The following is a 57,671-nucleotide window of genomic DNA, read 5'->3' on the forward strand; positions in this document are numbered from 1 at the left end:
GGGTCACCGTCACCAGCATCCTGCGGCTGCGCTTCGACTACGGCCACGTCGTGCCCTGGGTGCGGCGCAGCGAGGGCGACCGCGTCGCCGTCGCCGGACCCGACTCCGCCTGGTTCCGCAGCGAACCCCCCGTCCGCACCTGGGGGGAGGACAACAGCACCCGCTCGGAGTTCACCGTGGGCCCCGGCGACCAGGTGGCCTTCGTCCTGACCTGGCACCCCTCGCACGAACCGCGCCCCGAGCAGGTCGACCCGTACCAGGCGCTCCGCCAGAGCCTCGCCGACTGGCGGGACTGGTCCGCCATCTGTACCTACGAGGGCCCCCACCGGGAGGCCGTGCTCCGCTCCCTGATCACCCTCAAGGCCCTCACCTACGCCCCCACCGGCGGGATCGTCGCCGCCGCCACCACCTCCCTGCCGGAGGAGCTCGGCGGCGTCCGGAACTGGGACTACCGCTACTGCTGGCTCCGCGACTCCACCCTCACCCTCGGCGCCCTGCTCTCCACCGGCTACCTCGACGAGGCCCGCGCCTGGCGCCACTGGCTGCTGCGCGCCGTCGCGGGCGACCCGGCCGACCTCCAGATCATGTACGGCATCGCGGGCGAACGGCGGATCCCCGAGACCGACCTGCCCTGGCTGCGCGGGTACGCCTCCTCCGCGCCCGTGCGCGTCGGCAACGCCGCCGTGGATCAGCTCCAGCTCGACGTGTACGGAGAGGTCCTCGACTCCCTGCACCTCGCCCGGGCCACCGGGCTGGCCTCGGAACGGCACGCCTGGAAGATCCAGCTCGCCCTCCTCGACTTCCTGGAGCAGAACTGGCGCCGCCCCGACGAGGGCTTGTGGGAGGTGCGCGGGCCCCGCCGCCACTTCGTGCACTCGAAGGTGATGGCGTGGGTCGCCGCCGACCGGGCCGTACGGGCGCTGGAGGCGGACCCGGAGATGCCCGGGGACGTGGAGCGCTGGCGGACCATAAGGGACGAGGTGCACGCCGACGTCTGCGAGAACGGCTTCGACGCCGAGCGGGGCACCTTCACCCAGTACTACGGCTCCCGCGAACTCGACGCGGCCACCCTGCTCATCCCCCGCGTCGGCTTCCTGCCGCCCGGCGACCCGCGCGTCATCGGCACCGTCGATGCCGTCCGGGCCGAGCTGGGTTCCAGCGGCCTGGTCCGCCGCTACAGCACCGAGGGCCCCTCCGTCGACGGTCTCCCCGGGGACGAAGGGGCCTTCCTGGCCTGCTCGTTCTGGCTGGCGGACGCCCTGCACCTGACCGGCCGGGAGAAGGAGGCGCGCGCCCTGTTCGAACGGCTGCTGGAGGCGTGCAACGACGTGGGCCTGCTGGCGGAGGAGTACGACCCCGTCGCCTGCCGGCAACTGGGCAACTTCCCGCAGGCGTTCAGCCACGTCGGCCTGGTCAACACCGCCATCACCCTGGCCGGGGGAGCCCCGACGGGCCGGCGGTCCGCCCCCTGACCGGCCGGGACGGGCCGAAGGGGCCGCCGCGTGCCGCGACGGCCCCTGCCGCACCTGCCCGGTCCGCCGGAACCGACGGTCCGGCCCGAGGTCAGTCCGCCAGCCCCTCCTCCGTCTCCGGGATGCTCACCAGCCAGCGCGTGTCCTTGCGCGGCCGCAGGTACAGCGCCCAGTACAGGGTGGCCACGGCGGTGATCCCGCCGGTCCACAGCAGGTACTGGGTCTCCTGCTGGGTGAGGATGTAGGCGAGGACGAGGATCAGCGCGACCGGGACGGCCGGCCACAGCGGCATCCGCCAGGCGGAGACCTGACCGTGCGCGCCGCGGCGGCTGAACAGCGCGGCCACCGCGACCAGCAGGTACATGCCGGTCACCGAGACGCCCGTCACCCCGTACAGGGTGTCCAGGTTGACGAAGCACATCGCCGCCCCCGGGACGCCCACCAGCAGGGTCGCCACCCACGGGGAGCCGAACCGGCCCAGGCGCGACAGGCCGCGGTTGACCGGCTCGGGCCAGGCCTTGTCGCGGGCGGAGGCGAACAGCACGCGGGAGTTCTGGATGACCATGACGATGCCCGCGTTGACGATGGCCAGGGCCACGCACAGGCTGACGAAGGTGCCGACGGCCGAGTTCGACCAGGCCGTCACCATCGCGCCCAGGTCACCGGCGGCGAGCGCGTCCAGGTCCGGGGCGCCCATGGTGATGGCGATGACCGGGACCAGGATGACCGCGGTGGAGATGGCCAGGGTGGCGAGCACCGTGCGCGGGACGTTGCGGCGCGGCTTCTCCAGCTCCTCCGAGAGGTACACGGCGGTGGAGAAGCCCTGGGTGATGAACAGGGCGATGGCCAGCCCGGAGACCACCATCATCGCGGTCACCGTGGAGGTGCCGCCGCCCTCGGCGGCCACCTGCCCGTGCACCAGGGCGCCGGCGCCGCGCTCGCTGTGGGCGAAGCCGAGTACGGCGACCAGCGCGGCGGCGATCACCTCCAGGACGAGGAAGATGCCGGTGATCCAGGCGTTGGCCCGCAGGTCGAGCAGTCCGGCGAGGGTGGCGAGCAGCATCACGGCGCCGCCGGCCAGCGGGGCCGGGACGTCGATCACGGGGGAGAGGTAGTCGGCCGTTCCCATGGCGATCACGGGGGGCACGATCATGACCACGAGCAGGGACAGGACGAAGACCAGCCAGCCCGCCAGCCGCCCGGCGAGGGTGGACACCATGGCGTACTCGCCGCCGGCGCTGGGGATGAGCGTGCCCAGCTCCGAGTAGCAGAACGCGACGCCGACGCAGAGCAGCGAGCCGATGGCGATGGTGAGCGCGGTCCAGGTGCCGAGGCTGGCGAACAGATCCGGCACGACGACGAAGAGGGTCGAGGCGGGCGTCACGCACGACAGCGTGAGCAGTGTCCCGCCGACGACGCCGATGGAACGCTTGAGCTTCTGCGGTACGGGCCCGGTGGCGGGGGCGAGGGCCTGAGGAGCGCTGATCGTGTCAGTCATCGGTGCGGTGTTCCGATCGGCAGTTGCGGTGGGGAGAGCGGGAGCGGTATCGCCTCCGAGGCGGTCGCGGGCAAAGGTGTTTCTGCGGGGCTCCCGGGCCGCTATGCAATCCGCACGAGATCCGCAGGTCAAGAGCTGTTCACCTGCGGATTCCATCGTCGGCCGACCCGGCGGCGCCCCGGTTCGAGCGTTAAGACCGCGTAAACGCTGAGCCGCGCGGGGGTGCGGGAACCGCAGCCCCGGCCCGATGAATTTCCTTCCGCTTTGCTGGATCGATGCGCACCGTCAGCCGTTCCGTGGCCGCTCCGGAGTCGCGGGGGTGCCGGGCCGCCCGGCCCGGCCATGATCCGCCGGGCCAGGGCCGCGGGACACCCCTCTACGGATGCCCGCCCGTGCGGGTGGCGAGCAACAGGGCGATGTCGTCGGGGCGGTCGGCGGTGCCGCCCGCCTCGGCGACCAGCCGGTCGGCCGTCTCCGTCAGCGGGGACGGCCGGGCCGCCGCCAGCGCCGCCCGCAGCCGCTCGACCCCCTCGTCGATGTCCGTCCCCGGCGTCTCCACCAGCCCGTCGGTGTAGAGGGCGAGCACCGCGCCCCGCTCCAGGTGCAGCTCGGTGACCGGGTAGTCGCCGCCCCCGTCGATGCCCAGCACCAGGCCGCCGGGCAGGTCCAGCACCTCGGTGCGGCCGCCGGGATGGCGCAGCAGCGGCTGCGGATGGCCGGCGCGGACGGCGAGGGCGCGGCCGGAGTCCGGGTCGAGCTCGATGTAGCAGCAACTGGCGAACTGGCCCGGGTCCAGGTCGATCAGCAGCTCGTTCGTCATCCGGACCACCTCGTCGGGGGTGTTGCCGCTCAGCGCGAAGGCCCGTACGGCGCTGCGGAGCTGGCCCATCGTCGCGGCCGCCGCGACCCCGTGGCCCTGGACGTCCCCGATGACCAGCGCCAGCAGTCCGGCGCGCGTCGCGATCACGTCGTACCAGTCCCCGCCGACGTCCATGCCGAGCGTCCCGGGCAGGTACCGGCCCACCGTGTCCACGTGCTCCAGGACCGGCAGCCGGTGCGGCAGCAGGGCCGACTGGAGGCCCCGGGCGAGCGCCGCCTCGCTGTCGTAGCGCCGCGCCCGCTCCAGGGCCTGCCCGATCAGGCCGGCGAGCGCGGTGAGCACCGTACGCTCCTCCGGGCTGAAGTCGCGCGGAGTGTCGAAGCCGAGGATGCAGGAGCCCACGGGCCGGCCGGAGGCGATCAGCGGCAGGAAGGCGCGGGCGCCGACGTCGGTGTCGAGCGGGATGCCCGGATAGGCGGCGGCGAGGTGCCCCATCGACTCGAAGAACAGCGGCCGGCCCGAGGTCAGGGTCTCCACGCCGGGCAGCCGCACGTCCAGCGACACCCCGTCGAAACGGTCGAGGAACCCCTTCGGGAAGCCGGTCTCCCAGGCCAGGTGCAGGTGCCGCTCGTTCAATACGTAGATCGCCAGCTGGCGGCCCCCGAACGCGGGCAGCAGTTCCTCGGTGACCACCGCCGACACCTGGCGGGCGGTCACCGCCTCCGTCAGGGCGATGGCGAGCGCCACCGGCCGGTACAGGGCCGAGGCCCGGTCGGCGGACGGGCCGGGACCGCGATCCGGCCGGGCCGCCGTACCGGGCGCGTACGCGGGCCCCTCGGCGGCGTCGATGGTCACCGTCACCCCGTCGGGCCCGGGGTACAGGCCCACCCCCACCCAGTCCCCGTCCGGTCCCGGGCCGCGCCGGGCCGGGAACCGCACCGGTACGGGGGACAGGAACACCCCCCGGAAGTGGTCCGCGTAGGCGGGGTGTCCCAGCCAGGGCAGCGCCTCCCAGAGCATCCGGCCGCGCGGCGGGGGCGCGCCGGGGGCCAGGAGCTCCCGGGCGGCGGAGTTGACGAAGCCGATCCTGCCCGCCCGGTCCACGGCCACCACGGCCTGCGCCAGCCGGTCCACGGCCTCCCGGGCGCCCCCGCCGGGAGGGGGACGGGACGGGGTGATGTCGACCGGGTCGCCGTCCCACCGCACGGGGTCCCCGGAAGCCGCCGTCAGGGCGGCCAGCTCGGCCGCGAGGCCGTCGGCGCAGGCGCGCAGCCGCTCCCGGTCGACGGCCGCCACCGGGATTCCGGGGGTGGCCGGGCGCAGCACGAACAGCACGCCGAACCGCTCCCGGCCCGCGGCGACCGGTTCGTACAGCGAGGCGAAGGTGAAGGGCAGCCCGGCCATCAGCTGGGGGAAGCGGCGCATGGCCGCCTCCTCGTCCGGGAGGTGCACGGACTGGCCGGAGCGGTGGGCCTCGGCGACCGGGTAGGGGCGGTGCACCTGCATCCGCCACCACGGCTGGAACAGCCGCCCCGGCATCCCCGTGGCCACCGCCAGTCGCAGCAGGTCCGGCGTTGCACAGCGCAGGTACACGCCGCCCGCGTACCCGCCGAGGGCCTCGACGGCGCTCGCGGTCGCCCGCGCGAGCACCCGGGCCGTGGCGTCGTCGGGGGCGTGGCCGCCGCCGTCCGGTCTCGCCGTCACACAGCAAGGATGCGCCCTCGGCGGCGGCCGCTGCATCCCGGCACCGGTACCGGCCCGGCCGGGTACCGGCACCGGCCCGGCACCGGTCCGGCCGGGACCCGTACGCCGCAGGCGCTGACCCGAACGCCTCCCCCGTGCGGGGGACGCGCCCCGCACCGGGCCGTCCCGCGCGCCGCCACCGGGGAGGCATGCCGGCATGCACCAGCCCTCCGACACCACGTCCACGCACCCGGCGCCCCGGGCGGCCTTCACCGCGGCCGACGCCTACACGCTGCGCACCGCACTCGATGCCCTGGGCGGGGTCCGTGACCTCGACACCCTCGACGTGGCCTGCGGACACGGCGGCACCGCCGCGCTGCTCGCGAACGGCGGGGCCCGGCGCACCGTCGGCGTCGACAGCTGCCCCGAGCGGCTGCGCCGGGCCGAGGCGGCCGCCTCCGGGGCGGCGCCCGGCGCCGTCCGCGTCGAGTACGTCCTCGCCGACGCGGCGGCCATGCCCCAGCTGGGCCCCTTCGACGTGGCCACCGCCGTGTACCTGTTCAGCCACGCACCCGACCGGGAGGCCCTGCACGCGATGTTCCGCGGCATCCGCGCCAACCTGCGGCCCGGCGGGCGCCTGCTGACCCTGGTGCGCAACCCGGGCGGCTTCCCCCACGTCGACTGGTCCCCGTACGGGATGCGGATCCTCGACCGGCTGCCGGACGGCGACGCACCGCTGCTGAAGGCCCAGTTCCTGACCGAGCCCCCGCAGCACTTCGAGTACCGCGAATGGGCGCACGCCGACTTCGCCGAGGCCGCCGTCGACGCGGGCTTCACCACCGTCGGCTGGCAGCCCAGCCGCACGCCGCCCGCCGACCGGGCGCGCGACGAGGCGTACTGGAGCGCCTACCGCGCCTGGCCGGTCAGCTCGCTCATGACCTGTACGGCCTAGGACTCGGGCGGGTCGGCCGTCGTGGCCCTGATCAGTTCGACGATGCGGTCCCGGGCGGAGCGGCCCTCGGGGACCGGGAGCAGCGGGTACAGGTGGGGCAGGCCCGGCTCCTCGTGCCAGTCCACCCCGACCCCGGCCGCGCGGGCCCGGGCCAGCAGCTCCCGGCTGTCGGTGCTGAGCAGGTCCCGGGTGCCCGTGAACACCGTCAGCGGCGCCAGCCCCTCGAAGGAGCCGTGCAGGGGGCTCACCCGGGGGTCGTCGGCGGCGAGGTTGCCCGCGTACAGCCGGCCCGCCTCGGCCAGGCCCGGCCGGGCCAGTACCGGGTCGGCGGCCTCGATCGCCGCCTGGTCCGGGTGGCTCATGCTGACGTCCAGCCAGGGGGAGATCAGCACGATCCGGGACGGCTGGGCCCCGGTGCGCTCGCGCAGCCGCTGCGCGGCGGCCAGCGCCAGCCCGGCCCCGGCGGAGTCGCCGAGCAGTACGGTGCCGCCCGCGCCGCCGCCCGCGATCAGGCCGCTCAGCAGGTCGGCGGCGACCGGAACCGTACGGTCGGCGGTCCCGCGCGGCGCCAGGATGTACGCGGGGACGACGACCCGGGCGCGCGCCCGGGTCACCAGGGTCCGGATCAGCGACCAGTGCGGCCGGGCCAGTTCGTTGACGAACGCGCCGCCGTGTACGTACAGCACGCGCGCCAGGGGCTCCGCGCCCCGCGGGCAGACGTCGTACACGGGCCATGCTCCGACGAAGGTCCGCGACACGTCGGCGACCCGCCCCAGCGAGCGCGGCGGCAGGTGCGAGGCGGGCCGGCGGGCCGACTCGGCCACCTTGGCCCGGACCGCTTCCGCCGTCGCGAACCGTCTTCGGCGCCCCGTGGCGACCAGTGCGGCCGCAAGCACTCTGCTGCGCAGACTCGGCACGGCCCTCACCTCCCCTTTTTCCCCGGACCGGGACATTCCGCCGGATGCTCCCCCGGGCCCCGTCCCCCTCACTGGAGGAGCATAGGCGTGAAGCTGCGCTGTCGGCCCGCTTAAGAAAGTCTCGATGGACTGATCACCGCGCTGATCGGCAGATTGGTGCACGTCACCCACGCCACCCGCGCACCAGCGCGCACGGCGCCCCCTCGCATGCCTGGAGCCACCCCCATGAAGGCACTCGTCAAGCACAAGGCCGAGCCCGGGCTGTGGCTCATGGACGTTCCCGAGCCCGAGTACGGCGCCGGCGACGTGCTGATCAAGGTGCTGCGCACCGGCATCTGCGGGACCGACCTGCACATCCGTGCCTGGGACGGCTGGGCGCAGGGCGCGGTCAAGACCCCCCTCGTCCTCGGCCACGAGTTCGTCGGCGAGGTCGCCGCGCTCGGCGCGGACGTCCGCGACATCGAGATCGGCGCCCTGGTCAGCGGCGAGGGCCACCTGGTGTGCGGCAAGTGCCGCAACTGCCTGGCCGGCCGGCGCCACCTGTGCCGCAGCACCATCGGGCTCGGCGTCGGCCGCGACGGCGCCTTCGCCGAGTACGTGGTCCTGCCCGCGCAGAACGTGTGGGTGCACCGCACGGCGGTGGACCTGGACGTCGCGGCGATCTTCGACCCCTTCGGCAACGCCGTGCACACCGCCCTGTCCTTCCCGCTGGTCGGCGAGGACGTCCTGATCACCGGCGCGGGCCCGATCGGCATCATGGCCGCAGCCGTCGCCCGGCACGCCGGCGCGCGCAACGTCGTGATCACCGACGTCAGCCCGGAGCGGCTGGACATCGCCCGCAAGGCGGGCGCCACCCTCGCGGTCAACGTCGCCGAATCCTCCATCGCCGAGGCGCAGGCGCAGCTGGGCCTGCGCGAGGGCTTCGACATCGGCCTGGAGATGTCCGGCCGGGGCGAGGCGATGCGCGACATGATCGACAACATGACGCACGGCGGCCGGATCGCCATGCTGGGCCTGCCGGCCCAGGAGTTCCCGGTGGACTGGGCGAAGGTCGTCACCTCGATGATCACCATCAAGGGGATCTACGGCCGCGAGATGTTCGAGACCTGGTACGCGATGACCGTGCTCCTGGAGGGCGGGCTCGACCTGTCCCCGGTCATCACCGGCCGCTACTCGCACCGCGACTTCGAGGCAGCCTTCGACGAGGCGTCCACCGCCCGCAGCGGCAAGATCATCCTGGACTGGACGGCGTAACACTGCCGTCTGCCGTCTGCCGTCTGCCGTCTGCCGCCAGCCGTCAGCCGTCAGCCGTCCGCACAGAACCATCTCCCTCCGGCCGGGCCCCGCACCCCCCTCCGCGGGGCCCGGCCCCCTTCGTCACAAGGAGAAACCGAAGCCCATGTTCGAGTCCGTCCGCGAAGACCTCCGCGCCACCCTCGACGAGATCCGCGCCGCGGGCCTGCACAAGCCCGAGCGCGTCATCGGCACCCCGCAGAACGCCGCCGTCGCGGTCACCTCGGGCGGCGCCCCGGGCGAGGTCCTCAACTTCTGCGCCAACAACTACCTCGGGCTGGCCGACCACCCCGAGGTAGTCGCCGCCGCGAAGGACGCCCTCGACCGCTGGGGCTACGGCATGGCCTCCGTCCGCTTCATCTGCGGCACCCAGGAGGTACACAAGGAGCTGGAGGCGCGGCTGTCGTCCTTCCTCGGCCAGGAGGACACGATCCTCTACTCCTCGTGCTTCGACGCCAACGGCGGTGTCTTCGAGACCCTGCTCGGCGCCGAGGACGCGGTGATCTCCGACGCCCTCAACCACGCCTCGATCATCGACGGCATCCGGCTGTCCAAGGCCCGCCGCCTGCGCTACGCCAACCGCGACATGGCCGAGCTGGAGACCCGCCTCAAGGAGGCCACCGAGGGCGGTGCCCGCCGCAAGCTGATCGTCACCGACGGCGTGTTCTCCATGGACGGCTACGTGGCCCCGCTCGCCGAGATCTGCGACCTGGCGGACCGCTACGACGCGATGGTCATGGTCGACGACTCGCACGCCGTCGGCTTCGTCGGCCCCGGCGGCCGCGGCACCCCGGAACTGCACGGGGTCATGGACCGCGTCGACATCATCACCGGCACCCTCGGCAAGGCCCTCGGCGGCGCCTCCGGCGGCTACGTCGCGGCCCGCGCCGAGATCGTCGAGCTGCTGCGCCAGCGCTCGCGCCCGTACCTCTTCTCCAACTCCCTCGCCCCGGTGATCGCGGCCGCCTCCCTGAAGGTCCTCGACCTGCTGGAGTCCGCCGACGACCTGCGCGAGCGGCTGGCGGCCAACACCGCGCTCTTCCGCTCCGCGATGACGGCCGCGGGCTTCGAGATCCTGCCCGGCGACCACGCCATCGCCCCCGTCATGATCGGCGACGCCGCCGAGGCCGCGAAGATGGCCGAGCTGCTGCTGGAGCGCGGCGTGTACGTGATCGGCTTCTCGTACCCGGTCGTGCCGATGGGCGCGGCGCGGATCCGCGTCCAGCTCTCGGCGGCCCACTCCACGGCCGACGTGGAGCGCGCGGTGGCGGCCTTCGTCGACGCCCGCGCGGCGCTCGGCGCGTCCGCCGGCTGAGACAATGGAGGGGTGATCGACCCCCGCCGGCTGCGCATCCTGCGGGCCGTGGCGGACCACCGTACGGTGACCGCCGCGGCCGCAGCCCTCTACCTCACCCCCTCCGCCGTGTCCCAGCAGCTAGCCGCTCTGGAGCAGGAGACCGGCCATGCCCTGCTGACCCGCAGCGGCCGGGGCGTACGGCTCACCGCGGCCGGAGAGATCCTGCTGGGCCACACCCACGAGGTGCTGGCCCAGCTGGAGCGGGCCGAGGCCGAACTCGCCGCGTACGCGGGCGGATCGGCGGGCGAGGTCACGGTGGCCGCCTTCGCGACCGGCATCGCCGAGGTCCTCGCCCCGGCCATCTCCCGGCTGGCCCTGGACCACCCGGGCATCCGCCTGCGGGTCCGCGACGCCGAGGGGGACCAGAGCCTGCCGATGCTGCTGGACGGCGAAGCCGACGTGGCCCTGGCCGTCGAGTACCGGGGCGGGCCGGGCGCGGACGACGCCCGGCTGTCGGTGCTCCCGCTCTACGCGGAACCCTTCGACGCGGTCCTGCCCGCGGGGCACCCGCTCGCCGATCTCCCGGCCGTGGCGCTGGCGGACCTGTCGGAGGCGGAGTGGGTGGGCCAGTACCCGGGCAACCCGTGCCACGACGTGACCCTGCTGGCCTGTGAACTGGCGGGCTTCCAGCCGCGCTTCGCGCATTCCTCCGACGACTTCCGGGCCGTGACCGCCCTGGTGGGCGCGGGCGCCGGAGTGGCCCTCGTACCGCGATCGGCGCTGCGCGGCATGGACCTCAAGGAGGTCCGGGTCCGTCCGGTGACCGGGCCCGCCGCCACCCGCAGGGTCTTCGCCGCCACCCGTCGCGGCGCCGAGGCGCACCCGCTGATCGCCCCGGTGCTGGCGGCGCTGTCCCGCGAGGCGGAACGGGTCCCGGCCCACTGAAGGCCCCCGTCCGCCCCGCGCGGACGGCGCTTAGGAGGTGGCCCTGCGGCGGCGCACCAGGAAGACGGCGCCGGCTCCGGCGACCACGGCCGCGCCACCGACGGCGGCGACGGCGGGGAGCGTGGAGGAGGAGCCGGTCTCGGCGAGGTGTCCGCTGACCGGCAGTTCGGCGCGGCCGCCCTGCGGTGCGGGCTGGTGCCCGCCGTCACCCTTGGGGTCCGGCCGCCCCGGCGTACCGGGCTTGGCGGGCTTGCCCTTGGCGTCGTCGACACCGCCGGGCTTGGTGCCGGGGGCCAGGACGGTGAAGTCGAACTGGCTGATGCCGTCGAAACCGCACTGGCCGTCGTCCCCGTAGGAGTGGCCGATGGTGAAGAAGTACCCGGTACCGGGCGTGGCCTTGTCGCCGATCTTGATGCGCATGCGCGCGTCCGCGTACTCGCCGGGCTTCAGCTTCTTGGCCGTGGCGAACCCGTCGTTGTCGAAGACGCCCGCGCCCTCGCCCTCGATCGGCTTCCACTGGCCGCTGCCCGGGTTGAACCACTCGACGGTGACGGCCAGTTGCGCGACGTCGTCCAGCTTCGGGTCGGCGGTGCCGAGCCAGATGGAGACGTCCGTCTCCATCACCGTCGTCTTCGACACGTTCGAGACGCGGTACGTGAACTCGTGCCAGCCCGAGCCGGCCACGATCTTGCCGGGCAGGCCGCGCAGCGAGGTCTTGCCGCGCTCCTCGTCGGGGATGCCGGAGCAGAAGGCGGGGCGGGAGTACGAGGGCGACGGCGTGGCCGAGGGGGTGCCCGAGGCGGTGCCCGACGGGGAGGTGACCGGCTTCGTCGAGGCGACCGGCTTGGCGGAGCCGTCCGAGCCGCCGGCCGTGCCCGCGCCGGTGTCCGGCCGGGACGGGTTCGGGGTCGGGGCCGGGGTGACGCCCACCGGGGCGGAGGGCGCCACAGAGGTGCTCGGCGAAGGGGTGACCCCGTTCGCGTGGGCGGCCGGCGCGGCGAGCAGGGCCACGGGTCCGACGGCGGCCATGACGGCGGTGGTGGCCAGGAGGCGGTGCAGCTTCATGGGGTCCTTCGGGTCGGTGCGCGGGCCGCCGGCGCGAAGGTTCCACCCGGCACGGCGGTCCATGGTCGTCCGGTTGACCGGGACGACCGCCGGAAGGTTGTGGCATGCACACAGTTCGTGATCATGGTCACAACGGCGGTGGCCGGGGCCTGCGGTGGGGGAGACGACCGTCCGCATCCGCGAGAGCGCACACCGCCCCTCCCCATCGCCCCCGCCGCCTGGACGCCCCCGCGCCTGCGCCGCACACCGTGCCCCGACGCCCCCCTGGTGAGCCCGTGAACCCCGCGCCCCCCACAGCCCCTGCGCCCTGCGGGCCCCGCAGGCCCCGCGGCCCCGAGGGCTCGGGGGGCCGTCAGACGCGGAGGACCTCGACGCCCGCCGTGCGGAAGGCGTCCGCGTCCGCGTCCGGGAAGGCCGTGTCCGTCACCAGTACGTCGACCTCGGACGTGGCGCAGATCCGGGCGAAGGCGCGGACGCCGAGCTTGCTGGAGTCGGCGGCGATGACCACCCGGCGGGCGCGTTCGCACAGGAGGCGGTTCATCGCGGCCTCGTCCTCGTGCCGGGTGGCCGCGCCGTCGGCCGGGTCGAAGGCGTCCACGCCGAGGACGGCGGTGTCCATCGCGAGCTGCCCGAGGACCTGCTGGGCCAGGGGTCCGGTCAGCTCGTAGGACTGGGGGCGGGCCACCCCGCCCGTCAGGACGATCTTGAACTGCGGCCGGATCACCAGCTCACCGGCGATGTTCAGCGCGTTGGTCACCACGGTCAGCGCGGGCGAGCCGACGGCCAGGTCCGCGCGGGCCGCGAGCGCGCGGGCCACCTCGGTCGTCGTGGTGCCGCCGGTCAGGCCGATGACCTCGCCCGGGGCGATCAGCGCCGCCACCGCCTCGCTGATCCGCCGCTTCTCCGCGGCACGGCGTGAGGTGCGGTAGCGCAGGGGGAGTTCGTACGAGACCCCGTGCGGGACGGCCCCGCCGCGCGTGCGGACCAGCAGCTGCTGTTCGGCGAGCTGGTCGAGGTCGCGGCGGATGGTCGCGGCGGACACACCGAGGACCTCGGCGGCCGGCTCCACCTCCACCCCGCCCCGCTCCACGAGCAGGTCCAGCAGCCGTTGCCAGCGTTCCTTGCGGGTCATGGCGCCCCTCCCGTGTGCTTCCCGGGACGCTTGCCCGGCCCCGCCGTCGAGATTAACCCAGCCGATCACCCCGTGGATGCTTGAAGTTGCGTGAAACGGCCCGCTACCTTGCAGGAACACGCACCCAACGCGCAGGGAGCCCGCATGAGTCACGTCGCGTACGAGTTGGCCACGCAGCCCGAGAGCTGGGAACGGGCCGCCGAACTGGCCCCCGTACACCGGGCGGTGCTGCCGAGGCCGGGGGAGCGTACCGCGATCGTCGGGTGCGGTACCTCGTACTTCATGGCACAGGCCGCCGCCGCCCTGCGCGAGGAGGCCGGACAGGGCGAGACCGACGCCTTCCCCGCCTCGGAGTTCCCCCACCACCGCCGCTACGACCGGGTCGTGGCCCTCACCCGCTCCGGGACCACCACCGAGGTGCTCGACCTGCTGGCCGGCCTGCGGGAGGCCGGGGTCGCGACCACCGCCGTCATCGGCGACCCCGACACCCCGGTGACGACCCTCGCCAACGAGCTCGTCGTACTGGACTTCGCCGACGAGCGCTCCGTCGTCCAGACCCGGTTCGCCACCACCGCCCTCACCCTGCTGCGCGCCCACGTCGGCGCGCACACCCCGGCCGCGGTCGCCGACGCCCGCGCCGCCCTCGCCGAGCCGCTGCCCACCGGGCTGGAGGGCCTGGGGCAGTTCACCTTCCTCGGCCGGGGCTGGAGCGTCGGCCTGGCCAACGAGGCCGCCCTGAAGATGCGCGAGGCCTCCCTCTCCTGGGCCGAGGCCTACCCCGCCATGGAGTACCGGCACGGACCGGTGAGCGTCACCGGCCCCGGCTCGGTGACCTGGTCGCTGGGCGGGACCCCCGAGGGGATCGCCGAACAGGTGCTCGGCACCGGCGCGCGGTGGGTCGACGGCACGCTCGACCCGCTCGCCGAGCTGGTCCGCGTCCACCGGCTGGCCGTCGCCGTCGCCGTCCACCGCGAGCTGGACCCGGACGCGCCCCGCAACCTCACCCGCTCGGTGATCCTCACCACCGGCGAGGGGGCGGTCCGATGAGCCTCGCCCGCGCCGGGGAACTCGTCGCGGCGGCGGCCTCCGCCGGCCGCGCCATTGCCGCCTTCAACATCATCACGCTGGAGCACGCCGAAGCCGTGGTCGAGGGCGCCGAGCGCACCGGACTGCCCGTCATCCTCCAGCTCAGCGAGAACGCCGTGAAGTTCCGCGGCGGCGCCCTGCTGCCCATCTCCCGGGCCGCCGCCGCCTGCGCCGAGGCCGCCGCGGTGCCCGTCGGACTGCACCTGGACCACGTCAAGAGCGCCGACCTGCTGCGGCAGGCCGTGGACGCCGGTTTCGGTTCCGTGATGTACGACGCCGCGCACCTGCCCTACGCCGAGAACCTGGAGGCGACCCGTTCCGCCGCCGACTGGGCGCACGCCAACGGCCTCTGGATCGAGGCCGAGCTGGGCGAGGTCGGTGGGAAGAACGGCACCGCCCCGCTGGATCCGCACGCTCCGGGCGCCCGTACCGACCCGGACGAGGCGCGCCGGTTCGTCGCCGACTCCGGGGTGGACGCCCTCGCCGTGGCCATCGGCAGCAGCCACGCGATGACCAGCCGCACCGCCGCCCTGGACCACGCGCTGCTGGCGCGGCTCGCCAAGACGGTGGACGTCCCGCTGGTCCTGCACGGCTCCTCCGGGCTCCCGGACGAGGAGCTGGCGGCCGCCGTCGCCGGCGGCATCCGCAAGGTCAACATCGGCACCGCCCTCAACGTGGCCATGACCGGGGCCATCCGCACCCACCTCACCGCGGCCGACCCCCGCCCCTACCTGACCGCCGCCCGCGCGGCGATGGCGGCCACGGCCGCCGCCATGCTCAGCGCCCTGAACTGAGCACCACGCACCGCGCCGACGGCGACGGCGGGCGCACCGGAGCTCCCGCTCGGCGGGCGGGCCACGATCCGGTCCGCCCGCCCCGCCGCGGCCCTTCCCGATTCTTGCAACAGGTTCTACTCTGACCGCCGCCACCACAGCGACCGGCTGGACCGCGAGACTCCCGGAGGGGCCGTGCACCTCGAATACACGCCTGAGCAGCAGCGGTTGCGCACCGAACTGCGCGCCTACTTCGCCGAGCTCGTGCCTCGGGACGTCTACGCCCGCTACGAGGACCCGGTCGCGCAGAAGCGCTTCTACCGGGAGACGATCCGCCGCCTCGGCGCCGACGGCTGGCTGGGGGTCGGCTGGCCGAAGGAGTACGGCGGCCGCGGGATGTCGCCCATGGACCAGTTCATCTTCTTCGACGAGGCCGCCCAGGCCGTCGTCCCGTTGCCGCTGATGGCGCTGAACACCGTCGGTCCGACCCTCATGCAGTTCGGCACGGACGAGCAGAAGGCGTACTTCCTCCCGCGCATCCTCGCCGGGGAGATCGACTTCGCCATCGGCTACAGCGAGCCCGACGCCGGCACCGACCTCGCCGCCCTCAAGTGCAAGGCCGTCCGCGAGGGCGACGAGGAGAGCGGCACCTACGTGGTCAACGGGCAGAAGATCTGGACCACCAACGGCGACACCGCCGACTGGGTCTGGCTCGCCGTCCGCACCGACCCGGACGCCCCCGCGCACAAGGGCATCACCATGCTCCTGGTGGAGACCTCCGACCCCGGCTACTCCTGCACCCTCATCAACACCCTCGCCTCGCACGACACGACCGCCAGCTACTACGAGGACATCCGCGTCCCCGCGAGCCGCCGTGTCGGGCAGGAGAACAAGGGCTGGCGGCTGATCACCAACCAGCTCAACCACGAGCGCGTCACCTTGGCCGCCCACGGCACGATGGCCATCCGCGCCCTCCACGACGTCCAGCGGTGGGCCGCCGAGACCAAGCTGGCCGACGGCCGCCGCGTCATCGACCTGTCCTGGGTCCGCGGCCGCCTCGCCCGCACCCACACCCGCCTCGACGCGATGAAGCTGCTCAACTGGCAGATGGTGAACGCCGTCCAGTCCGGCACCCTCACCCCGCAGGACGCCTCCGCCGTCAAGGTCTACGGCTCCGAGGCGCGCCGGGACGCGTACGCCTGGCTCATGGAAGTGGTCGGCGCGGCCGGCTCCCTGAAGGACGGCTCGGCGGGCGCGGTCCTGCACGGCGAACTGGAACGCGGCTACCGCAGCGCGGTGATCTTCACCTTCGGCGGCGGCAACAACGAGATCCAGCGCGAGATCATCTCCTGGATCGGCCTCGGCATGCCCCGGGTCCGCCGCTGAGGAGGGCCCCGCCCCTTCGCTGACGAGGGGTCGGTTCCCTCCCCGCGCGGCGCGTTCTGTGAGGGAACGCGGCGGGTTCAGGACGGGTTGGGGGAGGGGCCCCGGGGGCGTGGTCGCGGACGGGTACGGTTTGGCCATGGATGTTTCCGGAACCAGCGCTACCAGGGAGGCCGTCAAGGCCGCCGCGCGCCAACTGCTCGTGAAGTCGGGTGCCGCCGGGCTGTCCCCTCAAGCCGTGGCCACCGAGGGCGGCTTCGCCGCCGCCGACGTGGCGGCCGTCTTCCCGCACCGGGACGACCTGCTGACCGCGCTGATCGTCGACGCCTACGACGACTCGGCCGCCGCGATGGAGCGCGCCGACGGGGAAGCCCTGGCGGCCGGAGCCACGGCCGGCGCGCGCCTCCTCGCGGTGACGCGCGCGCTGCGGGCGTGGTCCTTCGCCCACACCGCCGAGTTCACGCTGATCTACGGCTCGCCCGTACCCGGCTACCACGCCCCGCAGGACACCGTCCCGCCCGCCTCGCGGACCCCCGCGGTGCTCGCCGGCATCGTACGGGCCGCACTGGAGGCCGGTGAGCTCACCCCGCCCCGGCGGACGCGGTCCGGCCCGCCGCTGCTGCGGCCGGAGGCCGTGGAACTCTTCGGCGGCGTGCCCGGTGCCCCGTTCCCGGACCTCATCGAGCGCGGCATCGTCCTGTGGAGCGGGCTCATCGGACTCCTGGTCTTCCAGGTCTTCAGCCGCACCCACGACAGCGTCCTCGACGAGTCCGCCCACTTCGACTTCGCCGTCGCCGTGACGGCCGAGGGGATCGGGCTCGACGTCCCCCTCTCCCCGGACCGGACCCCCACCACCCACACCGACTAAGAACCGTCCGCCGCGCGAGCGGCGCCGACGGGGAACCAGGCCGTGAACACCACCAGAACCCTCTGCTTCGTCATCGCGGCGCTCTCGTCGTACGCCGCGCTCTTCTACCGGCTCAGCCAGGTCCGGCGCAGCTGGCGCGACAGCGCCTACCGCACGCTCGTGATCACCCTGCTGCTCCAGTGCCTCACCTTCACGATGGGGGCCGTCGCGATGAGCGGCGACACCTTCCTGGGCGTGGGCAACCTCGCCATCCTGGTGATGCACGTGGCGGCGGTCGCCTTCTGCGTGAGCGCCCAGATCATCCTGCTGCGCTGGGCCACCGCCACCGAGAAGACGGTGCGCCAGGCCCGCTACTGGCTGATCACCGGGATCGTCGTCTGCGCGCTGCTGATCGCGCTGTTCCTCGTCGCGGACGGCCCCGGCCGGCCCGCGACGGACTTCAACACGGGCAGCGGTCAGCCGCTGGTCCTGCTCTACCTCCTGGTCTTCATCGTGTCCCAGGCGGTTCCGTGCGTCACCATCTTCCGCCAGTGCGGCCCCTACGCCCGGATGACGGACAAGGCTTCGCTGCGGCAGGCGCTGCGGATGCTCTCCGTCGCCGCGGTGGTGCTGTTCCTCTACTGCACCTGCCGGACGGTGAACATCCTGACCGCCGCCGCCGGGATCGACATCGGCGCCTGGACGGTCGCCGCCTCGGTCTTCAGCGCGGCGGGCATCGTCACGCTCTCGCTCAGCCTGACCATCTCCGCCTGGGAGGGCCCGGTCGGCCGGCTCACGGACTGGGCGCGGAGCTACCGCTCGTACCGGGCGCTGTACCCGCTCTGGCGGGACCTGTACGAGTCCTCCCCGGACATCGTCCTGGAGCCGCCGGGTTCCGCCTCGGTCTCCGACCTGAACTACCGGCTGCACCGGCGGGTCATCGAGATACGCGACGGGTGGCGGGACCTGCGTCCCTACATCGACCGCACCGCCCCACACGGCGGTGGGGCCACGGATGCCGGGGCGGGCGAGGAGTACCGGCAGGCGTTCGCCGAAGCGGCGCAGATCAGGCAGGCGCTGGACGCGAAGAGGGCGGGCACGATCCCCGACCACAACAAGGACGCCGGGGACTTCGACGACCGGGACCCGGACAACTTCACGGCGGAGGTGGCCTGGCTCACCAAGGTCGCGTCCGTCTACCGCAAGCTCGGAAAAGCCAGTTGAACTCCCGCCCGGCCTGCCCCCGTCAGGCCGGGCGGGTTTTTCGTGCACCCCCCGTGCATCCCCCGTACACCCGCCTGTACATCCCCCGTGGCGAGTGCGCCGCCCGGCCCGGCCTTCATCCCCCGAAGGCCGGCCCGGACCGGACCGATGTGACCGGCAGTCAACTCGGCTACCCCCGTAAGCGAAGTTAACTGGCAGCTATCGGCGAGGTCCACGGTGGCGGAATCTCAGCAGATTGTCAACTGACGGCTAATCTGCAAAACTGTGAAATAGCTGAGGGCAATGCCGAGGAGGTGGAGGAAGGGAGATTCGCAGTGTCCGAGCCTGACGACCGGCCCGTACTGGCAGTGCGTCTGGACAACCTTTTCAAGACGGTTCGTCCCAAGGGCAAGCACTGGACCAACGCCGAAGTGGCGGAGGAACTGAAACGGGTCAACCCCGAACTCAAGGCCGGCGGCGTCTACCTGTCGCAGTTGCGGACGGGCAAGCGCTCCAACCCGTCACCGGACCTGCTGGCCGCCCTGGCGCGCTTCTTCGGCGTCTCGGTCGCCTACTTCTTCGACGACAAGGTCGCCGAGTCCGTGCTGAGCGAGGTCGCCGCCATCGAGGCGCTGCGACAGGCCGGGGTCCGCTCCGTGGCCATGCGCGCGGCCGGGATGAAGAAGGAGAACCTCCAGGCCATCACCGCGATCATGGACCAGTACCGGCAGCTCCAGGGCCTCCCGCCGGTCACCGATACCGCGGAACCCGAGTGAGGTTCGCCGGGAAGGGACGCTCCGCCGACCAGGACCGGCGCAACCAGCTGAAGAAGCTCCGCAAGGACGGCGTACGGCGGCTCGCCGCGCTGGACCTGCCGGAGGGGGCCGACGTCGCCGAACTCTGCCGCTACCTCGGCGAGGTCCGCGAGCGGCCCATCACGCTGGTCCCGATGCAGATGCCCGCCTCGCAGCCCTGCGGCATGTGGGTGGCGGCGCGCGACGAGGACCTGATCTTCTACGACGCCAACACCACCAGCGCGCATCAGGAGCACATCATCTTGCACGAGCTGGGCCACATCATCTGCTGCCACCGGGGAGCGGGCTGGCTGGACGAGGCGAGCGCCCGCTTCCTCTTCCCCAATCTCGACCCCGATCTGGTGCGCGACATGCTCCTGCGCGCGACCTACGACGACGTGCAGGAACAGGAGGCGGAGGTCATCGCCTACCTCCTGTCCCAGCGGCTCGGCAGCGCCGCCGCCGAAGGGCCCGGTACGGAACCGGACGGCGCGGCGCCCGGCAGGACCGACACGCTCAGCCGGATCGAACGGACCCTGTTCTGACGTGGGTTCCTTATCCTCCGGCCCCGCCGGCGGCCGCCACCTCCTCGGCCAGGACCGACACCGCGCGCCGTACGTCCTCCTCGCGGTGCTCGCTGGTGAGGAAGAACCGCAGCCGCGACAGGCCCTCCTCCACCGCCGGGTGGAAGATCGGATCGGCGACGACACCGCGCGCGAAGAGCCGGTCCGCGACGCGCAGGGTCTTCGCCGAGTCGCCCAGGACACAGGGCACGATCGGCGTGCCGGCGCTGGAGCCCGTGGCCAGACCGGCCGAGGCGGCCAGCGAGAGGAAGAGCTCCGCGTTGCGCCGCAGCGTACGCACCCGTTCCGGCTCGCCGAGGATCAGCTCGGTCGCGGCCAGCGCCGCCGCCGCGTTGGCGGGGGTCAGGCCGACGCTGTAGACGAAGCCGGGCAGCGTGTGGCGCAGCCACCGCACCATGCGGGCCGAACCGCCCAGGTAGCCGCCGCAACTGGCGAACGCCTTGGACAGGGTGCCCATCCACAGGTCCACCCCGGAGCGGTCCACGCCGAAGAACTCGCCGACGCCGCGGCCGCGTTCGCCCACGGTGCCGATGCTGTGCGCCTCGTCGATCATCAGCAGCGCACCGTAACGCTTCTTCAGCTCGATCACGGCGGGCAGGTCCACGAGGTCGCCGTCCATGCTGTACGCGCCCTCGACGACGATCAGCACCCGGCGGAACCGCGGCCGGTTGACCCGCAGGAGGTGCTCCAGCCGGTCCGTGTCGTTGTGCGCGAACGGGCGCCGCGCCGCCCCGGACAGGGCGCAGCCCTGGAGGATGCTGTCGTGCGCGAGCGCGTCGTGCAGCACCAGGTCCCCGGCGCCGACGACGTGCCCGATGGCGGTGACGTTCGTGGCGTGGCCGCTCACCAGCGTCAGGCAGTCCGCCACGCCGAGGAACCCGGCGAGGGCCCGCTCCAGCCGTACGGTCAGCTCCCGTTCGCCGGAGAGCACCCGGCTCGCGGAGACCGAGGTCCCGTACCGGTCCAGCGCCCGGTGGGCGGCCTCGGTCACCGCCGGATGCCCGGAGAGCCCGAGGTAGTTGTAGCTGCCGAAGGACAGGTACCCGCGGTCGCCGATCACCGTCGTGTCGCGGATGGTGCCCTGGTGGACGCGGAAGTACGGGAAGTCCGCGCCGCTGGCGACGATCGCGCCGAGCCGCTCCTCGAACTGCCCGACCTCCGGGAACTCCTCCACGGAGGCCGAGGCGGGGTCCCACTCCTCCCGGCGCGGCCGGGGCAGTGGGCCGCCCGGTTCCGGCGGGCCGGTCATGTGGGCTCCGACCAGGGCGATGAGCTGCTCGATGGTCAGGCCGGGGCTGAACACCTCCTCGGTGGAGAACCCGCTCACCCGCCGGCCGATGACCACGTCCAGCTCCTGGAGCATCAGGGAGTCGAAGCCGAGGTCGGCGACCAGGGTCATCCGCGCGTTCAGGTCGGACAGCGGGAAGACACCGGTGCGCGAGACCGCTTCGAAGACGACGGAAGCGGCCGAGGCGTCGTAGGCGGCGGCCGGATCGGCCACCGGGGCGACGTCCGGACCGGCGTTCCGCGCCACCGAGGGCTCCGGGGGCTCCGCCCGCGCCGCTTGTTCCGGCCCCGGCCCCGGCCCCGGCCCCGCCCCGTCCCCGGCGTCGCGGGCCGACTCGTCGACCACCCAGTGGTGGCGGGGGGCCAGCGGACTGGGCGGCAGCGTGTACGGAGGGGTCCGCTCCATCAGCGGACGCAGGCCCGGGCCGGTCACCGCGCGCACCGCGAGGGCGGCCAGGGCGGTCTCCCGCTCCCCGGGCGGCAGCGATCCGGCCGCCGGTACGGGGACCACGGGAACTTCGGCGGCCCGGCCCGCGTCGGCGGCGCCCACCGCCTGCCCGGGCCCGACCTCCCCGGTGCGGCCGGCCGTCACGGCGCCGGCCGCGGCGGTCAGCCGGGCGACGGCCTCGTCGGTGTCCCGCGCCACCACGGCGAGCCGCTGGGCGAGGGGGGTGCGGCGGGCCAGGGTGGCCGCCACTGCGGCCACCGGCAGCCCGTCGAGGGCGATGGTGTCGGCCAGCTCCCGCGCGTGGCGGGCGAGTCCGGCCCGGTCGCGGGCGCTCAGCACCAGCAGCTGCGCTTCCCCGTCCGGTGCCGGTGCCGGAGCGGCGAGCGCGGGGCCCTGTTCGACCACCAGGTGGACGCCGGTGCCGCCGAAGCCGAAGGCGCTGACCCCGGCCCGGCGCGGCCGTCCCGAGTCCGGCCAGGGGACCGGCGCGGTGGGGATCGTCAGCCGCGCGGCGGCGAGCCCGGCGGGCTCGGCCCGCTCGAAGTCCGGCTGCGGAGGTATGACGCCCCGGTGCACGGCCAGCACGGACTTGACGAGCCCGGCTATCCCCGCGGCGTTCAGCGCGTGCCCCACCACGGCCTTCACGGCGCCCAGATAGGCGGGCGCGCCGTCCTCGCCGCGCAGTTCGCGCAGGACGCCCACCTCCACCGGGTCGCCGACCCGCGTCCCGGTGCCGTGCGCCTCCAGGTAGTCCACCGCGTCCGGCGCCAGGCCGGCGTCGCGGTACGCCCGGCGCAGCGCGCGCAGCTGACCCGCGGCCTGCGGGTGCATACCGCCCTGTACGGTCCCGTCGTTGGCCGTTCCCACGCCGCGTATCACCGCGTAGACGCGGTCGCCCGCCGCGAGCGCGTCGGACAGCGGGCGCAGCACCAGCACGCCGGCCCCCTCGCCCAGGACGAATCCGTCCGCCTGCGCCCCGAAGGGCAGGCACCGGCCGCTGCGCGAGACGGCGCCGATCCGGCTCAGCCCCACCAGCAGGTCCGGGGTGAGGACCAGCTGGGCGCCGCCCGCGAGCGCGATGCGGGTGCGGCCCGCGCGCAGCGCGAAGACGGCGTTGGCCACGGCCATCAGGCCGCCCGAGCACGCCGCGTCCAGCGCGTAGCTCTCGCCGTGCAGGTCGAAGACGGAACTGATGGTGTTGGGGCCCATGTTGAGCAGGAGTCCGGCGACGGACGTGCCGTGCATGCCGTCGACCGCGCGGACGGTGTCCGCCCACCGGGGGTCGGCCGGCCGGGCCCCGAACTCGCCTCCGGCCAGCTGGCGCATCCGGACCTGCAGGGTGCTCAGCCCGCGGTAGCCGCTTTCGGTGAGCGAGGTGATCACCGAGGTCTCCTCGCGGTCGAAGCCCTCCGCCTCCCAGCCCGCGTCCTGGACGGCCTCCCGGGCGAGGTCCACCAGCAGCCGGTGCTGCGGATCCATCGACCGGGCCCGGCGCGGCGGGATGCCGTAGTGCGCCGCGTCGAAGTGCCCGACGTCGGGCAGCAGCGCCATGGTGTCGGTGTAGGTCGCCGCCGTGTCGCGCAGGCTGTCGGACAGGAAGTTCGCGGCGCGCCACCGGGAGTCGGGAATGGGGGCGAACTGCGGAACCGGGTCCGTCAGGAGCCGCCAGTAGCCGTTCACGTCCCGTGCGCCCGGGAACCGGCAGGCCATGCCCACGATCGCGACGTCATCGCGCCGCGCGGTCGCCGGATCCCTCGTGCGGTCCTTCTCGGTCACCGTGGTCACCCGCCGTCGCCCGGGCGCGCGCGCCACCACTCCACCGTCGCCTTGACCTGTGCGTCGAGGGGGGTGGCGCGGAGCGCGAACGCGGCTTCGTAGGCACGGGAGTCGAGCGTGAAGGGCCGGTCGAACTGGTAGCGGATCTCCTTCAGCTCGCGCATCAGCGGGGAGAACAGCGAGGCCAGACCCAGCACCGCCGGAGGCAGCCCGCGTACGGCGACCGGCGCCGTGCCCGCTTCGGCGGCCAGGGCGTCGACCATCGCGCGCACCGACCGGGCGGGCCCGGTCGGGACGTGCCAGGCGCGGCCCCAGGCCCGTTCCTCGCCCGCCACTTCGGCCAGGGCCGCGGCCACGTCGGGCAGGTAGCTCCAGCTGTGCGGGGCGTCCGGATCCCCGAGGGCGGAGACGGACTTGCCGTGCAGCAGCCGGGGCATGACCCGGGCGGCGAGGTGCCCGCCGTCGGTGACGCCGGGGCCGAAGAAGTCCGAGGCGCGCACCTCCACCGCCCGCAGCCGCCCCTCCTCGTGCAGCCGTCGGGCCTGCTCCCAGACGGCGGCGCGGACCCGGCCCTTGGGACCGGTCGCGGCGAGCGGCAGCCCCTCGGTCAGGGGGCCCTCGACGGGACCGTAGCCGTACAGGTTGCCGAGCAGGACCAGGACGGCTCCGGTGGCCTCGGCGGCCGCGCAGACCGAAGAGGCCAGCCCGGGCAGCTCCTGGACCCAGCGGTGGTAGGGCGGTGCGGCGCAGTGGTGGAGGGCGGTCGCGCCCCGGACGGCCTCGGTCAGCCGGGCGGCGTCCGAGGCGTCCAGCGCGACGTGCTCGATGCCCGGCTCCGCGGGGCGTCCGTTCCTGGTGACGACCTTGACGGTGTGGCCCCGCTCGGCGAGCAGCCGGGCGGTGGCCGCCCCCGCGGGACCGAACCCTATGACGACATGAAGATTCACGCCTGAACACTAACGCGGGGCCGGGGGAGCGCCCCAGCCCGGCCAGCTCGGGCATCGGGTCTCGGACGCAAGTTGACGCACTATCGCCCCGTTAGGGCCCTTGCGGGGGCCGGAAAACCGCCGCGAGATCAATTCCCGGCCGCCCCGGCGGGGTCCGTGCCACGATGGCGGACGGCTCCCTCCGGCCCAGGAGGAGTTTTCCGGATGTGAACAGACCGGATGTGAACAGAAGCGATCCAGGAGGCAGTCGTGACCGCACGGTCGTCCGAGAGCTCGACCGGGAGCCCGGCCGGGAACCCCACCGAGGGCTCGTCCCAGGGCCCGGCCGAGACCTCGGCCGGGGCTCCGGCCGAAGCCCCGTCCGGCAAGGAGCGGCCCGGGCCGCGCCGACGGCTGAGCGACGAGCTCGCCGAGAACATGAAGCGGGGCTGGGCCGACACCGAGCGGCACGACATACGTCCCCTTCCGCAGGCCGCCCACACCGCCCGCCGCAGAGCGGCGCTCTCCGCCCGCTTCCCCGGCGAACGCCTCGTGGTTCCCGCGGGAAACCTGAAGGTCCGCGCCAACGACACGCACTACCCCTTCCGCCCCTCCTCCGAGTACGTCCACCTGACCGGCGACCAGACCGAGGACGGCGTCCTGGTCCTGGAACCCGGCGCGGAGGGCGGCCACCGGGCCACCCTCCACCTGCTGCCCCGGTCCGACCGGGAGAACGGCGAGTTCTGGCTCACCCCCCGAGGGGAGCTGTGGGACGGCCGCCGCAACAGCCTCGCCGAGAACGAGCGGCTCCTCGGGCTGCCCGCGCGGGACGTCCGCACCCTGGCCGCCGCCCTGGAGGAGGCCACCGGCCCCGTCCGCGTACTGCGCGGCCACGACGCCGGGATCGAAGAGGCGCTGCGGGACAAGGTCACGGCCGAGGCCGACGAGGAACTGCGCGTGTTCCTCTCCGAGGCGCGCCGCGTCAAGGACGACTTCGAGATCGCCGAGCTGCGCCACGCCTGCGCGGCCACCGCCCGCGGCTTCGAGGACGTCGTACGCGTCCTGGACCGGGCCGAGGCCACCTCGGAGCGCTACATCGAGGGCACCTTCTTCCTGCGCGCCCGCGTCGAGGGCAACGACGTCGGCTACGGCACGATCGCCGCCGCCGGCGCCCACGCCACCACCCTGCACTGGGTCCGCAACGACGGCGAAGTCCGGCCGGGCGACCTGCTGCTGCTCGACGCCGGTGTGGAGACCCGCACCCTCTACACCGCCGACGTCACCCGCACCCTGCCCGTCTCCGGCACCTTCACCCCGCTCCAGCGCACGATCTACGACGCCGTGTACGAGGCCCAGGAAGCCGGCATCGCCGCGGTGAAGCCGGGCGCCGTGTTCCGTGACTTCCACGATGCCGCGCAGCGCGTGCTCGCCGGGAAGCTCGTCGAGTGGGGCCTGCTGGAGGGCCCCGTCGAGCGCGTCCTGGAGCTGGGCCTGCAACGCCGCTGGACCCTGCACGGCACCGGCCACATGCTCGGCCTCGACGTCCACGACTGCGACCGCGCGCGGGCCGAGGCGTACGTGGACGGCACGTTGGAGGCCGGCGTCGTGCTCACCGTCGAACCGGGTCTGTACTTCCAGGCCGACGACCTGACCGTGCCCGAGGAGTACCGGGGCATCGGCGTCCGGATCGAGGACGACCTGCTCGTCACCGAGGACGGCAACGAGAACCTGTCCGCCGCGCTGCCGCGCCGGTCGGACGAGGTCGAGGCGTGGATGGCCCGCCTCAAGGGCTGACGCGACCACCTCCCCCCAGTACCTCGAAGGGCCCCGCACCGGCAGCCGCGGGGCCCTTTCGCGTGCCCGCGTCCGCCACCGCTGCGCACCCGTGAAACGCGAGGTCATGAAGCCGCCGAGCGGCCGCCGAGCCGGAAAACGGGCCCGGCCGTGGGACAGGATGCAGGTGCGGGAGCCGACGCCCCCCTTACCCCCTCGCGCGGCCCCAACCCGCTTGGGCCGCAGGCGGGTTCCCCCCCCCCACACACACACACCGGCCGCACCAGATCCCAGGAAGCCCTCATGAGTCCGACCGCCTCACCGCGCGCCGCAGCGCGCACCGTCCTCGTCGTCGCCGGCCGGGGCGCGGACCGGCTCACCGAACGGCTGAGGCATTCCCCCGGGCACTGCCTTGAGTGATCCTGCATGATCCCATTGCTCCCTTGGAAAATTCCCAACTGTCGGGCTATGGACTGGAATTTCCCGCCGGAAACCATAATTGACCATGGAATCTGCCCATATCGTGAAGGGCGGATGGGCCGGTCCCCGCCCGGGTAGGCTCCCCGCCGGGAGGCCGGCCATGAGCGCAGCTTCGTACGGGGGAGCGGACCCGGGGCTGTACGGGCCCGCGTCCGTCACCTGGCAGTGCCACGGCGACCCGATCATGTGGATCGCCGGGGTCCGCGCGCTGTACCTCCAGGCCCTGCACCCGCGCGCCGTGCGCGGGGTCATGGAGAACTCCGACTTCGAGCGCGACGCCTGGGGACGGCTGCTGCGCACCGCCGACTTCGTCGGCACCCTCACCTACGGCACCACCGAGGCGGCCGAGCGGGCCGGCGCCCGGGTCCGGGCCCTGCACCGCCGGCTCTCCGCCACCGACCCGGACACGGGGGAGCGCTTCGCCGTGGACGACCCCGAACTCCTCTTGTGGGTGCACTGCGCGCAGATCGACAGCTTCCTGCACGTCCTGCGGCGCTCCGGCGTCCCCCTCACCCCCGCCCAGGCCGACCGCTACGTGGACGAGAACCGGGTCGGCGCCCGCCTCGTCGGCCTCGATCCGGCCGGGGTGCCCGACTCCGCCGCCGCGCTCGCCGCGTACTTCGCGGAGGTCCGCCCCCGCCTCGCCGCCGGGGCCGACGCCCACGCCGTCGACGCCTTCCTGCGGGCCCCGCCCGTACCCCGGCTCCTCGTCCCTGGCCGAAACCTGCTGTGGGCACCCCTCGCCGGACTCGCCTACGACGCGCTCCCCGGCTGGGCGCACGCGCTCTACGGGCGCACCGCACCGGCCCCGCCCGTCGTCACCCGGCGCCTGCGCCTCACGGGTCGCCTGCTGCGCAGCATTCCCGCAGGTCTACGCTGGCAGCTGCCTCCAGGTCACATCTTGAAAGCGATGCGCCGACTGGGCGCAGGGAGCCGCCCCTCCGCGTACACACTGCGAACATCAGCGGCCATACTGGACCGGCCTGGGAGGGCGCGGCACGACGACGGGGGCGGCTTTAAGACATGGCGGAGTCCAGACTGATCCAGGGCCGGTACCGGTCACTCGATCTGATCGGGCGCGGCGGCATGGGCGAGGTGTGGCGCGCCCGCGACGAGTCGCTCGGCCGGCAGGTCGCGGTCAAGTGCCTCAAGCCCATCGGGCCCGAGCAGGACGCCCACTTCACCCAGGTGCTGCGCGAGCGCTTCCGGCGCGAGGCGCGGGTCGCGGCCTCGCTCCAGCACCGGGGCGTCACCGTCGTCCACGACTTCGGCGACGACAGCGCGGCCGGCGGTCCCCTCTACCTAGTCATGGAACTCCTGGAGGGCCGCAACCTCAGCCAGCTGATGGAGGACAACGACTCCCGCCCGCTGCCGGTGGACGTGGTCCTCGACATCGCCGAGCAGATGGCCGCCGCCCTCGGCTACACCCACGACCAGGGCGTGGTCCACCGCGACCTCAAGCCCGCCAACATCATGCGGCTCACCGACGGCACGGTGAAGATCTGCGACTTCGGCATCGCGCGCCTTGCCCACGACATCGGTTTCACCGCCAAGCTCACCGGCGGCGGCATGGCGATGGGCACTCCGCACTACATGTCGCCCGAGCAGATCGCGGGCGGTGAGGTCGATCACCTCAGCGATCTGTACTCGCTCGGCTGCGTCCTCTACGAGATCGCCACCGGAGCGCCGCCGTTCGACCTCGGTGACTCCTGGTCGGTGCTGGTCGGGCACCGCGACTCCGTGCCCGTGCCGCTGCGCGAGCACCGCCCCGAGCTGCCCGCCCACTTCGAGCGGCTCGTCCTGGAACTCCTTGCCAAGCGCCCCGAGGACCGGCCGGGAGACGCCCGCCACCTCCACCGGCGGCTGGTCGAGGCCCGGTTCGGCGCGGGCGGCCCGCCCGTCGCCCCCGCGCCGCTGCCCGGGTGGGCCCAGGGCATGACCGCGGGGCGCAAGGCCGGGATCGAGGCCCGGCCGGCCAGCGGGGAGTGGGCGGTGCTCACCGGCTCCTGGACCGCGGCCCGCCCGGTGACGGCCCCGGGCGGGACCTCCGGCCCCGGCCCGGCGGCCCCGCTGCCCGCCATCGGCCCGGGCCCGGCGCGGCTGCCCGGCCCCGGCTCCGGCTCCGGCCCCGGCCCCGGCTCCGGTGAGCAGCGGATCCTGCGGCCCGCGCCCGCCGAGGACCCCCGGCTCACCGCCGCGTACGGTCTCGCCCACACCCCCGGGACCGGCCCCGGGCGCGCCGACGCCCTCGACGCCGGGCACACCCGCGCGTTCCACCTCAGCCGGGCCGGCCGTCCCGAGGAGGCCCTGGCCGTGTACGCGGCGGTGGCGCAGGGGCGGGCCCGGGTGCTGGGCCCCGACCACCCGGACACCCTCGCGGCCCGCCAGGAGGAGGCGTACGAACTCGGGCGGCTCGGCCGCCACGGCGAGGCGCACGAGATCTACGCCGCGGTGCTCGCCGCCCGGATCCGCACCACGGGCCCGCGCCACCCCGACACCCTGCGCTGCCGGCACAACCTGGCCTGCGCGCTCGGCGCCCTCGGCCGGCACGCCGAGGCCCACGCGGCCGCCGCCGACGTGGCCGCCGAGCGCGCCGCCGTGCTCGGCGCCGAACACCCCGACACGCTCCTGACCCGGTACGAGGCCGCGTACGCCCTGGGCCGGCTCGGCCGCTGGGAGGAGGCCCTCACCGGCTTCCGGCACGTCGCCGCCGTACGGGAGCGCGTGCTCGGCCGGGACCACCCCGACGCCCTCGCCGCCCGCTACGAGACCGGTATCGCCCTCGGCCGCACGGGCCGCGCCGCCGAGGCCCTCGACCTGTTCGCCGCCCTGGTCCGCGACCGCACCCGCGCCTACGGCGCCGCCGACCCGGAAACCCTGCGCGCCCGGCACGTCCTCGGCGTCAACCTGGGCCGACTGGACCGCTGGGAGGAGGCCGTGGCCGAAGCCCGCGCCGTGGGCGCCGCCCGCGCCAAGGCGCTGGGCGCCGAGCACCCCGACACCCTGGTCAGCCGGCGCGAACTCGCCGTGGGCCTGGGCCGGCTGGGCCGCTGGGACGAGGCACTGCCCATCTACCGGGACCTCTCCGGCATCCGCGAGCGGTCCCTGGGCGACGAACATCCGGACACCGCGCTGGCCCACGCCGACGAGGCACACTGTCTGGAGCGGCTCGGCCAGGTGTGCTACCAAGAGCCATGACAGCCACGAGGGTCGCCCGGGGATTCGCGCACGAGGTGTACGACGCCGTGATCGTGGGGGGCGGCCACAACGGCCTGGTCGCCGCCGCCTACCTGGCGCGGGCGGGCCGCTCGGTCCTTGTCCTGGAGCGGCTCGGGCACACCGGCGGGGCCGCCGTCTCCACCCGCCCCTTCGCCGGCGTCGACGCCCGCCTGTCGCGCTACTCCTACCTCGTCTCCCTGCTCCCCGCGAAGATCGTCCGGGACCTGGGGCTGCGGTTCCGGGTCCGCCGGCGCACGGTGTCCTCGTACACGCCCCACACCCGCGGCGGAACTCCCGGCGGACTGCTCGTCGGCGGCGGCGAGGAGCGCACCCGCGCGTCCTTCGCCCGGCTCACCGGCTCCGACCGGGCCTACGAGAACTGGCGGGAGTTCTACGCGATGACGGGCCGGGCCGCCGAGCGGATCTTCCCCACGCTGACCGAGCCGCTGCCCACGCGCGAGGCGCTGCGCGCCCGGGTCGACGACGAGACGGCCTGGCGGACCCTGTTCGAAGAGCCCCTCGGCCGGACCCTGGAGGCGCGCTTCGCCGACGACCTCGTCCGCGGGGTCGTCCTCACCGACGCCCTGATCGGCACCTTCGCCGACGCGCACGACCCCTCGCTGGTCCAGAACCGCTGCTTCCTCTACCACGTCATCGGCGGCGGCACCGGCGACTGGGACGTCCCCGTCGGCGGCATGGGCGCGCTCACCGACGCCCTCGCCGAAGCCGCCCGGGCCGCCGGAGCGGAGATCGCCACCGGCCACGAGGCGCTGCGCATCCGCACCGACGGGACCGCCCCGGCCGAGGTGACCTTCCGTACGGCGGCGGGCGAGGGCACCGTCGTCGGACGCGACGTGCTGGTCAACGCCTCCCCGCAGGCCCTGTCCGCACTCCTCGCCGAGGAGCCGGACCCGGCGCGGCCGGCCCCCGAGGGGGCCCAGTTCAAGGTGAACATGCTGCTGAGCCGGCTGCCCCGGCTGCGGGACGCCTCCGTGGACCCCCGCGAGGCCTTCGGCGGCACCTTCCACATCGCCGAGGGCTACGAGGAGCTGCGCCGCGCCCACGCGGAGGCGGCGGCCGGGGAACTGCCCTCCGTACCGCCCTCGGAGATCTACTGCCACTCGCTGACCGACCCCTCGATCCTCGGGCCGGACCTCGCCGCGCGGGGCTGCCAGACGCTGACCCTCTTCGGCCTGCACACTCCGGCCCGGCTCTTCGAGAAGGACAACCACCAGGCCCGCGAGGTACTGCTGACGGCCACCCTGGCCCAGCTCGACGCGCACCTGGCCGAGCCGCTCACCGACTGCCTGGCCTTCGACGCCGACGGCCGCCCCTGCATCGAGGCGAAGACCCCGCTGGACCTGGAACGCGAACTGCGGCTGCCCGGGGGCCACATCTTCCACCGGGACCTGTCCTGGCCCTACGCCCCCCCGGAGGGGGGCGGTACGGGCCGCTGGGGGGTGGAGACCGCCCACCGCAACGTCCTGCTGTGCGGTGCGGGGGCGGTGCGGGGCGGCGGCGTCAGCGGCATTCCCGGGCACAACGCGGCGATGGCGGTGCTGGGCCGCTGAGGGCCCGTACCCGCGTCGGCTGAGCGCCCGTACCCGCGTCAGGAGGGCTCGATGACCACGATCGGGATCTCGCGGTCGGTCTTGGCCTGGTACTCGTCGTACGCGGGCCAGTGCCCGGTCATCACCGGCCAGAAGGCGGCCCGCTCCTCGGAGGTGGCGGTGCGCGCGGTGCCCTGGAGGACCTTCGGACCGACCTGGACGCGGACCCGGGGGTCGGCCTTCAGGTTCCGGTACCACAGGGGCTCCTCGTCGGCCCCGCCCTTGGAGGCGACGACGAGGTAGCGGCCGTCGTCCTCGCCGTAGATGAGCGGGGTGCGCACGGCCTCTCCGGAGACCCGGCCGACGGTGGTCAGCAGGAGGGTCTGGGTGCCGTTCCAGTGCTGGCCCTCGGCGCCGTTCGAGCCCACGTACAGCTTCACGTGGTCCAGCTGCCAGGTGCCCGGCTTGGGGTCCTTGGGGTGGTCCCAGTCGATGTCGGTCACAACGTCTCCCTGCCTTCGTGTCACACGGTCAACAGCCTCGACAACGAGCGTCAACGCCCCCGGGCACGGCCTTCATTCCTGCTGCTCCGCGCGGGTGAACCGGGCGGCCGGCGCGTCGGCAGCCTAGGCTCGTCGCATGATCGCAGAACTGCAGTGCGTGGTGCTGGACTGTCCGGAGCCGCTGCGGCTCGCCGAGTTCTACGCGGGTCTGCTGGGCGGGGAGGTCAACCGCCCGGACCGGCGCTGGACGCCGGACCGGGAGTGGGCCACGCTGCACACCCCGCACGGGCAGGTGCTCTGCTTCCAGCTGGCCGTCGGCCACCGCCCGCCCGCCTGGCCCGATCCCGAGCGGCCCCAGCAGTTCCACCTCGACCTCGCCGTCCCGGACCTCGACCGCGGCCAGGCGCAGGTCCTCGAACGCGGCGCCGTCCTGTTGGAACAGGGCCCGGCCACCCGCGACTTCCGTGTCTTCGCCGACCCGGCGGGCCACCCGTTCTGCCTGGTCCAGGGCTGACGGTCAGTCCGTCGAGCGGGTCCAGCCCACCGCCTCCACCCGGCCCGCGTCCGCCGGCCGGTCCTCGCTGAAGAGCAGCCGGCCCGGTTCGGCGACCCGCAGGACGTCCACGTACACGCCGCGGCCCACGTAACGGCCGGTCGCGGCGTGGCGGAAGCGGAGCCGGACCTCCTGTCCCGCCCCGGCGGGGAGCGGGGCCTCCAGCCGGTGCCAGACGCGGCCCGACCAGCCGCCCGCGCTGCCCGCCGGCCAGGACTCCGGGGAGCCACCGGTGCTGCGGACGGTGGTGAAGGGCAGCGGCTCCCACACCAGCCCGTCGGCCGAGGCCTCCAGATGGAAGGCGCCCGCCCCGGGCACGGTGTCCCACCACACGGCGCAGCGCAGCCGCGCGCCGGCGGTGCCCGGGGTGAGGGGCGGCAGGGTGAGGGTGCCCGAGCCCGCGGTCTCCATCCCCGAGTACCAGGCCGGCCCGCCGTGCCGGGTACGGACGGGCACCGCCCGGGCGAAGCGGTTCCCCGTGGCCACCCGGGGCGCGCTGCCGGCCCGCCAGGTGCGCACGGGGTGCACGGAGTTGCCGAGCAGGACCAGGAAGGAGTCGGTGGAGGGGTCGAGGACGAGCGAGGTGCCGGTGAAGCCGGTGTGCCCGGCGGAGTGCGGGGTGGCCATGGCGCCCATGTACCAGTGCTGGTAGAGCTCGAAGCCGAGGCCGTGGTCGTCGCCCGGGAAGGCGGTGTTGAAATCGGTGAAGAGCAGTTCGACGGAGGCGGGGCGCAGGATGCGCTTGCCCGCGTATGCCCCGCCGTCGAGCAGGGTGCGGGAGAGGACCGCCAGGTCCCAGGCGGTGCCGAAGACGCCCGCGTGGCCGGCGACCCCGCCGAGCGCGTACGCGTTCTCGTCGTGGACCTCGCCCCACACCAGGCCCCGGTCCAGCCCCGACCAGGGCGGCCGCTGCACCTCGGTCGCGGCGGTCACCCGGCGCCAGGACGCGGGCGGGTTGTAGCGGGTGCGGTGCATGCCGAGCGGGCCGGTGATCTCCTCGCGGAGCAGGACGTCCAGGGTGCGGCCGGTGATCCGCTCCAGGAGCAGCTGGAGCGTGATCAGGTTCAGGTCGGAGTAGCGGTACACCGTCCCCGGGGTGTCCTGCGGGCGCACCGACCACAGCAGGCGCAACTGCCCTGCACGGGTGGGCTCCTGGTAGAACGGCGCCCACGAGCGCAGCCCCGAGGTGTGGGTGAGCAGCTGGCGGACGGTGACGGCCTCCTTGCCGCCGCCGGTGAACTCCGGGAGGTAGCGGTCGACGGGCGCCTCCAGCTCCAGGCGGCCCCGCTCCATCTGCTGCACGGCCAGCAGGGAGGTGAACAGCTTGCTCAGCGAGGCCAGGTCGAAGACGGTGTCCTCGGTCATGGCGATCCGCTCGGCGGCGGGGAACTCGCGCGGCCGGTCGGTACGGCCGTCGTAGTCGGCGTAGCGGACCGCGTCGCCCATCGCCCGGTGCAGGGCGATGGTGCGGCCGCGCCCCGCGAGGACCACCGCCCCGGCGTAGTAGGGGTGTTCGGGGGAGGGCCCCAGGAAGCGCCGGGCCTCCTCGGCGACGCCCTCCAGATGGCGTTCCAGCAACCCCGCCTGCCGGGCGGAGCCGTAGCGCAGCCGCAGGCCCTGGAGGGCCCGCCGCTCGGCCGCGCCGCCGCCGCCCGCCGCCGCCGCGCCCGGCCCGGGCAGCGCGGCGTGCAGGACGAGCACCCCGCCCAGCGCGAGCAGCCGCGCCCCCAGCCGTCTGCGGCTGAGCCCGCCACCGCCGCCGGCCGCCCCTGATCCCGTACCCGAACCGCCCATGTCCGGCCCTCCTGTTCCTGCCCGCGCACGCTACTGGCTATCTGCCCGCCCACCGCGCACCCTCCGCACCGACCGGCCGTCAAAGAATCTGACACAGCATCAGAAAATCTCTTCCCTCGGCCGCCGCCCTGCGGCATCCTCACCGCCATGGAGACGGAGCTGAGCAAGAAACTGGGAGTCGAGCACGCCATCTTCGGCTTCACGCCCTTCCCGGCGGTCGCCGCGGCCATCACCCGCGCGGGCGGCTTCGGCGTCCTCGGAGCCGTCCGCTACACGGCTCCCGACGACCTCAGGCGCGATCTCGACTGGATGCAGGAGCACACCGACGGCAAGCCGTACGGGCTCGACGTGGTCATGCCCGCCAAGAAGGCCGTCGACGGAATCGGCGAGGCCGAGATCGAGGCGATGATCCCGCCGGGGCACCGGGCCTTCGTCCGCGACACCCTCGCCAAGCACCACGTACCCGAACTGGCCGAGGGCGAGGCCTCCGGCTGGCGCATCACCGGCTGGATGGAGCGGGTCGCCCGCGATCAGCTGGACGTGGCGTTCGACTACCCCGTCAAACTCCTCGCGAACGCCCTCGGTTCCCCGCCCGCCGACGTCATCGCGCGCGCCCACGACCACGGCGTCCTCGTCGCCGCCCTCGCCGGCAGCGCCAAGCACGCCCGCCGCCACGCCGAGGCCGGCATCGACGTCGTCGTCGCCCAGGGCTACGAGGCCGGCGGCCACACCGGGGACATCGCCACCATGGTCCTGGTCCCCGAGATCGTCGAGGCCGTCGCCCCCCTCCCGGTCCTCGCCGCCGGCGGCATCGGCAGCGGCGAACAGATCGCCGCCGGAATCGCGCTCGGCGCCCAGGGCGTCTGGCTCGGCTCCCTCTGGCTCACCACCACCGAGGCCGACCTGCACTCCCGCGCCCTCACCGAGAAGCTCCTGGCGGCCGGCTCCGGTGACACCGTCCGCTCCCGCGCCCTCACCGGGAAGCCCGCGCGCCAGCTGCGCACCGAGTGGACCGACGCCTGGGACGACCCCGACGGACCCGGCGCGCTCCCCATGCCCCTCCAGGGCCTCCTCGTCGCCGAGGCCGTTTCCCGGATCCAGAAGTACGAGGTCCAGCCGCTGCTCGGCACCCCCGTCGGCCAGATCGTCGGCCGGATGAACAGCGAACGCAGCGTCCGGGCCGTCTTCGACGAACTCACCAGCGGCTTCGAGCGTGCCATCGACCGCGTCAACCGCATCGCCGGCCGGGCCTGAGAGGTGTGACCAGCATGAGTGACCAGCCCCCCAACGGATTCTGGGCCCAGGCGGCCGCCGACCCCGGCCGGACCGTCCTCGTCACCCCCGAGGGCGAGGAATGGTCCGCCGGACGGCTGCACGCCGACGTCAACCGCCTCGTCCACGGTCTGCGCGCCGCCGGACTCGACCGAGGGGACGCCTTCGCCGTCGTCCTGCCCAACGGCGTCGAGTTCCTGACCGCCTACCTCGCCGCCTCCCAGGCCGGCCTCTACCTCGTCCCGGTCAACCACCACCTCGTGGGCCCCGAGATCGCCTGGATCGTCTCCGACTCCGGCGCCAAGGTCCTCATCGCCCACGAGCGGTTCGCCGACGCGGCCACCGCCGCCGCCGACGAGGCCGCCCTGCCCGCCGGGCACCGCTACGCCGTCGGAGCCGTCCCGGGCTTCCGCCCGTACGCCGAACTCCTGGACGGGCAGCCCGCGGACCCTCCCGGGGACCGCACCCTCGGCTGGGTCATGAACTACACCTCCGGGACCACCGGCCGCCCGCGCGGCATCCGCCGTCCGCTGCCCGGCAAACTCCCCGAGGAGACCTACCTCGGCGGCTTCCTCGGCATCTTCGGCATCCGCCCCTTCGACGGCAACGTCCACCTCGTCTGCTCGCCGCTCTACCACACCGCCGTGCTCCAGTTCGCGGGCGCGTCCCTGCACATCGGGCACCCGCTGGTGCTGATGGACAAGTGGAGCCCCGAGGAGATGCTGCGCCTGATCGACCGCCACGCCTGCACCCACACCCACATGGTCCCCACCCAGTTCCACCGCCTGCTCGCCCTCCCGCAGGAGACGAAGGACGCCTACGACGTCTCCTCCATGCGGCACGCCATCCACGGCGCCGCCCCCTGCCCCGACCACGTCAAACGGGCGATGATCGACTGGTGGGGCCGCTGCGTGGAGGAGTACTACGCGGCCAGCGAGGGGGGCGGCGCCTTCGCCACCGCCGAGGACTGGCTGAAGAAGCCGGGAACCGTCGGGCGGGCCTGGCCGATCAGCGAACTCGCGGTCTTCGACGACGACGGCAACCGGCTGCCCCCGGGTGAACTCGGCACCGTCTACATCAAGATGAACACCGGCGGTTTCAGCTACCACAAGGACGAGGGCAAGACGAAGAAGAACCGCATCGGCGACTTCTTCACCGTGGGCGACCTCGGCCTGCTCGACGAGGAGGGCTACCTCTTCCTCCGCGACCGCAAGATCGACATGATCATCTCCGGCGGGGTGAACATCTACCCGGCCGAGATCGAGTCCGCCCTGCTCACCCATCCGGCGGTCGCGGACGCGGCGGCCTTCGGCATCCCGCACGAGTCCTGGGGCGAGGAGGTCAAGGCCGTCATCGAGCCCGCCGAGGGCTTCGAGGCCGGCGACGCGCTCGCCGCCGAGATCCTGCACCACTGCGAACGGCGGCTGGCCGGCTACAAGCGCCCCAAGTCCGTCGACTTCATCGAGACGATGCCCCGCGACCCGAACGGCAAGCTCTACAAGCGACGGCTGCGCGACCCCTACTGGGAGGGCCGCGAACGCGCCGTCTGAGCCGGCCCCGCCACGCCCGGGGGCGGCGTGAGAAGTGCCACGTCAGCCCGTCCGGGGCGTTGCACGCCCCGCACCGGGAGGACACTTCTGGCAAGTTGGCCGATATGAGTACGGCAACGCACAGATCACCCCTGACCGACTGGACCGTGCTGGTCCCCGTGGTGGCGCTGATCGCGCTCGCCCTCAGCTGGGGGCGCGACCTACCCGGCTTCGCGGTGGCGCTCGTCGCCCTCTGCCTGGCCGGCGCGGTACTGGCCGCCGTCCATCACGCCGAGGTCGTCGCCCACCGGGTCGGCGAGCCCTTCGGCTCGCTCGTCCTCGCCGTCGCCGTCACCGTCATCGAAGTGGCGCTCATCGTCACCCTGATGGCCGACGGCGGCGACAAGACGGCCTCCCTCGCCCGGGACACCGTCTTCGCCGCCGTCATGATCACCTGCAACGGCATCGTCGGTCTGTCCCTGCTCGTCGGGGCGCTGCGCAACCGGGTGGCCGTCTTCAACGCGGAAGGCTCCGGCGCGGCCCTGGCCACCGTCGCGACCCTCGCCGTACTGAGCCTCGTCCTGCCGACCTTCACGACCAGCAAGCCCGGCCCCGAGTTCTCCAGCGCCCAGCTGACCTTCGCCGCCGTCGCCTCGCTCGCCCTCTACGGACTGTTCATCGCCGTCCAGACCGTCCGGCACCGGGACTACTTCCTGCCGGTGGAGACGCAGGCCGGTACGCGGGAGCCGGCCGGGGCCGGGGCCGCCGCCGGCGCGGGCAACGGGGACGGGAGCGGAGACGGGGAGCACGCCGCGCCGCCCACCTCGCGCGCCGCCCTGGTCAGCCTCGGTCTGCTGCTGGCCGCACTCATCGCCGTGGTCGGCGACGCCAAGGCCGTCTCGCCCACCATCGAGGCGGGCGTCGCCAGCGCGGGCCTGCCCAACGCCGTCGTCGGTGTGATCATCGCCCTGCTGGTGCTGGCCCCCGAGACCCTCGCCGCGGTCCGCGCCGCCCGCCGCGGCCGCGTCCAGACCAGCCTCAACCTGGGCTACGGATCGGCCATCGCCAGCATCGGACTGACCATTCCGGTCATCGCCCTCGCCACCATCTGGCTGTCCGGCCCGCTGCTGCTCGGCCTCGGGCCGATCCACATGGTGCTGCTCGCCCTGACCATCGTGGTCAGCGCCCTCACCATCGCGCCCGGCCGGGCCACGCTGCTGCAGGGCGGCGTACACCTCGTCCTGCTGGCCGCGTACCTCTTCCTCGCCGTCAGCCCCTGAGCGGCCCCCGGCGGGACCGGAACGATCCGGCCCCGCCGGTCCCGCCGGGAATCAGCGGCGCTCGCGCGGCCACACCACCCTCAGCCGCGGCGAGGACAGGATGTCCCGCTCGCAGTACCGCGAGGTCACCCACCGCTCCCGGGAGAACAGCCGGGTCTGGTCGGCGGAGAACGGCGAGCCCGGGTCCGAGGACTGGCCGTACGTCAGCAGCGTCCGCGCCACCGGGCAGCCGCTGCCGTCCCAGCCGACCGCCTGGATGTGACTGGACCCGTGCACGACCTCCGCGTACCCGCCGGCCGCCGCGTTCCACGGCGCCTCGATCTTGTTCCAGACGCCGAGGGCCTCCGTGCCGCCGCCCACCGGCAGCCGCTCCCCGCCGCGCACCACGAACTGGTGCGCGCCCAGCGGGGCGTCCGGCGCGATCCCGGCCGCCCGCAGCTCCGCGACCGTGTCGGCGAGCGCCCGCGCGATCCCGGGGGCCGCGGTGTTCAGCGTACGGGGCGTGCCGACCGGGTCGGCCGGGTCGAAGGGCACCAGCCACAGGTCCTTGGCGGGCGTCGAAGCCGCCAGCCTGCGCCAGAACCGGTCGAAGAGCAGCGCGCCGCGACTGGCGGAGGCGGCCGTGCGGTCCCAGCCCGCCAGCACCCCGCAGGCCGCCGAGACGTCCACCACCGCACCGTCGCTTCCGGCCGCCGTGCCGCCGGGCAGCGCCGCGCACGCCCGCGCGGCGTCGGCGGCCGCCAGGTCACCGGCCGGCACGCGGTTCGCGTACTGCTGCCGCTGGAGGTCGGCGACCGTCAGGCCGCCCCGCGCGGCCATCGCCGACACGTCCCGCACTGCCCCGCGCGTGCGCAGGGAGCGCGGGGTGGCGACCGTGCCCCAGATCCGCTCGTAGCCCGTCAGCGGCCGCTCCGCGTTGGCCAGCCAGGCGCTGTCGTTGGAGTTCTCCGCGTACGGGGCGTCGCGCAGGGCCGGCGCCCGGGCGGGCCCGAACACCCCCGGCTGGACCGCGTCGGGGTCCGAACCGAGCGCGCAGTCGCCGCGCGAGCCGTCCAGCACCGCGAGCCCCGAGGCCGGGTACGTGGCCCGGCCGAGCGGGGTGGAGCAGCGGGCGGCCAGCTCGTCGGTGATCCGGGGGAGCACCTGGGACTGGGTGAAGAGGGTGGCGCCCGCGGAGTCGGCGGCGACGGTGTTGACCCAGGGCAGGCCCTGGGTGCGCCTCAGCGCGTCCTGGACGCCGGAGACCGAGCGGGCCCGGCCCATCGCCAGGGCGGAGTCGAAGCCGCGCAGGTTCGCCGCGTTGGGGTCGTTCAGGGCGTACGCGGTGCCCGCCGTCCACGGCAGGGGCAGGCCGGGGCCGAGGCCCGAGACGACCGGCCCGTAGCGGGTCCACCACTGGCTGCGCAGGACCGGAGCCCCGCCCGCCACCTGGACGGTGACCTTCCGCTCCGTCATCCGCTCCGGCTTCCCGTCGACCAGGTACGCCGTCGGGTCGGCCGGGTCGAGCACCAGCTGGTGCAGGTTGAGCGGGGTGCCGGTGGCCACGGTGTGGCTCCAGGCCACCTTGTCGTTGAAGCCGATGTTCACCACCGGGGTGCCGAGCAGCGAGCCGCCCGAGACGTTCAGCACGCCGGGGACGGTCTGCTGCGACTGCCAGAACCGGCGGCCGCCCTGCCAGGGGTAGTGCGGGTTGCCCAGCAGCAACCCCCTGCCGTTCGCGGTGGTGGAGCCCGCGAAGGCCACGGCGTTGGAGCCCATGTCGTACCGGGTGGTGTCGAACAGCCGCCCTGCCGCCTCGGCGGCGGCCGCCGGATCGGGCTCCGGGCCGGCCGCCCGGTCCGGCTCCGGGCCGGCCGCCGGATCCCGCTCCGGGGGCGCCGCGGCCGGGTGGGGGGCCGCCGCGCCCGGGGGCCGGGCGGCGGTGATCCCGTCCACGGCGCGCCCCTGGCCGCCGAGCACCGACACCGCCAGTCCGCGCGCGGCCACGTCGGCGGCGGTGACCGGGCGCACCCAACCCGCGCCCTTGCAGGCGGGATCGGTGATCCGGTTCTGGGCGAGCCAGGCGTCGTACCCGGCCGCCCAGCCCCGCATCAGCTCCTTCACGTCCCCCGTCGGACCGGCCGGGGCGGGCTCGGCCAGCAGCCGCTCCACCGTGCCCGCGTCCCGTACGCCCTTGAAGTACAGGTCGCTCGCCAGGTTCTTCGTCGCCGAGGACAGCGAGCCGTCGGGCGCGGCGTCGGGGCCGAACCAGCGCGAACGCTCCCCGGCGACGGTGACGAACCCGTCGGCGAGCACGCAGACCTGGTCGGCCGCCTGGGCCCAGCCGGTGCCGAACCCGAGGGCGGCGTAATCGCGGGCCAGTATGTGCGGGATGCCGTTCTCGGTGTAGCGGATGACGGCGGACAGCCCGCCGCCGGAGGGCGCGATCCCGGGATCGGGCGCCGCGGCGGCGCCCGCCTGGGGCAGCGCGGCGCTCACGGCGAGCAGCGCGGCGCCGGTGACGGCGGCGCGGCGTAAGGACGGGCGGGTGCGGCCGGGACGATCGGACGAGCGCAACGTGCCTCCCAAAGGGCCGGTGGACGGGCGGACCCGTCCCCCCCGGGACAGGCGGTGCCCGCGTGCCCCCACACTCACGCAGGTCACCCGGATCCCTGTCAACATCCCGTTCGGTACGCCCGGTTGGGGCGCCGATATTGACCTTGGACGCCGGCCCGGGCGAGGATCGCGCCATGACGGCAGTGCGGGACAACACGGTCGACGGGCTCGTACGGGACAGCGCGCGGCGGGTCCCCGACCGGGTGGCCCTGCGCTACCGCGACCGGAGCCGGACCTACGCCGAACTCGACGCGGCCGTCTCCACCGGCGCGGCCGTGCTGCGCGGACGCCACGGCCTCGTTCCGGGGGACCGGGTCGCCACCTTCGCCCACAACAGCGACGCCTACCTCATCGCCTTCCTCGCCTGCGCCCGGGCCGGCCTCGTCCACGTCCCGGTCAACCAGAACCTCACGGGCGAGGACCTCGTACACGTCCTCGGGGACAGCGGGAGCGCCCTGGTCCTGGCGGACCCGGACCTCGCCGGGCGCGTCCCCGAGGGGTACGCGGTGTGCGCGCTGCGCGACGCGCCCGGCTCCTTCCTGGCGGAACTCGACGCGCCGCTGCCGTTCGAGTCCGCCGCGGATCCGGCGGCCCTCGTCCAGCTCCTGTACACCTCGGGGACCACGGCCCTGCCCAAGGGCGCGATGATGACCCACCGGGCCCTGGCGCACGAGTACGAGAGCTCCGTCGCCGCCCTGGACCTGGCCGAGGGCGACCGCCCCGTCCACGCCCTGCCGCTCTACCACTCCGCGCAGACGCACGTCTTCCTGCTGCCCTACCTGGCCGTGGGCGCGCGCAACACGATCGTCGACGCGCCGGACGCCGACGTGCTGTTCGACCTGGTGGAGGCGGGCGAGGCCGACAGCCTGTTCGCGCCGCCCACGGTGTGGATCGGCCTCACCGGCCACCCCCGGTTCGCGACGGCGCGGCTGGGCGCGCTGCGCAAGGCCTATTACGGGGCCTCGATCATGCCGGTCCCCGTCCTGGAACGGCTGCGGGCGCGGCTGCCGGAGCTCGGCTTCTACAACTGCTTCGGGCAGAGCGAGATCGGCCCGCTCGCCACCGTCCTCGGACCGGCCGAGCACGCGGGCCGGATGGACTCCTGCGGGCGGCCCGTCCGCCACGTGGAGGCCAAGGTCGTCGACGAGGACGGCGCGGAGGTCCCGGACGGCACGGCCGGGGAGGTGGTGTACCGCTCGCCGCAGCTGTGCCAGGGCTACTGGAACGACGCGGAGGCCACGCAGAAGGCCTTCCGGGACGGCTGGTTCCGCTCCGGCGACCTGGCCGTGCGGGACGCGCAGGGCTACTACACCGTCGTCGACCGGGTGAAGGACGTCATCAACTCCGGCGGGGTGCTCGTCGCCTCCCGGCAGGTCGAGGACGTCCTCTACACCCATCCCGGGGTGGCCGAGGCCGCCGTGGTCGGGCTCCCCGACGAGCGGTGGATCGAGGCGGTCACGGCGTTCGTGGTGCCGCGCGGGGAGGTCACGGAGGCGGAGCTGACGGCGTACGCCCGCGACCGGCTCGCCCACTTCAAGGCGCCGAAGCGGGTGGTCCTCGTGGACGCCCTCCCGCGCAACGCCAGCGGCAAGATCCTCAAGCGCGAACTCCGCGACCGCTTCACGCGGGACTGACCGCCGCCGAGGGCGCCGGCGGGCGTGGTCGAGGGTCTCGTGGGGGACCGGCGGCCGCCCTTGCCGGGTTGGTCAGGCCGGTGTCGGGCGGAGCTGGTGCGGCATGGTCCAGGCTTCGGCGAGTCGCGACGGGTGGAGGTTGTGGCCGCCGCCGAAGAACTCGCAGAACTTCATGATCAGCGGGTCCCAGCCGAGCGGGTCCACGTAGTGCGTGCCCGGGATGACCAGGTCCTCCTCGACATGGGCGCGCAGCACCGCGACCTCGAAGGCGGTGGCGTCCGGTTCGGGGCCGCCGAAGGGGTGGGCCGAGACGACCGCGCATTCCAGCTGGACCGGGCATTGCGCCACCCTGGGGGCGCGGACCAGGTCCGATGCCTGCTCGGTCAGGCCCGCGGTCGCGAACTTGTCCGGCTCGTACCGGTAGCCCTGCTTCGCCTTGTGGTCCGGCACGGCCGGCCTCCCCGTGGTGAGCGCGACCCGGTCGACGGCATCGACCATCGCCGACGAGGGCAGGTTGAGCACGCACTCGCCCTCCCGCAGCAGGTTCGCTGTGGTCTGGGCGCTGTCGCCGAGGCCGAGCATGCAGGACTGGCCAAGCCACCATGCCGACGAGACCGGGGCGAGGTTCGCCGTCCCGTCCTCGTTGAGCGTGCTGATCAGCACCACCGGAGTGCCGAAGTAGAGGACCTTGAGCCCGGGGACGACGTGCATGTGCTGTGCCTTTCAGGGAGGGCCGGACGGACGGGACCGTGATCGGGACCACGGGCCGTCGCCGACTCTCCCCCGGCCGGGACCACCCGCGCTGGCGGAAACCCGACGTCACGTTTCGGACGGCCGGGCCTCGGGCGCGTCCGGGGGCCCGGGCTGCGGACGGCGGGTGTCGCGGAGGTAGTCCAGGGCCTGACGCCCCGGCACCCGGGCCAGCAGGCGGCCCTCGTGGAGCCCGCGGCGGGCCTCGTTGCGGGCGTTCACGAGCGCCTCGGCCCGCAGCACCAGCAGCCCCGCGAAGGCCAGGGCCGCCGCCACCCACCAGGGCGCTCCGGCCAGCGCGGCCGGACCGGCCGTCAACAGGCCCCCGGCGGAGGTGAACAGGCGTGGAACGGTCATGTGCGGACTCCCCGTGATGACGGACAACTGCGCGCAAGACGCACTCCGGTTCGAGACCCCGGTCAAGAAATCCCCGGAACCCGGCGATCGGCCGGACAGACGGCATCGCGGTGGCCAGGATGAGCGCGTCGGTACGGACGCCGCCAGGGCGTCCCGCCGGTCACCGTTCTACGCCCGCCGCACCCCGCCGACCAGGCCCTTCCGGCAGCCGTGAACGAGTGAACGTCAATGAACGGTGCTCAGACGAGGAGAGCGCATGGCAGGACCTGCCGGCTTCCGGCCGCGAGGGCCGCAGCGCCCCGATCCGGCGGCGGCCACCCCCGAGTTGAGACCCTGGGCGATCCTCATGCGCCGGGTCCACGACGAGCTCTACTCGGGGCTCGACCCGGCCGGCCGGCCGACCGTCGCCGCGCTGGCCGAGGCCTCCCACCTCAGCCGCTCGTACGTCTCGGAGGTGTTCTCGGCCAAGCGGCGACCGCAGCTGGGCCCGTTCCTGTCCCTGGTGACGGCGCTCGGCGGCGACCCCCGCGAGTGGGAGCCCCGCTGGCACCGGGCCGCAGCGGAACCGAGGGAGTCCCCCGCTGCGGCACGGACGCCCGCCCCGCCCCTGCCCGGGGTCGCGGACGAGGCCGCGGACGGGGCGGCGGACGCGGACGCGGCGGCGGGCGGGGCGGCGGACGAGGCCGGGAGACCGGGGCCCGCCGCCGGGCCGGCCCCGGCCGGCGCCGCCGAGAACCTGCGCCGCTATCCGCTGCGCCGGCTCGTCCGGGCCGTCGTGGCCCGCGTGCTCATGGCGCTCACCTGGCCGGTCCGCGCCCGCCGCGACAAGGCCGCCGTCCGGCTGCGCCGCAGGCTGGTCAAACAGGTCAGGGACAGGACGGCCGTCGACCTCGGACGGGCCGAGGCCCACCACTACCTCCAGCCCCGCTTCGTGATCCTCGCCGAGCCGCCGCGGGAACCGCACTCCGGGCGCGGGCGCCGTGCCCGCAGTGCCCGCCGGACCGCCCTCGTACCGGTGCCGACCCACGTGACGGACGTCCGCGCGCTCTACGAGGAGACCGACGAGCTGGTGGTGCTGGGCCGCCCCGGCATGGGGAAGACCACCCAGCTCGCCCGGCTCGCCCACCGGCTGGCCGTCGAGGCGCTGGAGGGCGCTGACGACCGCGAACCCCTCCACGTCCCGGTGTACCTGCGGCTGGACACCTACCGCGGCCAGCCCGTCGAGGAGTGGCTGGCCGCCGCCATGAGCGACCAGTACACCGGCGTCTCCGGCGTGCTGGTGCGGACCTGGCTCAGCGAGCACCGGCTGCTGCCGGTGCTGGACGGCCTGGACGAGGTACCGGAGGGGGACCGGCCGCACTGCGTCGCCGAGTTGCGGCGCCTGCGCCGGCTCTGCCCGGGCATGGCCGTGGGCTGCCGGACCGACGAGGCCGACCTGCGCCGCCTCGCCCTCGGGATCGGCGCGCTGCGCTACGTCGAGATCCAGCCCCCGAGCCGGCCGGACGTCCAGGACTTCCTCGACACCGACCGGGCCGCCCTCGCGGACGTGCACGCCGCGCTGGAGGAGGACCCGGACCTGTGGCCGCTGCTCCAGTCGCCGATGATGCTCGGCTTCATCCGCGTCACCTACCGCAACAGGCCCGCGGATGACCTGCGTGCGCCCGGCAGCCTCGTACAGCGCCGCGGCCGGATCTTCGACGCCTACGTACGGGAGTGTCTGCGGCGCGAGCGGCCGCGGCCGGACGAGACCCCCCGGCAGACGCTCACCTGGCTCACCTGGCTCGCCCGGACCCTCACCGCGCGCGGGGAGCACGTGCTGTACCTGGACCGGCTCGACGTCGGCTGGCTCGCGCGCAGGGAGCAGATGCTCCCGAAGATCCTGCCGAACCTGACGATGTCGCTCTGCGCCCTCGCCCTGCCCGTCGTGTGGGTGGCGGCGGCCGTCCGCGCCGGGGTGCTGCACGCCAGCGTGACCGGCGCGGCGGGTCTCGCCGTGGCCATGGCGGTGACGAGCGCCGTGACCGCGTACCAGTCGGAGAAGCGCTTCATGGAGCGGGCCGGGGACGACGACGGCGGCACCGGGCGCGGGGCCGTCCTGGGCCCGGTCGCGGCCACCGGACCCCTGATGGTCTTCATGGTGTTCCTGCTGGTCTACGTGGCGCACGTCGACCTGACCGCACCCGGACCCGTGGTGGTCGCCCTCGCCTACCTGTGGGTCGCCGCCACGCAGATGGAGGCCGCCGTCACCGACGTGTTCCGTCCGGTGGAGCAGATGCGGTGGACCTGGCGGCGCCGTGAACGGATGATCTACCCGCCGGTCAAGTTCCACCTCGTGCGCGGCGCGCAGTCCCTGTTCGTGTGGGTCGCCATCGAGTGCCTGCTCGTCTACGTCGTCCACCTGGTGTGCCCGGAGCCCGGGTGGACCGGCCCGGCGGCGGCCCTGCTGCTCGGCGTGGTCTACATCTTCGGCAACCAGTTCGAACCCTCGCTCCAGGACCGCCGGCCCCGCCCCAACGAAGGGGTCCGGCGCACGGTCCGCTTCGCCCTGGTCCACGGGCTGGCGGCGCTGGCGGTGGGCGTCGCCGGCCTGACCGCGCTCATCGGCCCGGCCGCCCCCGGCCACGACCTGCGCCCCGCCGCCTACGTCGCGACCCTGCTCGGGGCCCTGTTCGCGGTCGTACGCGGCTTCCGGTACGGGGGCCTGGCCGTCGTCCGGCACTGGACGATCCGGGCGGTCCTGGCCCGCCGGGGGCGCACCCCCTACCGGTACCGGCGGTTCCTGCACGGGGCGGAGCAGCGCGTCCTGCTCCTGCGGACGGACAGCGGGTTCTTCTTCCCGCACCGCCTGCTCCAGCTGCACCTGGACACCCCGGTCGAGCAGCTGCTGCCGCGCGTGGCGCCGCCGTCGCCCGCGGCGCCGCCGTCCCCGCGGGCACCGTCCGACGGGGGCCGCCGGACCCGGTCGCCGGCGGGGGCCTAGGGGTGTCCCCCTAGACCTCGTCGGCGGCCAGTGCGAGGAGGCGGTCCAGGACGCGGGGGCCGCCGGCCCGGACCCCGTCGTGCTCGAACTCGTCGGTGACCCAGGTGCGCAGGCCGCGGACGGCCCGGGCGGTCTCCAGGGAGTGGGCCGTGTCCACGTACATGTCGTCGTGGTAGACGGCGGCGGCGACCGGGACCTCGTTGGCCGCCAGCCGGGCCGGGTCGTAGAGCGGTGTCCAGCCGGTGCGGGCGGCGAGCAGCGCGGCCGTCTCGCGCAGCGGCGCGAGCGCCGGGTCGGTGCCGAAGTGCCAGGGGTGGACGCTCTCGCCGGTGAAGAGGAGGGGCCCGTCCCCGGCGAGCGCCCCGGCCGCGTCGAAGCGGGGGTGCGCGGCGCGGACCCGTTCGGCGGCCCAGCCGGTGGGGACGGCCGGGTCCTGGGCGTAGATGGCCTCGTGCAGGAGGGCGTAGAGCGGGTGCCCGGCGAAGGAGAGGTGCGCGCGCACGGCCTCCAGGAAGGCGTCGGACAGGGCGGGCCCGGCGGGCGTGCGGACGAACGCGTCCTCCAGCAGGTAGTGCAACTGGTGGCTGCCGTCCCCGGTGCCGAGGAGGATGCCGAGCGACTGGAACGCCTCGGGGGTGAGCAGGTGGCCGCCGGGCAGGGTGACGGGGTGCTCGGCGAGGTGTCCGGCGATGCGGCGGGCGCGCTCCACGTCCATCGGGTAACGGGCGTAGTGGGCGAGGTTCTTGCGCTCGACGCGGGGGACGGCGGCCGCGTACACCTCGTCGGCGGTGGCGGTGAGGGACGGCAGACCGCCGGTGATCAGCGCGGTGCGCAGGCCCTCGGGGGCCGTGGAGAGGTAGTGGGTGGCGCAGAAACCGCCGAAGCTCTGGCCGAGCACGGTCCAGGGGGCGCCGCCGGTGAGGGCGGGGCGGATGGTCTCGCAGTCCCGGACGATGGAGTCGGCGCGGAAGTGGGCGAGGTACGCGGCCTGCCGCTCGGGCGTGCCGCGCAGTGGCAGCGTCTGGCGGTTGGCGGGCGTGGAGCGGCCGGTGCCGCGCTGGTCCAGGAGCAGGACGCGGTGGTCGCGCAGGGCGCGCTCCAGCCAGGCCTGGCGGCCGGTGAACCGGCGGGCGCCGAAGCCGGGACCGCCCTCCAGGTAGAGCATCCAGGGCAGGCCCTCGGGGTCCTTGCCGGTGGCGACGGCCTCGCGGGCGTAGAGCTCGATGCGCTCGCCGCCCGGGTCGTCGTGGTCCAGCGGGACCGTGAAGCGGTGGTCGGTGAGGACGACGCCGGGCTGGCGGTAGCTGGTGGTCACTCGGCTTCCCTGACTCTGCGGTGGCGCGGCACGGCGCGGTACGACGCCGTAGGCTGGCCGGCCGGCCGGGATCCCGGGCCCGAGGCGGCCGCGCCCCGAGTCTAGCCAGGGCCCGCTCCCGTCCCCTTGGCGCCCGCTCAGCCGGCGGGGGCGTCCGGGGGCGGGTGGTCCTCGGGGTGCGGGAGGCCGTTCGCGCGCAGGCGGCGCAGGGTGAGGTGCTCGTGGACGAGGCGGCCGACCAGCGCGCCGCCGTAGACCACGAAGCCGACGCCGACCAGCCAGGACTGGACGACCAGCAGGGTGCCGAACGGCCCGTACGTGACCGCGTTCGAGGCGATCAGGGGGGAGAACACCAGCTGCGAGAAGACCCGCAGGCCGAGCAGGCCGAGGCTGGTCGCCACCGCGCCCGGGAGCAGCGCGCGCCAGCGGACCCGGCCGCCCAGCAGCAGCCGTCCGGAGCCCCAGAAGAACAGGCAGGTGCCGACCAGGTCGCTGACGGTGCCGAGGACGCCGCCCAGCGCGTTCTCGGACGGGGGCGGGATCCCGACCAGCACGGCGAGGTAGCAGACCAGCAGGGCCAGCCACACCACGTGCCGCCACATGGTGTGCCAGCGGGCGGTCGGCAGGTCCCACACCTTCTCGTAGCCGGTCTGCACGGCGGAGCCGAAGGTCAGGCCGAACACCGCGAGGGCGGCCAGCCCAAAGGCGGTGGTGCGTTCCAGGGCCAGGTCGGCCGCCCCGAACAGCATCTCGACCCTGGCCCGGGAGGACGCCGTCACCCCGAGGGCCTGCCCCAGCCAGCGGCCGAAGTTCGAACCGCTGCCCGGGGCGGCCGCGGCGACGACCACGAGCAGGGGCACCAGGGTGAGGAACCCGAGGGCGGCGAAGCCCATCGCGCGGTGCATCAGCTCGATCTCCCGGCCGCGGCTCCAGGCCAGCCCGGCGGGGGAGCCCTGGAGCCGGTCGTAGAGCTTCCGGAGGATCGAGGTCACGCCTCATCCCCTACCCGGGCCGCCCCGCCGATTCCCGTGCGCGCCGCCGAAGTGGGCCCGAAGGGGTGGTTCCGGCCACCCGTCGGCCCGCGCGTCCCGTCCGGACCACAGCCCGGCCCGGCCGGACCACGGCCCGGCCGCCGCGGCCCAGCCTGCGCGTCCCGGCCGGACCACGGCCCGGCCTGTGCGCCCCGGCCGGACCGCAGCCCAGCCTGCGCGTCCCGGCCGGACCACGGCCCGGCCTGTGCGTCCCGGCCGGACCACGGCCCGGCCTGCGCGTCCCGGCCGGTCCACGGCCCGGCCCGGCCGGGTCACGGCCCGGCCCGCGCTGCCCGTCCGGTCCACAGCCGGACCACAGCCCAGCCTGCGCGTCCCGGCCGGACCACAGCCCAGCCTGCGCGTCCCGGCCGGACCACGGCCCGGCCGGACCACGGCCCGGCCGGGTCACGGCCCGGCCGCCGCTGCCCGGCCGGGTCACGGCCCGGCCCGCGCCGCACGCCCGGGGCCTGGTTCCGTCCGCGTGGTCCGGCCGGACCACCGCTCAGGACGGGCGGGCGTCCCGGAGGTCGCGGATGCGCTTGATCTTGCCGAGCGAGCGCTCCAGGGTCTCGGGGTCCACCACCTCGACGCGGACCGACAGCCCCGCGGACTCCTTCACGGCCCGGACCAGCTCCGCGGCCGCGTCCCGGCGGCGGCCGGCCTCGGTGTCCCGGCGGGCCTCGACCCGGACCGTCAGGACGTCCATCCGGCCCTCCCGGGTCAGCCGCAGCTGGAAGTGCGGGGCGAGCCCGGGCGTGCGCAGGAGTATCTCCTCGATCTGGGTCGGGTAGAGGTTCACGCCGCGCACGATGAGCATGTCGTCGCTGCGGCCGGTGACCTTCTCCATCCGGCGGAAGGCCGGCCGGGCCGTCCCGGGCAGCAGCCGCGTCAGGTCGCGGGTGCGGTAGCGCACGACCGGCATGGCCTCCTTGGTGAGGGAGGTGAACACCAGCTCCCCGGGCTCCCCGTCCGGCAGCACCGCACCGGTCAGCGGATCGACCACCTCGGGGTAGAAGTGGTCCTCCCAGATGTGCAGCCCGTCCTTGTGCGAGGCGAACTCCTGGGCCACGCCGGGCCCCATCACCTCGGACAGCCCGTAGATGTCCACGGCGTCTATGCCGAGCCGCTCCTCGATCTCCCGCCGCATCTCCTCGGTCCACGGCTCCGCGCCGAAGACCCCGGTCCGCAGCGAGGTCGAGCGGGGGTCCACGCCCTGGCGCTCCATCTCGTCCAGCAGGGTGAGCATGTACGACGGCGTCACCATGATCACCTCCGGCCGGAAGTCCTGGATCAGTCTGACCTGGCGGTCCGTCATGCCCCCGGAGGCGGGGACGACCGTGCAGCCCAGCCGCTCCGCACCGTAGTGGGCGCCCAGGCCCCCGGTGAACAGCCCGTACCCGTACGCCACGTGCACGATGTGGCCTGGTCTGGCGCCCGCCGCGCGCAGCGAGCGGGCGACGACATCGGCCCAGGTCGACAGGTCCCCCTCGGTGTAGCCGACCACGGTGGGGCGGCCGGTGGTGCCGCTGGAGGCGTGGATGCGCCGCACCTCGGTACGGGGCACGGCGAACATCCCGAACGGGTACTGCTCGCGCAGATCGGCCTTGGTGGTGAAGGGGAACAGGGCGAGATCGGCCAGGGAGCGGCAGTCGTCGGGATGCACCCCGGCCTTATCGAAGGCCTGGCGGTGGAAGGGCACGCGCTCGTACACCCGGTGCAGGGTCGCCCGCAGCCGCTTGAGCTGGAGCGCCGCCAGCTCGTCGGCGCTCAGCCGCTCGCCGTCGTCATGGATGTCCGCGTACGCCGTCATTGCCGTCACCTCACCGAGAGCCAACCGAACGTTCATTCGGTAGACTGCCGGACCCCGTCCGCTAAAGCAATGACTCGAACGAGTGATCGTCCGCGGGCGTGCGGGGCGGGCCCCGCAGGACGCGGCCGCCGCCCCGCCGCCCCCGCCGCCCCCGCCGCCTGAGCGGCGGCGCCCCCGCCCCGGGCGTACGGTCGAAGCAGGAGCCCCCGGCCGAGGAGGCGCGAAGGGAGGCGACGGCGATGTCCGTCATCGACCCGGCGGTATCGGTACGCCTGAGCTCTTCCGACGCCCGGCGCCTCTCGGAGCTGCTGGCCGAGGCGGCCCACCTGCTGGAGGACGCGGGCCCGCACCGGCTGAGCGACGACCAGGCCGACGCCCTGGGCCGGGGCGCGGGCCGCACCGAGCTGGCGGGCTGGGCCCGTGGCCTCGCGGCGGAACTGCGCGCCCAGCTCTGAGGCGCCCGCGGCCCCCGGCGGGGCCCCCGGAGCGGCCGCCGGAGCACCCTCCGGAGCGGCCGCCGGAGCGCCCTCCGGGGCGCCCACCAGGGCGGGCGTCGAACCCGTCGGCCGGCGGCCCGTAGAATCGACGACCGTGGAGGACACCCAGTACGAAGACCTGTTGCGCCTGGTGCTCGCATCCGGAACGGCCAAGGCCGACCGGACCGGCACCGGCACCCGAAGTGTCTTCGGGCACCAACTGCGCTACGACCTCTCGCGGGGATTCCCGCTGATCACCACCAAGAAGGTGCACCTCAAGTCGATCGTGTACGAGCTGCTGTGGTTCCTGCGCGGCGACTCGAACGTCGGCTGGCTGCGCGAGCACGGCGTCACCATCTGGGACGAATGGGCCGACGAGAACGGCGACCTCGGCCCGGTCTACGGCGCCCAGTGGCGCTCCTGGCCCACCCCCGACGGCTCGCACGTCGACCAGATCACCGAGGTCCTCGACACGCTCCGCCGCGACCCTGACTCCCGCCGGATGATCGTCTCCGCCTGGAACGTCGCCGAGCTGCCCAACATGGCGCTCGCCCCGTGCCACGCCTTCTTCCAGTTCTACGTGGCCGACGGCAAGCTCTCCTGCCAGCTGTACCAGCGCAGCGCCGACCTGTTCCTCGGCGTGCCGTTCAACATCGCCAGCTACGCCCTGCTCACGCACATGGTGGCGCAGCAGGCCGGACTGGAGCCGGGCGACTTCATCTGGACCGGCGGCGACTGCCACATCTACGACAACCACGTCGAGCAGGTGACCGAGCAGCTCTCGCGCATGCCGTTCGCCTTCCCCGAGCTGAGCCTGCGCCGGGCCGACTCCCTCTTCGACTACGCCTTCGAGGACGTGGCGGTGCTCGGTTACAAGCACCACCCGGCGATCAAGGCCCCGGTCGCGGTATGAGGGTCGGGCTCATCTGGGCGCAGACCCCCGACGGGGTGATCGGCGCGGACAACACCATCCCGTGGCGGCTGCCCGAGGACATGGCGCACTTCAAGGCCACCACCCTCGGCCACCCCGTGGTGATGGGGCGCAAGACCTGGGATTCGCTGCCCCCGAGGTTCCGGCCGCTCTCCGGCCGGCGCAACATCGTGGTGACCCGCGACCCGCAGTGGACGGCCGAGGGCGCGGAGCGTGCCGGGTCCATCAGCGAGGCCCTGGAGCTCGCGGCCGGGCCCGCGCCCGCGGACGCCCCCGCGGACGCCCCCGCCGAAGCCTGGGTGATCGGCGGCGGCGAGATCTACCGCGGCGCCCTGGAGCACGCCACGACGCTCTCGGTCACCGAGGTCGACACCACGGTGGACGGCGCCGACACCTACGCCCCGGCGCCGGACGCGACATGGCGGATCGCCGAGGACCGGGGCTGGCGGTCCTCGACGACCGGGCTGCGCTACCGCATCCGTACCTACGCCCGCTGACGGCCGGGGCGCCGCCGGGGCGCCGCCGGGGCGCCGCCGCGGCCTGCGCCGCGGCCGCCGCTCAGCCCGCGGAGTCCGCGTCCGCCTCCGTGGCCACGGCCTTCGCCCAGCGGTAGTCCGCCTTGCCGCTGGGGGAGCGCTGGATGGCGTCCGCGACCACCAGCTGGCGCGGGATCTTGTAGCCCGCCAGCCGGGTGCGGCAGTGCCGCTGGATCTCCTCCAGCGTCGGCTCGGCCGCGCCCTCGCGGACCTGCACCACCGCCGCCACGTGGCTGCCCCAGTTCGGGTCCGCGACCCCGGCCACCAGGGCGTCGTAGACGTCCGGGTGCGACTTCAGTGCCTGCTCGACCTCCTCGGGGTACACCTTCTCCCCGCCCGTGTTGATGCACTGCGACCCGCGCCCCAGGACCGTGACGATGCCCTCCTCGTCGACGGTCGCCATGTCACCGAGCAGCACCCACCGCTCACCGCCCTTCTGGAAGAAGGTCTCGGCGGTCTTCGCCGGGTCGTTGTAGTAGCCGAGCGGTACGTGTCCGCGCTGCGCGAGCCGGCCCGGTACGCCGACCCCCACCGGCTCGTGCGTCACCGGATCCACCACCTGCGTACGGTCGTTGACCTGGAGCCGGAACCCCTTCTCCGGGCCGGAGTCGTCCGTCGCCCTGCCGTTCGAACCCGACTCGGACGAGCCGAAGTTGTTGAGCAGCACCACGTGCGGCACGAGCCGCTGGAACTCCGCGCGCACCGTCTCCGACATGATCGCCCCGGACGAGGAGACGCTGAACAGGGAGGACAGGTCCGTTCCCGCGAGCGGACCGTTCAGCGCGTCGATGAGGGGCCGCAGCATGGCGTCGCCCACCAGCGACACGCTCGACACCTTCTCCTTCGCGATGGTGCGCAGCACCTCCTCCGGCGCGTACTTGCGGTGGATGACCACCCGTTGGCCGTAGTTGAAGGCGATGAACGAGGTCAGGGTCGAGGTGCCGTGCATCAGCGGGGGAGCCGGGAAGAAGGTGAGCCCCGCCCCCCGGGCGGCGACCCGCTCGGCCAGTTCCTCGGGCCGCTTCACCGGCTCGCCCGAGGGCTCGCCGCCGAAGAGCCCCGCGAAGAAAAGGTCCTCGGCCCGCCACATGACGCCCTTGGGCATCCCGGTCGTGCCGCCGGTGTAGATGATGAACAGGTCGTCGGGGCTGCGGGGCGGGAAGCCGCGCTCCGGGGAGCCGGCCGCCTCCGCGTCCTCGTACGCGACCGGGGCGAGCGCCGGCTCCGGGGCGTCCGCGGGGGCCGCCCCCACCCGGACCAGGTGCCGGAGCTTCGGTGTCTGCGGGAGCGCGGCCGCCACCCGCCGCGTGAACTCGCCCTCGAAGACGAGCGCCGCGAGGTCGGCGTCGTTGTAGAGGTAGACCAGCTCCTCCTCCACGTACCGGTAGTTGACGTTCACCGGCACCAGCCGGGCCTTGAGGCAGGCCAGTACGGTCTGGAGGTATTCGACGCCGTTGTAGAGGTGCAGTCCCAGGTGCTCGCCGGGGCGCAGGCCGCTGTCGAGGAGGTGGTGCGCGAGGCGGTTCGCGGCCGCGTCGAGCTGCGCGTACGTCAGGCGGCGTTCGGCGCCGGTTCCGGGGTGGTCCACGTACACCAGGGCCTCGCGGTCCGGGACCACGTCCACCACCGACTCGAACAGGTCGGCAAGGTTGTACTCCACCGTTCCTCCTGACCCGAAAATTCCCATGGCTGGGCTGCTCGGCGGTCATTAGAGCCCCGCTCCGCGGAACTGTGAAGGGCGCGCGCCAAGAAATCTGACTGAGTGTCAGAAAACTATTGAACTGCACCCGCCCCTCCTGCAACCTGTTCTAGGTCTTGAGACGGGAGGACGGCAATGGGTGGGACGGAACACCTGACCGTGGAGCGTCACGGCGCCACACTGGTGCTGACCATGAACAGGCCGGAGGCGAAGAACGCGCTCTCGCTTCCCCTGCTGGTGGGGCTGTACGACGGCTGGCTGGAGGCGGACGCCGACGACACGGTGCGCTCGGTCGTCCTGACGGGCGCCGGCGGGGACTTCTGCGCCGGGATGGACCTCAAGGCCCTGGCCGGCCAGGGCATGGCGGGCGACCAGTACCGCGACCGCCTGAAGGCCGACCCCGACCTGCACTGGAAGGCGATGCTCCGCCACCACCGGCCGCGCAAGCCGGTGATCGCCGCGGTGGAGGGGTACTGCGTGGCGGGCGGCACCGAGATCCTCCAGGGCACGGACATCCGGATCGCGGGGGAGGGGGCCACCTTCGGGCTGTTCGAGGTCAAGCGCGGACTGTTCCCCATCGGCGGCTCGACGGTCCGGCTGCCGCGCCAGATCCCGCGCACCCACGCGCTGGAGATGCTGCTGACCGGCCGGCCGTACGCGGCGGCGGAGGCGGCCGCGATCGGGCTGATCGGGCGGGTCGTGCCCGACGGGACGGCGCTGGAGGCCGCGCTGGAGGTCGCGGAGCGGATCAACGCGTGCGGGCCGCTGGCGGTGGAGGCGGTGAAGGCGTCCGTCTACGAGACCGCCGAGCTGACGGAGACGGAGGGACTGGCCGCCGAACTGGTGCGGGGCTGGCCGGTCTTCGACACCGCCGACGCGAAGGAGGGGGCGCGGGCCTTCGCGGAGAAGCGCCCCCCGGTGTACCGCCGCGCCTGAGCCGGCGGCCGCCCGGCGGGACCCGGACCCCCGGCCGAGCCCGCAGCCGGGCCCGCCGACGGCAGGGCCCGTACCGCGGACGTACCTCCCCACCCCGGGGCTCCGCCCCCGCCCCGCCCCGGGGCCCTCCCGAGAATCGGAGACCAGCCATGACAGCCGCCCCCCCACCCCAGGTGCTCCGCGCGCCGCTCGTCGTCGAGTTCCCCTTCACCCGCTCCCTCGGACCCGTGCAGAGCGCCTTCCTGACCGGCCTGCGCGAACGGGTCGTGCTCGGCGTCCGGACCACCGCCGGAAAGGTGATGGTGCCCCCCGTCGAGTACGACCCCGTCACCGCCGACGAACTGCGCGAACTCGTCGAGGTCGCGCCGACCGGCACCGTCACCACCTGGGCCTGGAACGGCGAACCCCGCTCCCAGCAGCCCCTCGCCACCCCCTTCGCGTGGGTCCTCGTACGCCTCGACGGCGCCGACACCGCGATCCTGCACGCCCTCGACGCCCCCGGCCCCGACGCGGTCCGCACCGGCATGCGGGTACGGATCCGCTGGGCCGCCGACCGCACCGGCGCCATCACCGACATCGCCTGCTTCGAGCCGGACGCGGAACCGGCCGGCCCCGGCACGGCCGCACCGCACGACGGAACCTTCGCCGACCCCGTCACCGGCATCGTCGCCGAAGCCCGCCTCGACTACACCTACAGCCCCGGCCGCGCCCAGACCGCCTACATCAACGCCCTCGCCGAGCGGCGCACCGTCGGCGAGCGCTGCCCCTCCTGCCTCAAGGTCTACGTCCCCCCGCGCGGCGCGTGCCCCACCTGCGGGGTGGCCACCACCGACCGGGTCGAGGTCGGCCCGGCCGGCACCGTCACCACGTACTGCATCGTCAACATCAAGGCGCGCGGCCTCGACATCGAAGTGCCCTACGTCTACGCCCACATCGCCCTCGACGGCGCCGACCTCGCCCTCCACGGCCGGATCGGCGGCATCCCGTACGACCAGGTCCGCATGGGCCTGCGCGTCGAGCCGGTGTGGTCCGACGGCGGCCGCCACCCCGACCACTACCGCCCCACCGGCGAGCCGGACGCGGACTACGACGCGTACAAGGAGCTCATCTGATGCCAGGAACGAGCCGGTACGCCCGGGACGTGGCCGTCGTCGCGTTCGCGCAGAGCGACCACGCGCGCCGCACCGACGAACTCAGCGAAGTCGAAATGGTCATGCCGGTCCTGCACCGGGTCCTGGAGGCCACCGGACTGAAGGCCGGCGAGATCGGCTTCACCTGCTCCGGCTCCAGCGACTACCTCGCGGGCCGGGCCTTCTCCTTCACCATGACCCTCGACGGAGTCGGCGCCTGGCCCCCGATCTCCGAATCGCACGTCGAGATGGACGGCGCCTGGGCCCTCTACGAAGCCTGGGTCAAGATCCAGACGGGCGAGGCCGACACCGCGCTGGTCTACTCGTACGGGAAGTCCTCCCCGGGCCCCGTGCGCGACGTCCTCACCCGCCAGCTGGACCCGTACTACCTCGCCCCCCTCTGGCCCGACTCGGTGGCCCTGGCCGCCCTCCAGGCCCGGGCGCTGATCGACGCGGGGGAGACCGACGAGGACGCGCTCGCCGCCATCGGCGCCCGCAGCCGGCGCGCCGCCGAGGACAACCCGCACGCCCAGCTGCGGGGGGCCGTCCCGCAGGGCGACTACCTGGTGGCGCCGCTGCGCACCGGAGACTGCCCGCCCATCGGCGACGGGGCGGCCGCCGTGGTCCTCGCCGCCGGGGACACCGCGCGGCGGCTGTGCGCACGCCCCGCCTGGATCACCGGCATCGACCACCGCATCGAGGCGCACGGCCTGGGCCTGCGGGACCTCACCGATTCCCCGTCCACCCGGCTCGCCGCCGAGCGGGCCGGACTCTTCGGAGCCCCCGTGGACACGGCGGAACTGCACGCCCCGTTCTCCTCCCAGGAGGTCGTGCTCCGCAAGGCCCTCGGCCTCGGGGAGGACGTGGCCGTCAACCCCTCCGGCGGGGCCCTCGCCGCCAACCCCGTCATGGCGGCGGGCCTGATCCGCATCGGCGAGGCGGCCGCGCGCATCCACCGCGGCGAGTCCGACCGGGCTGTCGCCCACGCCACCTCCGGCCCCTGCCTCCAGCAGAACCTGGTCGCCGTCCTGGAAGGGGAACGGGCATGAGCAGCACGGGCAAGGAGCCGGTCGCCGTCGTCGGCGTCGGCCAGACCAAGCACGTCGCCGCCCGGCACGACGTCTCGATCGCCGGGCTGGTCCGCGAGGCGGCGGCCCGCGCCCTCGCCGACGCCGAGTTGACCTGGGCGGACGTCGACGCGGTCGTCATCGGCAAGGCCCCCGACTTCTTCGAGGGGGTGATGATGCCCGAGCTGTACCTCGCGGACGCCCTCGGCGCGGTCGGCAAGCCCATGCTCCGCGTCCACACGGCGGGGTCCGTCGGCGGGTCCACGGCGCTGGTCGCCGCCAACCTGGTC

General features: G+C 74.3%; 45 protein-coding genes (2 of these 45 running past the window's edge). 29 read left to right on the forward strand and 16 right to left on the reverse strand.

Annotation, left to right across the window (positions count from 1 at the left end; genetic code table 11):
• Positions 1–1,472: the 3' portion of a glycoside hydrolase family 15 protein gene (locus tag ACFYYT_RS01805; RefSeq protein ID WP_351824831.1), read on the forward strand. It extends 337 nt beyond the left edge of the window; only the last 1,472 of its 1,809 coding nucleotides appear in the window; its start codon lies off the left edge, out of view; its stop codon occupies positions 1,470–1,472.
• Positions 1,473–1,563: 91 nt separating this feature from the next.
• Here ACFYYT_RS01805 and ACFYYT_RS01810 read toward each other — a convergent pair whose 3' ends face one another.
• Positions 1,564–2,970, reverse strand: a complete 1,407-nt coding sequence (locus ACFYYT_RS01810) for an APC family permease (protein WP_351824828.1) — start codon at positions 2,968–2,970, stop codon at positions 1,564–1,566.
• A gap of 376 nt (positions 2,971–3,346) precedes the next feature.
• The gene (locus tag ACFYYT_RS01815) at positions 3,347–5,530 is read right to left on the reverse strand and encodes a SpoIIE family protein phosphatase (RefSeq protein WP_351824825.1); all 2,184 of its coding nucleotides are present in this window, start codon (positions 5,528–5,530) and stop codon (positions 3,347–3,349) included.
• A gap of 160 nt (positions 5,531–5,690) precedes the next feature.
• Here ACFYYT_RS01815 and ACFYYT_RS01820 point away from each other — a divergent pair, with 160 nt between their 5' ends.
• Complete coding sequence (locus ACFYYT_RS01820) at positions 5,691–6,425, forward strand: class I SAM-dependent methyltransferase (protein ID WP_351824822.1); 735 nt, start codon at positions 5,691–5,693, stop codon at positions 6,423–6,425.
• Here the strand turns inward: ACFYYT_RS01820 and ACFYYT_RS01825 are convergent.
• On the reverse strand, positions 6,422–7,321 hold the full coding sequence (locus ACFYYT_RS01825) for an alpha/beta hydrolase (RefSeq protein WP_351824819.1): 900 nt from the start codon (positions 7,319–7,321) through the stop codon (positions 6,422–6,424). The genes ACFYYT_RS01820 and ACFYYT_RS01825 overlap by 4 nt on opposite strands.
• A 246-nt stretch (positions 7,322–7,567) precedes the next feature.
• On the opposite strand from ACFYYT_RS01825, the gene tdh reads away from it, so the two are divergent.
• The 3 genes from tdh (at position 7,568) to ACFYYT_RS01840 (ending at position 10,877) form a co-directional block, all read left to right on the forward strand.
• Positions 7,568–8,596 (forward strand): L-threonine 3-dehydrogenase, encoded by a 1,029-nt coding sequence (gene tdh, locus ACFYYT_RS01830; RefSeq protein WP_351824816.1) that lies wholly within the window; start codon positions 7,568–7,570, stop codon positions 8,594–8,596.
• A gap of 145 nt (positions 8,597–8,741) precedes the next feature.
• Positions 8,742–9,950 (forward strand): glycine C-acetyltransferase, encoded by a 1,209-nt coding sequence (locus ACFYYT_RS01835; RefSeq protein WP_351824813.1) that lies wholly within the window; start codon positions 8,742–8,744, stop codon positions 9,948–9,950.
• Positions 9,951–9,962: 12 nt separating this feature from the next.
• A complete protein-coding gene (locus tag ACFYYT_RS01840; protein WP_351824810.1) occupies positions 9,963–10,877 on the forward strand; it encodes a LysR substrate-binding domain-containing protein in 915 nt (304 codons plus the stop codon).
• 30 nt (positions 10,878–10,907) lie between these two features.
• Here ACFYYT_RS01840 and ACFYYT_RS01845 read toward each other — a convergent pair whose 3' ends face one another.
• Both ACFYYT_RS01845 and ACFYYT_RS01850 read right to left on the reverse strand, forming a co-directional pair.
• Entirely contained in the window at positions 10,908–11,942 is a 1,035-nt protein-coding gene (locus ACFYYT_RS01845) for an LAETG motif-containing sortase-dependent surface protein (protein WP_351824807.1), read from the reverse strand.
• Positions 11,943–12,294: 352 nt separating this feature from the next.
• Positions 12,295–13,074, reverse strand: a complete 780-nt coding sequence (locus ACFYYT_RS01850; protein ID WP_351824804.1) for a DeoR/GlpR family DNA-binding transcription regulator — start codon at positions 13,072–13,074, stop codon at positions 12,295–12,297.
• Positions 13,075–13,218: 144 nt separating this feature from the next.
• Here ACFYYT_RS01850 and ACFYYT_RS01855 point away from each other — a divergent pair, with 144 nt between their 5' ends.
• From ACFYYT_RS01855 to ACFYYT_RS01885, 7 genes are all read left to right on the forward strand, one after another.
• Positions 13,219–14,121: an SIS domain-containing protein gene (locus ACFYYT_RS01855; RefSeq protein WP_351824801.1), complete on the forward strand. Its 903-nt coding sequence runs from the start codon at positions 13,219–13,221 to the stop codon at positions 14,119–14,121.
• Positions 14,118–14,954 carry a class II fructose-bisphosphate aldolase gene (locus tag ACFYYT_RS01860; RefSeq protein ID WP_351824798.1) on the forward strand — a complete coding sequence of 279 codons (837 nt, stop codon included), beginning with the start codon at positions 14,118–14,120 and terminating at the stop codon, positions 14,952–14,954. Before ACFYYT_RS01855 ends, ACFYYT_RS01860 begins: the two co-directional genes overlap by 4 nt.
• Before the next feature lie 174 nt (positions 14,955–15,128).
• Positions 15,129–16,319, forward strand: coding sequence for an acyl-CoA dehydrogenase family protein (locus ACFYYT_RS01865; RefSeq protein WP_351824795.1), 1,191 nt, complete (start codon positions 15,129–15,131; stop codon positions 16,317–16,319).
• Between the two features lie 136 nt (positions 16,320–16,455).
• Positions 16,456–17,184: a WHG domain-containing protein gene (locus ACFYYT_RS01870; protein WP_351824792.1), complete on the forward strand. Its 729-nt coding sequence runs from the start codon at positions 16,456–16,458 to the stop codon at positions 17,182–17,184.
• A 42-nt stretch (positions 17,185–17,226) separates the two neighbouring features.
• A complete protein-coding gene (locus ACFYYT_RS01875; RefSeq protein ID WP_351824789.1) occupies positions 17,227–18,387 on the forward strand; it encodes an MAB_1171c family putative transporter in 1,161 nt (386 codons plus the stop codon).
• Between the two features lie 314 nt (positions 18,388–18,701).
• A complete protein-coding gene (locus ACFYYT_RS01880; RefSeq protein WP_362126076.1) occupies positions 18,702–19,142 on the forward strand; it encodes a helix-turn-helix transcriptional regulator in 441 nt (146 codons plus the stop codon).
• On the forward strand, positions 19,139–19,705 hold the full coding sequence (locus ACFYYT_RS01885) for a toxin (protein WP_351830313.1): 567 nt from the start codon (positions 19,139–19,141) through the stop codon (positions 19,703–19,705). Before ACFYYT_RS01880 ends, ACFYYT_RS01885 begins: the two co-directional genes overlap by 4 nt.
• 10 nt (positions 19,706–19,715) lie before the next feature.
• On the opposite strand, the gene ACFYYT_RS01890 is transcribed toward ACFYYT_RS01885, so the two are convergent.
• Both ACFYYT_RS01890 and ACFYYT_RS01895 read right to left on the reverse strand, forming a co-directional pair.
• Complete coding sequence (locus ACFYYT_RS01890) at positions 19,716–23,189, reverse strand: aminotransferase class I/II-fold pyridoxal phosphate-dependent enzyme (RefSeq protein WP_388606892.1); 3,474 nt, start codon at positions 23,187–23,189, stop codon at positions 19,716–19,718.
• 71 nt (positions 23,190–23,260) lie between these two features.
• Positions 23,261–24,202, reverse strand: coding sequence for an NAD-dependent epimerase/dehydratase family protein (locus tag ACFYYT_RS01895; RefSeq protein ID WP_351830317.1), 942 nt, complete (start codon positions 24,200–24,202; stop codon positions 23,261–23,263).
• A gap of 249 nt (positions 24,203–24,451) precedes the next feature.
• Between ACFYYT_RS01895 and ACFYYT_RS01900 the strand changes: the two genes are divergently transcribed.
• The 4 genes from ACFYYT_RS01900 to ACFYYT_RS01915 all read left to right on the forward strand — a co-directional run bounded on the left by ACFYYT_RS01900 (position 24,452) and on the right by ACFYYT_RS01915 (position 31,224).
• Complete coding sequence (locus tag ACFYYT_RS01900; protein WP_351830320.1) at positions 24,452–25,975, forward strand: aminopeptidase P family protein; 1,524 nt, start codon at positions 24,452–24,454, stop codon at positions 25,973–25,975.
• A gap of 559 nt (positions 25,976–26,534) precedes the next feature.
• On the forward strand, positions 26,535–27,476 hold the full coding sequence (locus ACFYYT_RS01905) for an oxygenase MpaB family protein (protein ID WP_351830321.1): 942 nt from the start codon (positions 26,535–26,537) through the stop codon (positions 27,474–27,476).
• Positions 27,458–29,632: a tetratricopeptide repeat protein gene (locus tag ACFYYT_RS01910; protein ID WP_351830324.1), complete on the forward strand. Its 2,175-nt coding sequence runs from the start codon at positions 27,458–27,460 to the stop codon at positions 29,630–29,632. The genes ACFYYT_RS01905 and ACFYYT_RS01910 overlap by 19 nt, the downstream gene beginning before the upstream one ends.
• On the forward strand, positions 29,629–31,224 hold the full coding sequence (locus ACFYYT_RS01915) for an NAD(P)/FAD-dependent oxidoreductase (protein ID WP_351830327.1): 1,596 nt from the start codon (positions 29,629–29,631) through the stop codon (positions 31,222–31,224). The genes ACFYYT_RS01910 and ACFYYT_RS01915 overlap by 4 nt, the downstream gene beginning before the upstream one ends.
• Before the next feature lie 38 nt (positions 31,225–31,262).
• Here the strand turns inward: ACFYYT_RS01915 and ACFYYT_RS01920 are convergent, their stop codons facing one another.
• Positions 31,263–31,706 (reverse strand): nitroreductase family deazaflavin-dependent oxidoreductase, encoded by a 444-nt coding sequence (locus tag ACFYYT_RS01920; protein ID WP_351830330.1) that lies wholly within the window; start codon positions 31,704–31,706, stop codon positions 31,263–31,265.
• A 136-nt stretch (positions 31,707–31,842) separates the two neighbouring features.
• On the opposite strand from ACFYYT_RS01920, the gene ACFYYT_RS01925 reads away from it, so the two are divergent.
• On the forward strand, positions 31,843–32,220 hold the full coding sequence (locus ACFYYT_RS01925; RefSeq protein ID WP_351830333.1) for a VOC family protein: 378 nt from the start codon (positions 31,843–31,845) through the stop codon (positions 32,218–32,220).
• A gap of 3 nt (positions 32,221–32,223) precedes the next feature.
• Here ACFYYT_RS01925 and ACFYYT_RS01930 read toward each other — a convergent pair whose 3' ends face one another.
• Positions 32,224–34,053, reverse strand: coding sequence for a serine hydrolase (locus tag ACFYYT_RS01930; RefSeq protein ID WP_388606768.1), 1,830 nt, complete (start codon positions 34,051–34,053; stop codon positions 32,224–32,226).
• A gap of 147 nt (positions 34,054–34,200) precedes the next feature.
• Between ACFYYT_RS01930 and ACFYYT_RS01935 the strand changes: the two genes are divergently transcribed.
• The 3 genes from ACFYYT_RS01935 (at position 34,201) to ACFYYT_RS01945 (ending at position 38,134) form a co-directional block, all read left to right on the forward strand.
• Positions 34,201–35,307, forward strand: coding sequence for a nitronate monooxygenase family protein (locus ACFYYT_RS01935; RefSeq protein ID WP_351831561.1), 1,107 nt, complete (start codon positions 34,201–34,203; stop codon positions 35,305–35,307).
• Between the two features lie 14 nt (positions 35,308–35,321).
• Positions 35,322–36,875 carry an acyl-CoA synthetase gene (locus tag ACFYYT_RS01940; protein ID WP_351831563.1) on the forward strand — a complete coding sequence of 518 codons (1,554 nt, stop codon included), beginning with the start codon at positions 35,322–35,324 and terminating at the stop codon, positions 36,873–36,875.
• 104 nt (positions 36,876–36,979) lie between these two features.
• Positions 36,980–38,134 carry an ionic transporter y4hA gene (locus tag ACFYYT_RS01945; RefSeq protein WP_351831566.1) on the forward strand — a complete coding sequence of 385 codons (1,155 nt, stop codon included), beginning with the start codon at positions 36,980–36,982 and terminating at the stop codon, positions 38,132–38,134.
• Positions 38,135–38,185: 51 nt separating this feature from the next.
• Here the strand turns inward: ACFYYT_RS01945 and ACFYYT_RS01950 are convergent, their stop codons facing one another.
• Entirely contained in the window at positions 38,186–40,690 is a 2,505-nt protein-coding gene (locus ACFYYT_RS01950; RefSeq protein ID WP_388606771.1) for a penicillin acylase family protein, read from the reverse strand.
• A gap of 173 nt (positions 40,691–40,863) precedes the next feature.
• Between ACFYYT_RS01950 and ACFYYT_RS01955 the strand changes: the two genes are divergently transcribed.
• Entirely contained in the window at positions 40,864–42,363 is a 1,500-nt protein-coding gene (locus tag ACFYYT_RS01955) for a fatty acyl-CoA synthetase (protein ID WP_351831018.1), read from the forward strand.
• Between the two features lie 72 nt (positions 42,364–42,435).
• Here the strand turns inward: ACFYYT_RS01955 and ACFYYT_RS01960 are convergent, their stop codons facing one another.
• Positions 42,436–43,074, reverse strand: coding sequence for a flavin reductase family protein (locus ACFYYT_RS01960; protein WP_351831015.1), 639 nt, complete (start codon positions 43,072–43,074; stop codon positions 42,436–42,438).
• A gap of 108 nt (positions 43,075–43,182) precedes the next feature.
• Positions 43,183–43,470, reverse strand: coding sequence for a hypothetical protein (locus ACFYYT_RS01965; RefSeq protein WP_351831012.1), 288 nt, complete (start codon positions 43,468–43,470; stop codon positions 43,183–43,185).
• Between the two features lie 256 nt (positions 43,471–43,726).
• On the opposite strand from ACFYYT_RS01965, the gene ACFYYT_RS01970 reads away from it, so the two are divergent.
• Positions 43,727–46,450, forward strand: a complete 2,724-nt coding sequence (locus tag ACFYYT_RS01970) for an NACHT domain-containing protein (protein WP_351831010.1) — start codon at positions 43,727–43,729, stop codon at positions 46,448–46,450.
• 10 nt (positions 46,451–46,460) lie between these two features.
• Here ACFYYT_RS01970 and ACFYYT_RS01975 read toward each other — a convergent pair whose 3' ends face one another.
• The 3 genes from ACFYYT_RS01975 to paaK form a co-directional block, all read right to left on the reverse strand.
• A complete protein-coding gene (locus tag ACFYYT_RS01975; RefSeq protein WP_351831007.1) occupies positions 46,461–47,765 on the reverse strand; it encodes an alpha/beta fold hydrolase in 1,305 nt (434 codons plus the stop codon).
• A 137-nt stretch (positions 47,766–47,902) separates the two neighbouring features.
• Positions 47,903–48,757: a YhjD/YihY/BrkB family envelope integrity protein gene (locus ACFYYT_RS01980; protein ID WP_351831005.1), complete on the reverse strand. Its 855-nt coding sequence runs from the start codon at positions 48,755–48,757 to the stop codon at positions 47,903–47,905.
• Between the two features lie 541 nt (positions 48,758–49,298).
• Entirely contained in the window at positions 49,299–50,606 is a 1,308-nt protein-coding gene (gene paaK, locus ACFYYT_RS01985) for a phenylacetate--CoA ligase PaaK (protein ID WP_351831842.1), read from the reverse strand.
• A gap of 239 nt (positions 50,607–50,845) precedes the next feature.
• Between paaK and ACFYYT_RS01990 the strand changes: the two genes are divergently transcribed.
• From ACFYYT_RS01990 to ACFYYT_RS02000, 3 genes are all read left to right on the forward strand, one after another.
• Positions 50,846–51,061 (forward strand): hypothetical protein, encoded by a 216-nt coding sequence (locus ACFYYT_RS01990; RefSeq protein WP_351827480.1) that lies wholly within the window; start codon positions 50,846–50,848, stop codon positions 51,059–51,061.
• A gap of 136 nt (positions 51,062–51,197) precedes the next feature.
• Positions 51,198–51,995 (forward strand): thymidylate synthase, encoded by a 798-nt coding sequence (locus ACFYYT_RS01995; protein ID WP_351827477.1) that lies wholly within the window; start codon positions 51,198–51,200, stop codon positions 51,993–51,995.
• Positions 51,992–52,510, forward strand: coding sequence for a dihydrofolate reductase (locus tag ACFYYT_RS02000; RefSeq protein ID WP_351827474.1), 519 nt, complete (start codon positions 51,992–51,994; stop codon positions 52,508–52,510). The genes ACFYYT_RS01995 and ACFYYT_RS02000 overlap by 4 nt, the downstream gene beginning before the upstream one ends.
• A 61-nt stretch (positions 52,511–52,571) precedes the next feature.
• On the opposite strand, the gene ACFYYT_RS02005 is transcribed toward ACFYYT_RS02000, so the two are convergent.
• Complete coding sequence (locus tag ACFYYT_RS02005; protein ID WP_351827472.1) at positions 52,572–54,209, reverse strand: acyl-CoA synthetase; 1,638 nt, start codon at positions 54,207–54,209, stop codon at positions 52,572–52,574.
• A gap of 174 nt (positions 54,210–54,383) precedes the next feature.
• Between ACFYYT_RS02005 and ACFYYT_RS02010 the strand changes: the two genes are divergently transcribed.
• The 4 genes from ACFYYT_RS02010 to ACFYYT_RS02025 form a co-directional block, all read left to right on the forward strand.
• Entirely contained in the window at positions 54,384–55,184 is an 801-nt protein-coding gene (locus ACFYYT_RS02010; protein ID WP_351827469.1) for a crotonase/enoyl-CoA hydratase family protein, read from the forward strand.
• A gap of 149 nt (positions 55,185–55,333) precedes the next feature.
• On the forward strand, positions 55,334–56,296 hold the full coding sequence (locus ACFYYT_RS02015; RefSeq protein WP_351827466.1) for an OB-fold domain-containing protein: 963 nt from the start codon (positions 55,334–55,336) through the stop codon (positions 56,294–56,296).
• On the forward strand, positions 56,296–57,363 hold the full coding sequence (locus ACFYYT_RS02020; protein WP_351827464.1) for a thiolase domain-containing protein: 1,068 nt from the start codon (positions 56,296–56,298) through the stop codon (positions 57,361–57,363). Before ACFYYT_RS02015 ends, ACFYYT_RS02020 begins: the two co-directional genes overlap by 1 nt.
• On the forward strand, positions 57,360–57,671 hold the 5' portion of the coding sequence (locus ACFYYT_RS02025; RefSeq protein ID WP_351827461.1) for a thiolase domain-containing protein. It continues 864 nt past the right edge of the window; 312 of the gene's 1,176 nt are visible here — the first part of the coding sequence; its start codon is at positions 57,360–57,362; the stop codon falls past the right edge of the window. Before ACFYYT_RS02020 ends, ACFYYT_RS02025 begins: the two co-directional genes overlap by 4 nt.

The organism is Streptomyces sp. NPDC002032, assembly GCF_042890765.1.
Classification (GTDB): Bacteria; Actinomycetota; Actinomycetes; order Streptomycetales; family Streptomycetaceae; genus Streptomyces.

What these genes read in the sequence shown, in the direction of transcription:
- ACFYYT_RS01810 (WP_351824828.1), bottom strand. Translation starts at nt 2,970, where the DNA reads ATGACTGACACGATCAGCGCTCCTCAGGCCCTCGCCCCCGCCACCGGG.
- ACFYYT_RS01815 (WP_351824825.1), bottom strand. Translation starts at nt 5,530, where the DNA reads ATGCAGCGGCCGCCGCCGAGGGCGCATCCTTGCTGTGTGACGGCGAGA.
- ACFYYT_RS01820 (WP_351824822.1), top strand. Translation starts at nt 5,691, where the DNA reads ATGCACCAGCCCTCCGACACCACGTCCACGCACCCGGCGCCCCGGGCG.
- tdh (WP_351824816.1), top strand. Translation starts at nt 7,568, where the DNA reads ATGAAGGCACTCGTCAAGCACAAGGCCGAGCCCGGGCTGTGGCTCATG.
- ACFYYT_RS01835 (WP_351824813.1), top strand. Translation starts at nt 8,742, where the DNA reads ATGTTCGAGTCCGTCCGCGAAGACCTCCGCGCCACCCTCGACGAGATC.
- ACFYYT_RS01845 (WP_351824807.1), bottom strand. Translation starts at nt 11,942, where the DNA reads ATGAAGCTGCACCGCCTCCTGGCCACCACCGCCGTCATGGCCGCCGTC.
- ACFYYT_RS01850 (WP_351824804.1), bottom strand. Translation starts at nt 13,074, where the DNA reads ATGACCCGCAAGGAACGCTGGCAACGGCTGCTGGACCTGCTCGTGGAG.
- ACFYYT_RS01855 (WP_351824801.1), top strand. Translation starts at nt 13,219, where the DNA reads ATGAGTCACGTCGCGTACGAGTTGGCCACGCAGCCCGAGAGCTGGGAA.
- ACFYYT_RS01860 (WP_351824798.1), top strand. Translation starts at nt 14,118, where the DNA reads ATGAGCCTCGCCCGCGCCGGGGAACTCGTCGCGGCGGCGGCCTCCGCC.
- ACFYYT_RS01870 (WP_351824792.1), top strand. Translation starts at nt 16,456, where the DNA reads ATGGATGTTTCCGGAACCAGCGCTACCAGGGAGGCCGTCAAGGCCGCC.
- ACFYYT_RS01890 (WP_388606892.1), bottom strand. Translation starts at nt 23,189, where the DNA reads ATGGCCTGCCGGTTCCCGGGCGCACGGGACGTGAACGGCTACTGGCGG.
- ACFYYT_RS01905 (WP_351830321.1), top strand. Translation starts at nt 26,535, where the DNA reads ATGAGCGCAGCTTCGTACGGGGGAGCGGACCCGGGGCTGTACGGGCCC.
- ACFYYT_RS01910 (WP_351830324.1), top strand. Translation starts at nt 27,458, where the DNA reads ATGGCGGAGTCCAGACTGATCCAGGGCCGGTACCGGTCACTCGATCTG.
- ACFYYT_RS01915 (WP_351830327.1), top strand. Translation starts at nt 29,629, where the DNA reads ATGACAGCCACGAGGGTCGCCCGGGGATTCGCGCACGAGGTGTACGAC.
- ACFYYT_RS01925 (WP_351830333.1), top strand. Translation starts at nt 31,843, where the DNA reads ATGATCGCAGAACTGCAGTGCGTGGTGCTGGACTGTCCGGAGCCGCTG.
- ACFYYT_RS01930 (WP_388606768.1), bottom strand. Translation starts at nt 34,053, where the DNA reads ATGGGCGGTTCGGGTACGGGATCAGGGGCGGCCGGCGGCGGTGGCGGG.
- ACFYYT_RS01935 (WP_351831561.1), top strand. Translation starts at nt 34,201, where the DNA reads ATGGAGACGGAGCTGAGCAAGAAACTGGGAGTCGAGCACGCCATCTTC.
- ACFYYT_RS01940 (WP_351831563.1), top strand. Translation starts at nt 35,322, where the DNA reads ATGAGTGACCAGCCCCCCAACGGATTCTGGGCCCAGGCGGCCGCCGAC.
- ACFYYT_RS01945 (WP_351831566.1), top strand. Translation starts at nt 36,980, where the DNA reads ATGAGTACGGCAACGCACAGATCACCCCTGACCGACTGGACCGTGCTG.
- ACFYYT_RS01955 (WP_351831018.1), top strand. Translation starts at nt 40,864, where the DNA reads ATGACGGCAGTGCGGGACAACACGGTCGACGGGCTCGTACGGGACAGC.
- ACFYYT_RS01960 (WP_351831015.1), bottom strand. Translation starts at nt 43,074, where the DNA reads ATGCACGTCGTCCCCGGGCTCAAGGTCCTCTACTTCGGCACTCCGGTG.
- ACFYYT_RS01965 (WP_351831012.1), bottom strand. Translation starts at nt 43,470, where the DNA reads ATGACCGTTCCACGCCTGTTCACCTCCGCCGGGGGCCTGTTGACGGCC.
- ACFYYT_RS01970 (WP_351831010.1), top strand. Translation starts at nt 43,727, where the DNA reads ATGGCAGGACCTGCCGGCTTCCGGCCGCGAGGGCCGCAGCGCCCCGAT.
- paaK (WP_351831842.1), bottom strand. Translation starts at nt 50,606, where the DNA reads ATGACGGCGTACGCGGACATCCATGACGACGGCGAGCGGCTGAGCGCC.
- ACFYYT_RS01990 (WP_351827480.1), top strand. Translation starts at nt 50,846, where the DNA reads ATGTCCGTCATCGACCCGGCGGTATCGGTACGCCTGAGCTCTTCCGAC.
- ACFYYT_RS02000 (WP_351827474.1), top strand. Translation starts at nt 51,992, where the DNA reads ATGAGGGTCGGGCTCATCTGGGCGCAGACCCCCGACGGGGTGATCGGC.
- ACFYYT_RS02010 (WP_351827469.1), top strand. Translation starts at nt 54,384, where the DNA reads ATGGGTGGGACGGAACACCTGACCGTGGAGCGTCACGGCGCCACACTG.
- ACFYYT_RS02015 (WP_351827466.1), top strand. Translation starts at nt 55,334, where the DNA reads ATGACAGCCGCCCCCCCACCCCAGGTGCTCCGCGCGCCGCTCGTCGTC.
- ACFYYT_RS02020 (WP_351827464.1), top strand. Translation starts at nt 56,296, where the DNA reads ATGCCAGGAACGAGCCGGTACGCCCGGGACGTGGCCGTCGTCGCGTTC.